General features: G+C 65.9%; 63 protein-coding genes, 1 other RNA gene and 1 pseudogene (1 of these 65 cut by a window edge). 19 read left to right on the top strand and 46 right to left on the bottom strand.

Features of this window, described 5'->3' with window-relative positions; all coding sequences use genetic code 11:
• Position 1 precedes the first annotated feature (1 nt).
• Positions 2-331 carry a VOC family protein gene (locus VIL42_00005; GenBank protein HEY8591231.1) on the top strand — a complete coding sequence of 110 codons (330 nt, stop codon included), beginning with the start codon at positions 2-4 and terminating at the stop codon, positions 329-331.
• On the opposite strand, the gene VIL42_00010 is transcribed toward VIL42_00005, so the two are convergent.
• Positions 328-2463, bottom strand: a complete 2136-nt coding sequence (locus VIL42_00010; protein ID HEY8591232.1) for a ComEC/Rec2 family competence protein — start codon at positions 2461-2463, stop codon at positions 328-330. The genes VIL42_00005 and VIL42_00010 overlap by 4 nt on opposite strands.
• A gap of 41 nt (positions 2464-2504) precedes the next feature.
• On the opposite strand from VIL42_00010, the gene gltX reads away from it, so the two are divergent.
• Entirely contained in the window at positions 2505-3917 is a 1413-nt protein-coding gene (gene gltX / locus VIL42_00015; GenBank protein ID HEY8591233.1) for a glutamate--tRNA ligase, read from the top strand.
• Positions 3914-5203 (top strand): citrate synthase, encoded by a 1290-nt coding sequence (locus tag VIL42_00020; GenBank protein ID HEY8591234.1) that lies wholly within the window; start codon positions 3914-3916, stop codon positions 5201-5203. The genes gltX and VIL42_00020 overlap by 4 nt, the downstream gene beginning before the upstream one ends.
• On the opposite strand, the gene VIL42_00025 is transcribed toward VIL42_00020, so the two are convergent.
• The 3 genes from VIL42_00025 to VIL42_00035 are packed head-to-tail and all read right to left on the bottom strand — an operon-like array spanning position 5200 to position 8783.
• Positions 5200-6498, bottom strand: a complete 1299-nt coding sequence (locus VIL42_00025) for a HAMP domain-containing sensor histidine kinase (protein HEY8591235.1) — start codon at positions 6496-6498, stop codon at positions 5200-5202. The two genes, VIL42_00020 and VIL42_00025, sit on opposite strands and share 4 nt — an antisense overlap.
• 22 nt (positions 6499-6520) lie before the next feature.
• On the bottom strand, positions 6521-7564 hold the full coding sequence (locus tag VIL42_00030) for a DUF2336 domain-containing protein (protein ID HEY8591236.1): 1044 nt from the start codon (positions 7562-7564) through the stop codon (positions 6521-6523).
• A gap of 37 nt (positions 7565-7601) precedes the next feature.
• Positions 7602-8783 (bottom strand): NTP transferase domain-containing protein, encoded by a 1182-nt coding sequence (locus tag VIL42_00035; GenBank protein HEY8591237.1) that lies wholly within the window; start codon positions 8781-8783, stop codon positions 7602-7604.
• A gap of 74 nt (positions 8784-8857) precedes the next feature.
• Between VIL42_00035 and VIL42_00040 the strand changes: the two genes are divergently transcribed.
• Positions 8858-11164: a hypothetical protein gene (locus tag VIL42_00040; protein HEY8591238.1), complete on the top strand. Its 2307-nt coding sequence runs from the start codon at positions 8858-8860 to the stop codon at positions 11162-11164.
• Between the two features lie 8 nt (positions 11165-11172).
• Here VIL42_00040 and VIL42_00045 read toward each other — a convergent pair whose 3' ends face one another.
• From VIL42_00045 to ndhC, 21 genes and pseudogenes are all read right to left on the bottom strand, one after another.
• The gene (locus tag VIL42_00045) at positions 11173-11433 is read right to left on the bottom strand and encodes a DUF1467 family protein (protein ID HEY8591239.1); all 261 of its coding nucleotides are present in this window, start codon (positions 11431-11433) and stop codon (positions 11173-11175) included.
• The gene (locus tag VIL42_00050) at positions 11430-13070 is read right to left on the bottom strand and encodes a ribonuclease J (protein HEY8591240.1); all 1641 of its coding nucleotides are present in this window, start codon (positions 13068-13070) and stop codon (positions 11430-11432) included. The genes VIL42_00045 and VIL42_00050 overlap by 4 nt, the downstream gene beginning before the upstream one ends.
• Positions 13067-13852 carry a type III pantothenate kinase gene (locus VIL42_00055; GenBank protein ID HEY8591241.1) on the bottom strand — a complete coding sequence of 262 codons (786 nt, stop codon included), beginning with the start codon at positions 13850-13852 and terminating at the stop codon, positions 13067-13069. Before VIL42_00055 ends, VIL42_00050 begins: the two co-directional genes overlap by 4 nt.
• Positions 13853-13882: 30 nt before the next feature.
• On the bottom strand, positions 13883-14629 hold the full coding sequence (locus VIL42_00060) for a biotin--[acetyl-CoA-carboxylase] ligase (GenBank protein HEY8591242.1): 747 nt from the start codon (positions 14627-14629) through the stop codon (positions 13883-13885).
• The gene (gene nuoN, locus VIL42_00065) at positions 14569-16002 is read right to left on the bottom strand and encodes an NADH-quinone oxidoreductase subunit NuoN (GenBank protein HEY8591243.1); all 1434 of its coding nucleotides are present in this window, start codon (positions 16000-16002) and stop codon (positions 14569-14571) included. Before nuoN ends, VIL42_00060 begins: the two co-directional genes overlap by 61 nt.
• Positions 16002-17540 carry an NADH-quinone oxidoreductase subunit M gene (locus VIL42_00070; GenBank protein ID HEY8591244.1) on the bottom strand — a complete coding sequence of 513 codons (1539 nt, stop codon included), beginning with the start codon at positions 17538-17540 and terminating at the stop codon, positions 16002-16004. The genes nuoN and VIL42_00070 overlap by 1 nt, the downstream gene beginning before the upstream one ends.
• Positions 17537-19603, bottom strand: a complete 2067-nt coding sequence (gene nuoL / locus VIL42_00075) for an NADH-quinone oxidoreductase subunit L (protein ID HEY8591245.1) — start codon at positions 19601-19603, stop codon at positions 17537-17539. The genes VIL42_00070 and nuoL overlap by 4 nt, the downstream gene beginning before the upstream one ends.
• Entirely contained in the window at positions 19604-19909 is a 306-nt protein-coding gene (nuoK, locus tag VIL42_00080; GenBank protein ID HEY8591246.1) for an NADH-quinone oxidoreductase subunit NuoK, read from the bottom strand.
• Positions 19906-20511: an NADH-quinone oxidoreductase subunit J gene (locus VIL42_00085; protein ID HEY8591247.1), complete on the bottom strand. Its 606-nt coding sequence runs from the start codon at positions 20509-20511 to the stop codon at positions 19906-19908. Before VIL42_00085 ends, nuoK begins: the two co-directional genes overlap by 4 nt.
• A 24-nt stretch (positions 20512-20535) precedes the next feature.
• Positions 20536-21015: an NADH-quinone oxidoreductase subunit NuoI gene (nuoI, locus tag VIL42_00090; GenBank protein ID HEY8591248.1), complete on the bottom strand. Its 480-nt coding sequence runs from the start codon at positions 21013-21015 to the stop codon at positions 20536-20538.
• Positions 21012-22046 carry an NADH-quinone oxidoreductase subunit NuoH gene (gene nuoH, locus VIL42_00095; protein ID HEY8591249.1) on the bottom strand — a complete coding sequence of 345 codons (1035 nt, stop codon included), beginning with the start codon at positions 22044-22046 and terminating at the stop codon, positions 21012-21014. The genes nuoI and nuoH overlap by 4 nt, the downstream gene beginning before the upstream one ends.
• A 23-nt stretch (positions 22047-22069) precedes the next feature.
• Complete coding sequence (gene nuoG / locus VIL42_00100; GenBank protein HEY8591250.1) at positions 22070-24079, bottom strand: NADH-quinone oxidoreductase subunit NuoG; 2010 nt, start codon at positions 24077-24079, stop codon at positions 22070-22072.
• Positions 24072-24206: a hypothetical protein gene (locus tag VIL42_00105; protein ID HEY8591251.1), complete on the bottom strand. Its 135-nt coding sequence runs from the start codon at positions 24204-24206 to the stop codon at positions 24072-24074. Before VIL42_00105 ends, nuoG begins: the two co-directional genes overlap by 8 nt.
• Complete coding sequence (nuoF, locus tag VIL42_00110; GenBank protein ID HEY8591252.1) at positions 24203-25513, bottom strand: NADH-quinone oxidoreductase subunit NuoF; 1311 nt, start codon at positions 25511-25513, stop codon at positions 24203-24205. The genes VIL42_00105 and nuoF overlap by 4 nt, the downstream gene beginning before the upstream one ends.
• Positions 25513-25677 carry a hypothetical protein gene (locus VIL42_00115; GenBank protein ID HEY8591253.1) on the bottom strand — a complete coding sequence of 55 codons (165 nt, stop codon included), beginning with the start codon at positions 25675-25677 and terminating at the stop codon, positions 25513-25515. Before VIL42_00115 ends, nuoF begins: the two co-directional genes overlap by 1 nt.
• Entirely contained in the window at positions 25674-26366 is a 693-nt protein-coding gene (locus VIL42_00120) for an NAD(P)H-dependent oxidoreductase subunit E (GenBank protein ID HEY8591254.1), read from the bottom strand. The genes VIL42_00115 and VIL42_00120 overlap by 4 nt, the downstream gene beginning before the upstream one ends.
• On the bottom strand, positions 26366-26647 hold the full coding sequence (locus VIL42_00125; GenBank protein HEY8591255.1) for a hypothetical protein: 282 nt from the start codon (positions 26645-26647) through the stop codon (positions 26366-26368). Before VIL42_00125 ends, VIL42_00120 begins: the two co-directional genes overlap by 1 nt.
• Positions 26644-27933: an NADH-quinone oxidoreductase subunit D gene (locus VIL42_00130; GenBank protein ID HEY8591256.1), complete on the bottom strand. Its 1290-nt coding sequence runs from the start codon at positions 27931-27933 to the stop codon at positions 26644-26646. The genes VIL42_00125 and VIL42_00130 overlap by 4 nt, the downstream gene beginning before the upstream one ends.
• Positions 27930-28793: an NADH-quinone oxidoreductase subunit C gene (locus VIL42_00135; GenBank protein ID HEY8591257.1), complete on the bottom strand. Its 864-nt coding sequence runs from the start codon at positions 28791-28793 to the stop codon at positions 27930-27932. The genes VIL42_00130 and VIL42_00135 overlap by 4 nt, the downstream gene beginning before the upstream one ends.
• A gap of 32 nt (positions 28794-28825) precedes the next feature.
• A pseudogene (locus VIL42_00140) lies at positions 28826-29287 on the bottom strand (NADH-quinone oxidoreductase subunit B family protein).
• A 110-nt stretch (positions 29288-29397) separates the two neighbouring features.
• The gene (ndhC, locus tag VIL42_00145; protein HEY8591258.1) at positions 29398-29730 is read right to left on the bottom strand and encodes an NADH-quinone oxidoreductase subunit A; all 333 of its coding nucleotides are present in this window, start codon (positions 29728-29730) and stop codon (positions 29398-29400) included.
• Positions 29731-29942: 212 nt separating this feature from the next.
• Here ndhC and VIL42_00150 point away from each other — a divergent pair, with 212 nt between their 5' ends.
• Positions 29943-30767 (top strand): aminotransferase class I/II-fold pyridoxal phosphate-dependent enzyme, encoded by an 825-nt coding sequence (locus VIL42_00150; GenBank protein HEY8591259.1) that lies wholly within the window; start codon positions 29943-29945, stop codon positions 30765-30767.
• Here the strand turns inward: VIL42_00150 and VIL42_00155 are convergent.
• From VIL42_00155 to VIL42_00165, 3 genes are all read right to left on the bottom strand, one after another.
• Positions 30714-31526 (bottom strand): inositol monophosphatase family protein, encoded by an 813-nt coding sequence (locus VIL42_00155; protein ID HEY8591260.1) that lies wholly within the window; start codon positions 31524-31526, stop codon positions 30714-30716. The two genes, VIL42_00150 and VIL42_00155, sit on opposite strands and share 54 nt — an antisense overlap.
• An 84-nt stretch (positions 31527-31610) precedes the next feature.
• Entirely contained in the window at positions 31611-32174 is a 564-nt protein-coding gene (efp, locus tag VIL42_00160; protein ID HEY8591261.1) for an elongation factor P, read from the bottom strand.
• A 41-nt stretch (positions 32175-32215) separates the two neighbouring features.
• Entirely contained in the window at positions 32216-32857 is a 642-nt protein-coding gene (locus tag VIL42_00165; protein ID HEY8591262.1) for a M23 family metallopeptidase, read from the bottom strand.
• A 44-nt stretch (positions 32858-32901) separates the two neighbouring features.
• On the opposite strand from VIL42_00165, the gene VIL42_00170 reads away from it, so the two are divergent.
• The gene (locus VIL42_00170; GenBank protein ID HEY8591263.1) at positions 32902-33657 is read left to right on the top strand and encodes a DUF72 domain-containing protein; all 756 of its coding nucleotides are present in this window, start codon (positions 32902-32904) and stop codon (positions 33655-33657) included.
• A gap of 22 nt (positions 33658-33679) precedes the next feature.
• The gene (locus tag VIL42_00175) at positions 33680-34342 is read left to right on the top strand and encodes an HAD family hydrolase (GenBank protein HEY8591264.1); all 663 of its coding nucleotides are present in this window, start codon (positions 33680-33682) and stop codon (positions 34340-34342) included.
• On the opposite strand, the gene VIL42_00180 is transcribed toward VIL42_00175, so the two are convergent.
• From VIL42_00180 to tkt, 6 genes are read right to left on the bottom strand one after another with little or no spacing between them, the layout of a single operon-like run.
• Complete coding sequence (locus VIL42_00180) at positions 34339-34620, bottom strand: hypothetical protein (GenBank protein HEY8591265.1); 282 nt, start codon at positions 34618-34620, stop codon at positions 34339-34341. The two genes, VIL42_00175 and VIL42_00180, sit on opposite strands and share 4 nt — an antisense overlap.
• A 29-nt stretch (positions 34621-34649) precedes the next feature.
• Entirely contained in the window at positions 34650-35315 is a 666-nt protein-coding gene (gene thiE / locus VIL42_00185) for a thiamine phosphate synthase (protein HEY8591266.1), read from the bottom strand.
• Positions 35316-35317: 2 nt separating this feature from the next.
• The gene (locus VIL42_00190; GenBank protein ID HEY8591267.1) at positions 35318-36217 is read right to left on the bottom strand and encodes a fructose bisphosphate aldolase; all 900 of its coding nucleotides are present in this window, start codon (positions 36215-36217) and stop codon (positions 35318-35320) included.
• 3 nt (positions 36218-36220) lie between these two features.
• A complete protein-coding gene (locus VIL42_00195) occupies positions 36221-37432 on the bottom strand; it encodes a phosphoglycerate kinase (protein HEY8591268.1) in 1212 nt (403 codons plus the stop codon).
• A gap of 1 nt (position 37433) precedes the next feature.
• On the bottom strand, positions 37434-38441 hold the full coding sequence (gap, locus tag VIL42_00200; GenBank protein ID HEY8591269.1) for a type I glyceraldehyde-3-phosphate dehydrogenase: 1008 nt from the start codon (positions 38439-38441) through the stop codon (positions 37434-37436).
• Complete coding sequence (tkt, locus tag VIL42_00205; GenBank protein ID HEY8591270.1) at positions 38438-40426, bottom strand: transketolase; 1989 nt, start codon at positions 40424-40426, stop codon at positions 38438-38440. Before tkt ends, gap begins: the two co-directional genes overlap by 4 nt.
• A 125-nt stretch (positions 40427-40551) precedes the next feature.
• Between tkt and VIL42_00210 the strand changes: the two genes are divergently transcribed.
• The 3 genes from VIL42_00210 to VIL42_00220 all read left to right on the top strand — a co-directional run bounded on the left by VIL42_00210 (position 40552) and on the right by VIL42_00220 (position 41834).
• Positions 40552-40728: a hypothetical protein gene (locus tag VIL42_00210; protein ID HEY8591271.1), complete on the top strand. Its 177-nt coding sequence runs from the start codon at positions 40552-40554 to the stop codon at positions 40726-40728.
• The gene (locus VIL42_00215; GenBank protein ID HEY8591272.1) at positions 40729-41058 is read left to right on the top strand and encodes a cell division protein ZapA; all 330 of its coding nucleotides are present in this window, start codon (positions 40729-40731) and stop codon (positions 41056-41058) included.
• A 152-nt stretch (positions 41059-41210) separates the two neighbouring features.
• Positions 41211-41834, top strand: coding sequence for a 5-formyltetrahydrofolate cyclo-ligase (locus VIL42_00220; protein ID HEY8591273.1), 624 nt, complete (start codon positions 41211-41213; stop codon positions 41832-41834).
• On the opposite strand, the gene VIL42_00225 is transcribed toward VIL42_00220, so the two are convergent.
• Entirely contained in the window at positions 41831-42208 is a 378-nt protein-coding gene (locus VIL42_00225; protein ID HEY8591274.1) for a hypothetical protein, read from the bottom strand. The genes VIL42_00220 and VIL42_00225 overlap by 4 nt on opposite strands.
• Positions 42209-42394: 186 nt before the next feature.
• Between VIL42_00225 and VIL42_00230 the strand changes: the two genes are divergently transcribed.
• A complete protein-coding gene (locus tag VIL42_00230) occupies positions 42395-42544 on the top strand; it encodes a hypothetical protein (GenBank protein HEY8591275.1) in 150 nt (49 codons plus the stop codon).
• On the opposite strand, the gene VIL42_00235 is transcribed toward VIL42_00230, so the two are convergent.
• Together VIL42_00235 and pspF are read right to left on the bottom strand one after the other, a co-directional pair.
• Entirely contained in the window at positions 42499-43350 is an 852-nt protein-coding gene (locus VIL42_00235) for a metallophosphoesterase (protein HEY8591276.1), read from the bottom strand. The genes VIL42_00230 and VIL42_00235 overlap by 46 nt on opposite strands.
• A gap of 46 nt (positions 43351-43396) precedes the next feature.
• Positions 43397-44461, bottom strand: coding sequence for a phage shock protein operon transcriptional activator (gene pspF, locus VIL42_00240; protein ID HEY8591277.1), 1065 nt, complete (start codon positions 44459-44461; stop codon positions 43397-43399).
• Between the two features lie 166 nt (positions 44462-44627).
• Between pspF and pspA the strand changes: the two genes are divergently transcribed.
• The 7 genes from pspA (at position 44628) to VIL42_00275 (ending at position 47570) form a co-directional block, all read left to right on the top strand.
• A complete protein-coding gene (gene pspA, locus VIL42_00245; GenBank protein ID HEY8591278.1) occupies positions 44628-45296 on the top strand; it encodes a phage shock protein PspA in 669 nt (222 codons plus the stop codon).
• A 3-nt stretch (positions 45297-45299) separates the two neighbouring features.
• Positions 45300-45572 (top strand): envelope stress response membrane protein PspB, encoded by a 273-nt coding sequence (gene pspB / locus VIL42_00250; protein HEY8591279.1) that lies wholly within the window; start codon positions 45300-45302, stop codon positions 45570-45572.
• Position 45573: 1 nt separating this feature from the next.
• Positions 45574-46095 carry an envelope stress response membrane protein PspC gene (gene pspC, locus VIL42_00255; GenBank protein HEY8591280.1) on the top strand — a complete coding sequence of 174 codons (522 nt, stop codon included), beginning with the start codon at positions 45574-45576 and terminating at the stop codon, positions 46093-46095.
• Entirely contained in the window at positions 46092-46370 is a 279-nt protein-coding gene (locus tag VIL42_00260) for a hypothetical protein (GenBank protein ID HEY8591281.1), read from the top strand. Before pspC ends, VIL42_00260 begins: the two co-directional genes overlap by 4 nt.
• 5 nt (positions 46371-46375) lie before the next feature.
• Positions 46376-46618 carry a hypothetical protein gene (locus VIL42_00265; GenBank protein ID HEY8591282.1) on the top strand — a complete coding sequence of 81 codons (243 nt, stop codon included), beginning with the start codon at positions 46376-46378 and terminating at the stop codon, positions 46616-46618.
• Between the two features lie 27 nt (positions 46619-46645).
• Positions 46646-47056 carry a SufE family protein gene (locus VIL42_00270; GenBank protein ID HEY8591283.1) on the top strand — a complete coding sequence of 137 codons (411 nt, stop codon included), beginning with the start codon at positions 46646-46648 and terminating at the stop codon, positions 47054-47056.
• A 67-nt stretch (positions 47057-47123) separates the two neighbouring features.
• Positions 47124-47570, top strand: coding sequence for a DUF6766 family protein (locus VIL42_00275; protein HEY8591284.1), 447 nt, complete (start codon positions 47124-47126; stop codon positions 47568-47570).
• A 17-nt stretch (positions 47571-47587) separates the two neighbouring features.
• Here the strand turns inward: VIL42_00275 and VIL42_00280 are convergent, their stop codons facing one another.
• The 3 genes from VIL42_00280 to rnpB form a co-directional block, all read right to left on the bottom strand.
• The gene (locus tag VIL42_00280; GenBank protein HEY8591285.1) at positions 47588-48604 is read right to left on the bottom strand and encodes an LLM class flavin-dependent oxidoreductase; all 1017 of its coding nucleotides are present in this window, start codon (positions 48602-48604) and stop codon (positions 47588-47590) included.
• A gap of 30 nt (positions 48605-48634) precedes the next feature.
• Positions 48635-49186, bottom strand: coding sequence for a J domain-containing protein (locus VIL42_00285; protein ID HEY8591286.1), 552 nt, complete (start codon positions 49184-49186; stop codon positions 48635-48637).
• A gap of 53 nt (positions 49187-49239) precedes the next feature.
• An RNA gene (gene rnpB, locus VIL42_00290) (RNase P RNA component class A) lies at positions 49240-49614 on the bottom strand.
• Positions 49615-49841: 227 nt separating this feature from the next.
• Here rnpB and VIL42_00295 point away from each other — a divergent pair.
• Positions 49842-50147, top strand: a complete 306-nt coding sequence (locus tag VIL42_00295; protein ID HEY8591287.1) for a glycine zipper 2TM domain-containing protein — start codon at positions 49842-49844, stop codon at positions 50145-50147.
• A 66-nt stretch (positions 50148-50213) separates the two neighbouring features.
• On the opposite strand, the gene VIL42_00300 is transcribed toward VIL42_00295, so the two are convergent.
• The 6 genes from VIL42_00300 to VIL42_00325 all read right to left on the bottom strand — a co-directional run.
• Positions 50214-50894: an N-acetylmuramoyl-L-alanine amidase gene (locus VIL42_00300; GenBank protein HEY8591288.1), complete on the bottom strand. Its 681-nt coding sequence runs from the start codon at positions 50892-50894 to the stop codon at positions 50214-50216.
• A 39-nt stretch (positions 50895-50933) separates the two neighbouring features.
• Positions 50934-51809 (bottom strand): protein-glutamate O-methyltransferase CheR, encoded by an 876-nt coding sequence (locus VIL42_00305; GenBank protein ID HEY8591289.1) that lies wholly within the window; start codon positions 51807-51809, stop codon positions 50934-50936.
• Positions 51800-52843: a chemotaxis-specific protein-glutamate methyltransferase CheB gene (gene cheB / locus VIL42_00310; protein ID HEY8591290.1), complete on the bottom strand. Its 1044-nt coding sequence runs from the start codon at positions 52841-52843 to the stop codon at positions 51800-51802. Before cheB ends, VIL42_00305 begins: the two co-directional genes overlap by 10 nt.
• Positions 52844-52926: 83 nt before the next feature.
• Positions 52927-53292, bottom strand: a complete 366-nt coding sequence (locus tag VIL42_00315; protein ID HEY8591291.1) for a response regulator — start codon at positions 53290-53292, stop codon at positions 52927-52929.
• Positions 53293-53351: 59 nt separating this feature from the next.
• On the bottom strand, positions 53352-53792 hold the full coding sequence (locus VIL42_00320) for a chemotaxis protein CheW (protein ID HEY8591292.1): 441 nt from the start codon (positions 53790-53792) through the stop codon (positions 53352-53354).
• 19 nt (positions 53793-53811) lie between these two features.
• Positions 53812-54778 carry the end of a chemotaxis protein CheW gene (locus VIL42_00325; GenBank protein HEY8591293.1) on the bottom strand. The gene runs 1370 nt beyond the window's last position, so the window shows 967 of its 2337 coding nt (coding positions 1371-2337); its start codon lies off the right edge, out of view — the gene reads right to left on this strand; the stop codon is at positions 53812-53814.

Consider the following 54778-nt stretch of genomic DNA (forward strand, 5'->3'; position numbering starts at 1 on the left):
CATCGATTATGTCGAGCTGCCGACCGCGACCGCGCATGAGCTGACGCGCGCCTTCTACTCAAAGGCGTTTGGTTGGCAGTTCGCGGAATATGGGCCGACCTATTCGGCGACGACCAATGGCACGACCGACGTCGGCCTCCAGGGGGATCCGTCGGATGCCCTTTCGGCGCCGCTGCCGGTGATCCGGGTCGAAGACCTCGAAGCTGCGTTCGACGCGGTCTCGAAGTCGGGCGGCGTCATCGCCAAGCCGATCTTCTCCTTCCCTGGCGGGCGGCGCTTCCACTTCATCGATCCGTCGGGCAGCGAACTCGCGGTCTGGAGCGAGACCTAGCGGCTGAACTGCGCCCACGGGTGGGCGCCGAGACGTTCCGCTACGGTATCGACGCGCGGTTCACTCCCGAGATAGATGGCGAGCCCGCCGGTATGGCGGAGCGCCGCGGAATCGAGCTTCAGCCAGCGGGCGACGCATCCGCGAGGTAGCCGGCGTGATGAGACGACGATGTCCGCCTTGGCACAGGCGCGGGTGATCGTTGTCCAGTCGATGCGCGTTGCCGACCGGGTCCCGAGCAGGCGCCACTGCGCCCCTCCCCTGAGCAGTAGCGCGACGCAGGCGTCGCGCGAGCAGGCGCTGAACTGTTGCGCGTCAAGGCTCGCGGGTTCGCCGTCGAAGCCGGAGGCCTCGGCAACGAGGCTGCGGACATAGTCGCCGGCGCGGTCGCGCAAGAGCAAAGGGCGGCCATTTTCAACCACCGCCACATGCATGCCGTCGCCGGTGACCAGCAGGTCGGGCGCTGGCGCAAGGGCGGCACCAAGGGCGCCCACCGCCACCGGCATCATCCCGAGAAGCCGCAGACGCGTGTTCCACAAGCACAGCCAGATCCCTCCGGCGACCATCAGCGCAAACGACCAGGTGGGCATCGACGGCGTGAGGAAGACGGCGCCGCTGGTCCCGGAGACCGCATGTGCGACGCTGAGCAGCGCTTCGATCGCATGGCGGCACAGCCACCAGAATGGCGCACCCCAACCCAAAGGGTCGAAAGCGAGCGCCAGCGCCTCGGTCGGCATGATGACGAAGGTCGTCATTGGGATGGCGACGATGTTGGCGAAGACGCCGTAAAGGCCGGAACGGTGGAAGTGGTAGAGTGCGATCGGAGCCAGAGCAGCTTCGACCACCAGGCCGGTCGCGACCAGCCCGAGGAGGCCGCGGCCGAAGCGCTTGACGGGTCCCTCGTCGCGGCGCTGGAGCAAATTGCGCGCCCATTTCGTCGAGTGGAGCGCAACGATTGCGGTGACCGCGCCGAAGCTCATCTGAAAACTTGCGCCGGCCAGTGCCTCGGGGCGGAACAGCAGCACCAGCAGCGCGCCGGTGGCGATCAGGCGAAGGCTGAGGGCGTCACGGCCAAGCGCAATGCCGAGCAGCACGAGCAAGGCGGCGACGCAGCTGCGCACCGTCGGCACCTGCGCGCCGGTCAGCAATGTGTAGCCGACGCCCGCCGCGGCTGCGACGGCCGCCGAGACCAGCACCAGGTTGAAGCGCAGCGCCAGCCGCTCGCTAAGCGCGAGAAGCTTCAGGCTGAGCAGCATCGCAAAGCCGACGACCGCTGCGATATGCAAGCCGCTGACCGACAGCAGGTGTGTGAGCCCCGAGCGGCGCATCGCTTCGGCATCCTCCTTCAGCACCGCATTCTGGGCGCCGGTCGCGAGGGCGACCCCGATCCCCGCCGGTCCTTCGGCCAAGCGGCTTTCGATATGCCGGCGCAGGTTGTCGCGGGTGCCGTCCAGCCCGCGCGCCTGTCCCGGCTTGAGCACCGTCACGGGTCCGAGCGCCTTGCCGACTGCGCCGATGCGCCAGAACCAGGCATCGCGGGCGAAATCATAAGTGCCGGGCAGCGCCATGGGCGGCGGCGGCGCGAGCCGCGCCTTGGCGCTGATCACCGCCCCGCGTGCAAGGCCAGTTGGTGCTTTGTGCTCGTCGAGCGAGAGACGGATGCGCGGCGGAAGTTCGTTCCCGTTGGGGCGCACCGTGAGCCGGACGCTATCGCGCGCGGCAAGGTGGTCGACGGCTTCGACCGTGCCGCTGACCTTCGTGACCACAGGGCGTTCGAGCCGCGGCTGCGCGACATAGGCTGCGCGCGCCCAGATGAGCCCGCAGCCGATCGCGGCGGCCAAGGCGAACCAGCCGAGTGCTAGACCGGCCCGGCCCTGCCCAAGCACAAAGCCGCCGAGCGCCAGCCCGGCAGCGACGAGAAGGAAGGAAAGCCATTGATTGGGGGCATCGAGGGCGAACCAGGCGGCGATGCCGCAGCCGAGGCCGACGACAACCCAGGGCGGAAGCTGCGTACGCTCCGCCTCGAGGAGCGTCTCCAGCCGCTCCGCAGCCGCGGAAAACCGCGCCTTCCAATAGCCCCGAGCCCGCTGTGGAAGAGCAGCTTCCCCTATGTTAGGGGCGCTCGTCCATTGCATTGCAGAAGAACCAAGAGAGGAAAGCGCGCCTCAGCGCAAGCATGAGTTCACGTCCCACAGATCAGCGGCCGGTCGTCACACGTTTCGCCCCCTCGCCCACGGGAATGCTTCACATCGGCAACGCCCGCACGGGCCTGTTCTCATGGCTCTACGCGCGCCACCACGGCGGCAAGGCGCTGCTGCGGATCGAGGATACCGACAAGGCGCGGTCGACGGACGAGGCGATCGCGGTGATCCTGGACGGGCTGCGCTGGCTCGGCATCGATTGGGACGGGCACGAATATTATCAGTCGCAATTTTGGGCGCGCCATGCGGAAGTCGCCCACCGCCTGCTCGAGCGCGGCCACGCCTATCGCTGCTACATGACGCAGGAGGAGCTCGCCGCGCAGCGCGAGACGGCGCAGCGCGACCGCAAGCCGTTCCGGATCGAAAGCCCGTGGCGCGACACCGCGGACGAGCAGGCCGACAAGCCGTTCGTTATTCGGCTGAAGGCGCCCCGCGAGGGCGAGACGGTGATCGACGACCTCGTCCAGGGTACGGTGTCGGTCCAGAATGCGGAGCTCGACGATTTCGTCCTTCTGCGCTCCGACGGGACCCCGACCTATATGCTGGCCGTAGTCGTCGACGACCATGACATGGGCGTCACCCACATCATCCGCGGCGACGACCATCTCAACAATGCCTTCCGCCAGCTGGCGATCATCCGCGCCATGGGCTGGCCGGAGCCGACCTATGCCCACATTCCGCTGATCCACGGCCCGGACGGCGCCAAGCTGAGCAAGCGGCATGGGGCGATGAGCGTCGCCGATTATCGCGACGAGCTCGGGATCCTGCCCGAAGCCTTGTTCAACTATCTGCTTCGCCTCGGCTGGGGGCATGGCGACGACGAGATCATCAGCCGCGAGCAGGCGATCGAGTGGTTCGACCTGCCCCAAGTCGGCAAGTCGCCGTCGCGCTTCGACTTCAAGAAGCTGGAGAGCCTCAACGGCCATTATATGCGCGAGGCCGACGATCAGCGGCTCGCGGACCTGATCGCGCCGAAGCTCGGCATCGGTGAGGAGCAGCGCGCGCTGCTGGTCAAGGCAATGCCGGAGCTCAAGACGCGCGCGAACACCGTGCCGCAACTTGCGGACAGTGCAGGCTTTTTGTTCACCGAACGGCCGCTCCGCGTCGACGACGCCGCCGCGGCGCTGCTGACGCCGGACGCCCGCGGCCTGCTTGCTGCCGCACACGGCAAGCTTGCCGCGCTTGCGGAGTGGGACGGAGCATCGTTAGAGGCAGCCATCCGCGACGTTGCGGAGGCGGGCGGCGTTAAGCTCGGCAAGCTCGCCCAGCCGCTTCGCGCCGCGCTTACCGGGCGCACGACCTCGCCCGGGATTTTCGACGTTCTCGCGCTGCTGGGCAGGGACGAAGCCCTCGCCCGCATCGCCGACCAAATGGAGCCTGCAGAATGACCGATCAAAGCGTGACGTTGAAAACGCCGGGGGGAGATCATGATTTCCCGGTCCTGGACGGCACCGTCGGGCCGGAAGTGGTCGATATCCGCAAGCTGTACGGCGACACGGGGATGTTCACCTACGACCCCGGCTTCACCTCGACCGCGAGCTGCGAGAGCAAGATCACCTATATCGACGGTGAAAAGGGCATCCTCCTCCACCGCGGCTATCCGATCGACCAGCTCGCCGAGCAGTCGACCTTCATGGAAGTCGCCTACCTGCTGATCCACGGCGAGCTGCCGAAGAAGGCGGAGCTCGAATCCTTCAACTACACCATCAGCCGCCACACGATGGTCCACGAGCAGCTGGCGACCTTCTTCCGCGGGTTCCGGCGCGACGCCCACCCGATGGCGATCATGTGCGGCGTGGTCGGGGCGCTGTCAGCCTTCTACCACGACAGCACCGACATCACCGATCCCGAGCAGCGGATGATCGCGTCGCACCGGCTGATCGCCAAGATGCCGACGCTGACGGCGATGGCGTTCAAGTACAGCCTGGGGCAGCCGTTCATGTACCCCCAGAACAACCTGTCCTATACTGGCAACTTCCTGCGCATGACCTTCGGCGTCCCGGCCGAGCCGTATGAGGTCAACCCGATCATCGAGCGGGCGATGCGGCGGATCTTCATCCTTCACGCCGACCATGAGCAGAATGCGTCGACGTCGACGGTGCGGCTGGCGGGGTCGTCTGGAGCCAATCCGTTCGCCTGTATCGCGGCGGGCATCGCCTGCCTGTGGGGCCCAGCGCATGGCGGCGCCAACGAAGCGGCGCTGAACATGCTGCGCGAGATCGGCGACGTGAAACGCATCCCGGAATATATCGCCCGCGCCAAGGACAAGGACGATCCGTTCCGGCTGATGGGCTTCGGCCACCGCGTCTACAAGAATTTCGACCCGCGCGCGAAGGTGATGAAGGCGACTGCCGACGAGGTGCTGAAAGAGCTCAACATCTCCGACCCGGTGCTCGATGTCGCCAAGGAGCTCGAGCATATCGCGCTCAACGACGATTATTTCGTCGAGAAGAAGCTCTATCCGAACGTCGATTTCTATTCCGGCGTGATCCTCAATGCGATCGGCTTCCCGACCGACATGTTCACCGCTTTGTTCGCGCTGGCGCGGACGGTCGGCTGGGTCGCGCAGTGGAACGAGATGATCGCCGACCCAGCGCAGAAGATCGGCCGTCCGCGGCAGCTCTACGTCGGTGCGCCGCAGCGGGACTATGTCCCCGTCGACCAGCGGAGCTAGGCCGCCGGCAAGGTCAGCGTGAAGCGGGCGCCCTCGCCCGCGCTGCTGTCGAGGGTCACGTCGCCGCCCATCGAGCGAGCCAGGCGGCGGGAGATGGCGAGGCCGAGGCCCGTGCCGCTCGCCTGGGCGTCGCCGCGCTCGAAGCGCTCGAAGATCCGCTGCTCGTCGCCGGGCGAAATGCCCGGGCCCTCGTCGCTCACGGTGACGGAGGCCGTCCCGGCGGTGCTGGCGAAGCTCAGCCGCACCGTGCCCCCCTCGGGCGAATGGCGAAGCGCGTTGACGATCAAGTTGACGACGATCTGGATGACGCCGCGCTCCTGACCGCGCACGCGGAGCGGCCGCGGCTGGCCGAGATCGATGGTCACGCCCCGCTCCTCCGCAGAAGATTCGAGCATGATGACCGCTTCGGCGCTGAGGCCGGCGAGATCGACCACGTCGTGGCCCTGCGACGGGTCCTCGCTCATCGAGCGAAGCACCGACATCAGGTGCCGGGCTGCCGACGCAATGTCGTTGCCGTAGCTCGCATAATCCTCGCGCAGCGGCCCATCGGCGCCGGCGGCGATCCTGTCGGCCGTCTCGATGATCCGGTCCACGGGTGAACGAAGCAGCTCGTCCAGCTCACCGTCGAAGGCGAGCCCGTGCCGCGCCGGTGCATGCGCCGCCTGCTCGGCGACAGCCTTGCCGCGAAAACCGGCGAATGCGCCGTCGGCCCCCGTGACCACGTCGCCGCTGAGGACGAAGGCGGTGCCGCGGTCGTGCCTGCTCCGCGCCCGTTGGCCGGAGAAGCCGCGGCGGGTCGCGGCGGCAGCGATGAGCGGCATGTCCCCGTCTTCGCCTTCCTCCAGCCGGACGAGGCAGGTGAGCGGCGCCCCTGCGGCTTCGAGCGGATCGACGCCGAGCCGCTCGGCAAGACCTGGGGAAAGAGCGATGATGCGCAGTTCCTCGTCGGCGCTCCACTCGTCGGCGCTCGGCGAGGCTGTGGCATCGCCACCGCCGCCGAGGATTGCGGCAAGCCGAGGCGCGGCCGGCGGACGCACCGTCCAGCCTTCCAGCGTCAGCAGGATCTGGTCGCCGTCGGGAGCGGCGCTTACCCAGAGTTCGACATCATGGTCGGCAGCGGCGGCGATGGCCGGCCGCGAAACCGCCGTGCCCAACGTCCGTGCGAGATCCGCGACAGCGGCGACCTGCGGCAGCGCGAGCTGCTTGCCCATTCCTGAGCCGGCCTCCCGCTGCAGCGCCTCCAGCTCCGGGTCGGCGGACACCAGGCGCCCTCCGGCATCAAGGCGGCCCACCACGGCACGCGGCTCTGAAGGCACGCTAGCCATGCCGGCCACTCAGTGCGTCGACCGCAGCGCGATAATGGGGCGAGGCGGCAAGCCAGTTGCGGGCCGCGGCGACCTCGTCTGCGTGGAGGTTGTCGAATTCGGCGATCGCGGCGGCCGGATCGTCCATGCCTAGCAGGTCGCCGATGCTCGCCAGAATGGCGGCAGCCAAGTCGCGCGAGAATGAGGCGCATCGCAGGAGTCGCGCCAGCCGTCCCGCTTCGCCGGAGAGGAGTTCGGCGATGGCAATTCCTGGCGCGATCTCGGCGCGAAGGCCGATGGCGCCGGCAAGGAAGGCGACCTCGCCTTCCTGCGCCGCGGCGGCCAGGAGTTCGTCGCTCAGCGCGTCGGCGGCGACCAAGGCGCGCAACAGTCGGGCGGTGAGCACATCGCTGCTGCGGTCGGCGTCGTGCCGGTGCAGCAGCTGCGCCACCGCCGACCCGAGCTCCGCGTCGGCATCTTCGGCGCTGCCGCGGACGGCAACATCGTGCCGCATGACGGCGGCGACTGCGGCGGCGAGGCGGGAGGCGAGGTCCGGCGGAAGGTCGTCGAATGCGAGCAGGCATTGGCCGAAGCGGTCGCGCCTGCGGCCCTGCCCGAGGATCAAGCCCATGGCGGCGGCCGCGACCCCTGCGTCCTGATGACTGACCAAAGCCTGGAGTGCACGCGCACCGCGACGGCCGCTGCGCGCCCGGGCGGCGGAGCCGATCCGCTCCTCGTCCGCGCGGCGCAGGAGGAGGGCGATCAGCTCGGGCTCGTCGAGCAGGCCCGAGCGGGTCAGGGCTTCCACGAGAGACGTCTCGTCATCGTTGGCTCCGGCCCGGCCGACCGGCAGCGCGGCGCGCAGGTCGGCGGCGATGTCGCCGATCAGGCAATGGAGCATTGCGGTCATCAGCGCCCGTTCCTGCTCCGTCAGGCGCTCTGCCGGGGGGAGGAAGAAATCGGCGCGGACGGTGTCCAGCCGCTCGCAGCCCGCGGCGCGTGCAGGCGCACTGCGCCCGGCTGCGGGCGCTGCGATCGGCCATTCTTCCGGCATCATCTCGGCCCGCGTTTATCCGATTTGAGTTAACTTGCGGTCAATTGGACGAATTGTGCCGCACGTGCTGGATGATGAAAAAGGAGATCGCCGCGTAAGCGAGAAGGCCGATCAGATAGCTGTTCCATGCCCCGGCGAGGGCGAATGGGACAGCGGCGACGATCGCGCTGCGGCGCGAGATCAGCCATAATTCGGTGTCGGGCATGCCGGTGCGCTCGAGCCGCGCGGCTTCAGCGAAAGCGGCGGCTGCGGCGGCAGTCACGAGTGCCCCCCAGCCCCCGAGCCCGCGCATTTCCCACCATCCGAGCGCAAGCAGGGCGATCCCGGCGGCGGGCCATAGGGCCCGGCGGCTAAGCAGCCGCACCGGGAGCGGGCGAAGGCGAAGCGCCGCAAGGCGGCTGGCGATGAGGTCGAGCGGAAGGCCGAGGATCAGGAGGATAAGCCCGGCGCCGAGCCATCCCTTGATGAAGCAGAAAGCGGCGACGAGAGTCAGCGCGACCGCACCCCACATCAGCCATAACGGCGGGACCCGCTGCTTCATCAGTAGCTCGGTCGCGAATTCCTCGATTGGCGGGAGCAGGTACCGGCTGACCCAATCAGGGCGCGCGCCGCGGGAGCCGACGAGCAGGCGGCGCTGGAAATCCTGGAGATCCTCGGCGCTGTCGGCGAGCAAGGGATCGCCGCCGAGCTCGCCGGACGAGACCCGCCGCGCGCCTTCCTGGATCGTCCGGCGCAACAAGGTCGATTGAAGGTCCCAGTCGCCGAGCATCGCCGCCGTCGAGGCGAGCAGGTTCGAATCGACCACCGCCACCCCTGCCCAGCGGGCTTCGGCGTCGATGCGCTCGAACATGGCATGGGCTTCGTCGTCGGGCACTGTGGCGATGGCGGGTTCCGCTTCCTCGGCAAGGCTCGCAACGAGGTCCGCGGGAGGAGCGACGCCATCGCCGATGAGGAGGATGGTCGATCCAGCTTCGAACCGGCTGACGGCTTCGCGAACGTCGCTGCAGGGAATTACGCCGACGCCGTCAAGGCGGAGACGCTCGAATGCGTCCTGCAGCGCCTGCGGCACCCGCTCGACGACAATGATGATGGGGGCGGCGCCGGCGGCGACGGCGCAGCGCACCTGATATTCGATAAGCGTGCGGCCGGACAGCGGGAGAAGCGCGCGCAGCCCCCCGCTATCGTCTTCCTGATAGGCGCCGATCAGCGCGCCGACCGCCATTCGCATCCCTCCCCGTCGAAAACCCTCTCTAATCGCTTTCTTGCCCCTTCAAAGGTGGTAAACTGTTTCTTGCGATGACACCCACCCCACAGCGCGCCGAACCCCTGCAAGCGGACCCGCACGCAGGCGAGCCCCTCGAACTCACGAGTGCGGAGGCTTACGACTCGCTGGCTGCGGAGGAGCAATGGCTCGAAGCGCCGCGAGCGGCCGAGGACCGCAACGCTGGCGGCCGGCAGGTGCTCGGCATCGCGCTCGCCGTCCTTGCGGCGCTGTGGCTCGCTTATGCGGCATGGTCCGCGGGACGGACCCTTGCCGGGCAGCCGCTCAGTTCGCCGCTGCTGGCGCAATGGCTGGCGGTGGCGACCGGGCCGCTGGCGCTGCTCGGCCTGCTGTGGCTGATCTTCGGGCGGACGCGGCGCAAGGAAGCCGAGCGGTTCACCCGTTCGGTCGTGGCGATGCGCTCGGAGGCGCGCTCGCTGGAGGCGCTGCTCGCGGTTCTTTCACAACGCATCAACGATAGCCGCGCCGATCTGACCATGATGGCGCAGCACCTGATGCAGCTCGGCGACGATGCGACGGGCAAGCTCGGCGGCATTACCCAGCAGTTCGACACCAGCAGCGAGCGGCTGAAGCGTCACGGCGACGCACTCGACCGCGCCGCCGAATCGGCGCGCAATGACATCGGCGTCCTGCTCGAAGACCTGCCGCGCGCCGAAGAGACGACGCGCCGCCTGTCCGAGCAGCTGCGGTCCGTGGCCAGCGATTCGGCCGAGAAGACGGCGGCTTTCGGCGAGCAGGTGGACCAGCTGTCGGCACGCACGCGGGATGCGGAGCAGATGATTTCCGAAGCCACGGACCGCCTGGCCGTCCGCCTGTCCGAGATCGAGACGGCCGGGGCGAGCGCCGGCGAACGGGTCGGCGAAGCGGAAGCCGTCATGGCCAGTACGCTCGACACCTTGCTCGATCGGACCGCCGCGACGCTGGACGAAGTCAGGGCGGGGATCGACGTGCAGGCGAGTGCTGTTGCGTCGCTGGTCCAGCAGGCCTCGGCCGGGATCGGCCGGGCCGGCACCGAAGCATCGGAGTCGCTCGCGTCCAACCTCGCCCGCGCCAACACCTCGCTCGAAATGCTGTCCAGCCGCGTCGCCGAACAGGATCAGGCCTCGCAGCAGATGATCGCCGAGATCGAGCGCGGGCTGGCGCTCATCGACGAAAAGTTCAGCGAACTTGCGAGCCATGGCGACGAACGCGCCAACCGCTTCCTTGAATCACTGACACGCGCGCGCACCGAGCTCGACACGCTGGCCGGCCAGGCAAGCAGCCAGGACCAGGCGATCGGCGCGGTAGCCGAGCGCACTGCGTCGCTGCGCGAGACTGTGGACCGGCTGACCGACGAGATCCGCGACAATCTGGGCAGCGCCATCGGCGAAGCGCAGGGCGGCGCCGACCGGCTGTTGCAGGCGGCGGGCGCAATGCGGCCGGAGATCGGCTGGCTGCGCGATGCCGCTGTGGAGGTGGACGAACGGATCGCCCGCACGGGCCAGGGTATCGTCGAGCATCAGGACGCGCTTGCCGCCCTGCTCAGCCAGGTAGACGACGGCGTCGGGACGTCGACGGCGCGACTGGAAGAGCTCGCCTCCGCCATCATCGAAGCCCGCGCCGAAGCTGGGATCCTGGCGGCGGAAACCGGACCGTCGCTGGTCAGCGCCCTGGTCCAGGTCAAGGAAGCCGCTGCCCATGCCGCCGAGCGGGCGCGCGAAGCGATTGAATCAGTCATTCCGGCGAGCGCAGGCAAGCTTTCGGAGGAGACCCGCGCGGCGCTGGAACGCGTCATCCGCGAAAGCATCGAGGATCGCCTGGCGGAAGTCGAAACGGTGGCAGCGCGCGCGGTCGAGTCCGCCCGCAGCGCATCGGACCGTTTGACCCAGCAGATGCTGACGCTCGGCCAGAGCGCGGCGGCGCTAGAGGCGCATGTGGAGGAGACGAAGAAGGAGCAGCGCGAGAAGGACAGCGAAGCCTTCGCGCGGCGCGTCTCGCTATTGATGGATTCGATGAACTCGGCGGCGATCGATGTCGGCAAGATCCTGTCCGACGAGATCGACGACAAAGCGTGGGATTCCTACCTCAAGGGCAATCGCGGGGTCTTCACGAACCGCGCAGTGCGCCTGATCGGGGGCAGCGAAAGCCGCGCCATCCGTGCGCATTACGAGAGCGACATCGAGTTCCAGCGGTCGGTCAACCGCTACGTCCACGATTTCGAAGCCATGCTTCGGCGCGTGCTCGCCGAGCGCGATGGCGGGATGATCGCGGTTACACTGATGTCGTCGGACATGGGCAAGCTGTACGCCGCTCTGGCGCAGGCGATCGACAAGCGCCGCTGAAGCGTCGCCTAATTGTAGAAGTCGAGGTCCTCGGCGGTGATCCAGCCAAAGTTCCAGTTCGCATAATATAACGCGAAGAAGACCAGCGCGAGCAAGGCTGCCTTGAGGAAGTGGCGCTTGGCGTCGAAATGGTGCGGCGCGCTGTCGGCCTGGCCCGGCACCCTTTCCGCCCCGACCTCCTCCGTCGTCCGCACCCCGAACGGCAGCAGCAGGAACGCGCTTGCCGCGAAGAACAGCAGGTAGATGGCAAGGATCGAGGTGAGCTTCATGCCGCGACTTGAAGCAGCATCACCTCGACCATCGGCTTCTTGCCGGTCCACAAGGTCGCGCAGCGGCGGACGGCCAGGCGGACGGCTTCGCGGACCTTGTCCTCGTCCGAACCGGGGCTCCATGCCCGCGTCGCGGCGTCCGCCGCATCAGCGATGAAGTCGTCGCGATCCTCCTCGACCGGGACTCCGAACGGGCGAATCATCGGCTTTCCGGCAAGCTGGCCGTTACGACCGACCGGCAGGGCAACCGCGATCAAGCCGCCAAAGCCGATCTTGCGCCGCTCGTTGACGGTCGCGCCTTCCGCCGGGAGGATCACGTCGCCGTCGAGCACCAATTGGCCGACCCGCACTTCGTCGATCTTCTTCGGCTCGCCCGGCGCGAGGCGAACGACATCGCCATTCTTCTGAACGACGGTGTGCGGAACGCCATGGGCGAGCGCGACACGCGAATGTTCGTTGAGGTGGCGCGCTTCACCGTGGACCGGGATGACGATGTTCGGGCGAACCCAGTCGTACATCTGTTCCAGCTCGGGGCGGCCCGGGTGCCCGGACACGTGGACATGGGCCTGGCGCTCGGTGACGATGTTCACGCCGAGGTCGGACAGCTGGTTCATGATCCGACCGATCGCCACCTCGTTCCCGGGGATGATCCGCGACGAGAAGATCACCGTATCGTCCCTGCCGAGCTTCAGATCGTGGTTGCCCGACGCGATGCGGCCGAGCGCGGCGCGCGGCTCCCCCTGCCCGCCGGTCGCGATGACCAGGACTTCGCTCTTCGGCAGGCGCATCGCTTCATCGAAGCTGATCGGCGGCGGGAAATCGCGGAGGTAGCCGGTCGATTGCGCGACGCGGAGGATACGGTCGAGCGAGCGGCCGGCGACGCAAACCTTCCGGCCCGCCTCCTCCGCGACCCTGCCGATCGTCTCTAATCGCGCGGCGTTGGAGGCGAAGGTCGTCACCAGCACGCGGCCCTTGGCCTTGCGCACCTGCTCCAGCAGGCCCGGTCGCACACTTTCTTCCGATCCCGACGGCGCGTTCTGAAAGACGTTGGTGGAATCGCACACCAATGCGAGAACGCCACGGTCGCCGATCTCCGTCAGCAGATCGGTATCGGCCTCGCTTCCGAGCACCGGCGCCTCGTCGATCTTCCAGTCGCCCGTGTGGAAGATGTTCCCGAACGGCGTTTCGATCAGCAGGCCGTTGCCCTCCGGGATCGAGTGGGACAGCGCTACGAAGGTGATGCGGAACGGCCCGACCTCGATCGTGCCGCCGCGTTCGACCGTGTTGAGCTTCACCCGGCCGGTGAGCCCTTCTTCCTCGAGCTTTCCGGCGATCAGCCCGGCAGTGAACGGCGTCGCGTAAAGCGGCGCCTTGAGCTCGTCCGCGAGGTACGGCAGCGCGCCGATATGGTCTTCGTGCCCGTGGGTGAGGACGATACCGGCAAGGCTGTCCTGCCGGTCCTCGATGAATTCGAGGTCGGGGAGGATGAGGTCGATCCCGGGATGATCCGGACCGGCGAAGGTCAGACCGAGATCGATCATGATCCACTGGCCCCGGCACCCGTAGAGATTGACGTTCATGCCGATCTCGCCCGAGCCGCCGAGCGCGAGGAACAGGAGTTCTTCTCCGGGGGTCATTGGTCGCTGGTCACCATGTCGTGCATCAGGCTCAAACCCTGGATCGTCAAATCGGGTTCAATCGCGTCGAACACTTGCGTGTGCTCGTTGAACAAGGCGGCCAGGCCGCCGGTCGCGACCACGGTCGCCGGACGCGCGAGTTCGTCCCTGATCCGCTGCGTCAGGCCTTCGAGCATCGCGACATAGCCCCAGTAGATGCCGATCTGCATCTGGCTTTGAGTCGTCCGCCCGATCACCGACCTGGTCTGGGCCGGCGCTTCAATCGCGATGCGCGGCAGCTTGGCAGCAGCGCTGACCAAGGCGTCCAGCGACAGGTTGATGCCCGGCGCGATAATGCCGCCGCGATAGGCGCCCTCTGGGCCGACCACGTCGAAGGTCGTCGCCGTGCCGAAATCGATCACGATCAGGTCGCCGGGATATTTCGCATGGGCGGCGATGGCGTTGAGGGCGCGGTCGGCGCCGACATTCTGCGGCTCATCGACATCCAGCTCGATCGGCCAGGCGGCTTTCCCCTGCCCCGCGACAAGCGCCTCGGCGTGGAAATATTTGTTCGCGAGCACCTGTAGGTTGTGGAGCGCGCGCGGCACCACCGTGCCGATCATCACTGCCGTCACGTCGGACTTCGAATAACCCTCGAGCTCCAGCAGCTGGTGGAGCCAGACCGCATATTCGTCCGCCGTCCGGCGGGGGTCCGTCGCGATGCGCCAGCGCGTCTTGATCTCGCCCGCGTCGACCAGCGCGAAGACGAGGTTGGTATTGCCGGCGTCGATGGCGAGCAGCATGGCCGCGCTCCTACCGGTGCTGCCGGCTGTTCACAACTCGACGTCCCCGGCGCGGACAATCTCCAGCGCGCCATTGTCGAGGCGGAGGCGAAGTGCGCCGTCTGGTTCGAGCCCGTCGAAGCGGCCGCTGATAGTCTCGGTCGGGCTGGCGTGGACGGTGAGCCGGGTGCCGAGCGGGTGGGCGCGCGCTTGCCAGGCTTGGGCGAGCAGTGCCGGGGCCGCCGTGCGCCACAGACCCAGCAGCCGGTCGAAGCTTCCGGCGAGCAAGGGCGCGAACGCTTCCGGCGCGATGCGGCCCGACAGGGAAGCGCATTCCCGGTCGGCAAGGATCGGCGCGGTCGCGAGGTTGACGCCTATGCCGACGACGACCCGGTCGGCGCTGCGCTCCAGCAGGATTCCGACGAGCTTGCGGCCGAGCAGCAAAACGTCGTTCGGCCATTTGAGCATCAGCGGCTCGCCGGGGAGCGCCAGGTCGATTGCTTCGATAACGGCCAGGCCGGCGACGAGCGAGAGCGTCTGCGGCGCGGGATCGCGGGGCCGGAGTTCGACCAAGGTGCTGCCGTAGAAGTTGCCGGGCGGAGAGACCCAGTCGCGGCCCTGACGGCCCCTGCCCGCTTCCTGTTCGCGCGCGAGGAGCCAATCGCCTTCGGCGGCGCTTAGGTCTGCCAGCAAGTCCTCGTTGGTCGAGCCGGTGCGCTCGACGATGCGAATGCGGCTCAGAACAGGGATCCGGCAGCGCGGTCGGTGATGGCGCTCAGCGGGCCGATCAGCAGGTATCCGAGCGGCGAGACGGCGATGGCGGCAATCAGGATCAGCGCGCCCTGCACCGGCTCACGGACCCGGGCGTAGGGCTCGGCGGGATCGTCGAAATACATCACCTTGACGATGCGCAGGTAATAATAAGCGCCGATGACGGTACCGAGGATCGCCGCGACCGCGAGCGCGATATAGCCGGCCTGGACCGCGGCGGTGAACACCAGCAGCTTAGGCCAGAAGCCGAACAAGGGCGGGATGCCGGCAAGGCTGAACATGAAGATGGCGAAGGCGGCGGCAAGGCCAGGCCGCGTCTGCGATAGGCCGGACAAGCTGGCGATGTCCTCGACCGGACGCCCTTCCGCGTCGCGCATCCACAGTACGCAGAGGAAGGCGCCGAGCGTCATCACGACATAGATGGCCATGTAGAACAGCACCGACGAGGTGCCCGCCGGGCCAGCGGCGGCGAGGCCGACCAGCGCGAAGCCGACATTGTTGATCGAGGAATAAGCGAGCAGGCGCTTGATGTTGGTCTGCCCGTAAGCGGCGACCGCCCCGAGGAAGATCGACGCGAGCGAGGCGAAGATCACGATCTGCCGCCATGCGTCGGTCGCCGGGCCAAGCGCCTCGATGCAGACGCGGACGGCGAGAAGGATCGCCGCGACCTTTGGCGCCGAGGCGAAGAAGGCGGTGACCGGCGTCGGCGCACCTTCGTAGACGTCCGGAGTCCACATGTGGAACGGTACGACGCTCGCCTTGAAGGCAAGGCCGGCGAGTACGAAGACGAGGCCGAACAGCATGCCGAGCGTCGGCGCGCCACGCTCGAACGCGGCGGCGATGCCGTTGAAGTTCGTCGTGCCGGTGAAGCCGTAGAGCAGCGAAATGCCGTAGAGCAGGATGCCGCTCGCAAGCGCGCCGAGCACGAAATATTTGAGGCCCGCTTCGGCCGAACGCTCGTCGCGGCGGCGATAGGAGGCGAGGACGTAGCCGGCGAGGCTCTGCAGCTCGAGGCCGACATAGAGCGTGACGAGGCTGGTCGCCGAGACCATCACGCTCATGCCGACGGTGCTGAAGATGATCAGCACGGCATATTCCGACGCATGTTCGGCGTGGCGGTCGAACCAGCCATGGGCGGCAATGATGGCGATCGCGGCCGCGGGGAACATGATCGCCTTGCCGAAGCTGGCGAACAGATCGGCGGTTACGAGGCCGTCGAACACGGGCCCGGCGTGCGAGGGCGCGCCGATCAGCGCCACGGTAGCGCCGATGAGCAGCGCGACGGCGAGCCAGCTGATCAGCGTCGAGCCGCGGCGGCCGGTAAACGCCGCCATCATCATCAGGACGATGCCGCCGATGGTCAGGATGATCTCGGGAAGGATCGGGGCGAAGCGCTCCATTAGTGGCCCGCCTCCATATGATGTTCCTCTCCGGCGCCATGCTGCGCGCCCTTGCCGAGTGTCAGTTTCGCGTCGCCCGGCGGCGCTACGGCCTCGAGCCGCTCAAGGACGCGGCCGACGTCGGCGCGGATCGGGCGCAGGAAGCTTTCCGGGTAGATGCCCATCCAGAAGACCGCCGCGGCGATTGGGGCGAGAAGCCACCATTCGCGCATATCGAGATCCTTCATCGCCGCCGCTTCGTTCGTGCGTGCGACGCCGAAGGCGATGCGCCAGTAGAGGAGAAGCATGTAGGCCGCGCCGAGGATGATGCCCGTGGTGGCGACGATCGCCGCCCAGCTCGACGCCTGATAGGTGCCGATCAGCGCCAGGAATTCGCCGACGAAGCCGCTGGTGCCGGGAAGACCGACGCTCGCCATGGTGAAGACCAGGAACAGCAAGGCATAGCCGGGCATGTTGTTGGCGACGCCGCCGTAGCGGTCGATCTCACGCGTGTGCATGCGGTCGTAGACGACGCCGACGCACAGGAAGAGCGCGCCCGACACCAGGCCGTGGCTGAGCATCACGATCATCGCGCCTTCGAGACCCTGGCGGTTCATCGCGAACAGGCCGAACGTTACGAAGGCCATGTGGGCGACGGACGAATAAGCGATGAGCTTCTTCATGTCGCGCTGCACGAGGGCGACGAGGCTGGTGTAGACCACCGCGATGCCGGACAGGACGAAGACCAACGGAATGAACTCGGCCGAGCCGTTGGGGAACATCGGCAGCGAGAAGCGGATGAAGCCGTAGCCGCCCATCTTCAGAAGCACGCCGGCCAGGATCACCGAGCCGGCGGTCGGCGCCTGGACGTGGGCGTCGGGCAACCAGGTGTGGACCGGCCACATCGGCATCTTCACCGCGAAGCTGGCGAAGAAGGCCAGGAACAGCCACTTCTGCACGTCGACCGGGAAGTTGTACGCCATCAGCTCGGGGATCGACGTCGTGCCCGCGGTGAGCGCCATGTAGAGCATGGCGATCAGCATCAGCACCGAGCCGAGCAGGGTGTAGAGGAAGAATTTGTAGCTAGCCTTGATGCGCTCGGCGCCGCCCCAGATGCCGATGATCAGATACATCGGGATCAGGCCACCCTCGAAGAAGACGTAGAAGAGGAACAGGTCCTGCGCCGCGAAGACGCCGATCATCAGCGCCTCCATCAGCAGGAAGGCCGCCATGTATTCGGGAACCCGGCGTTCGATCGCGCGCCAGCTGGCGCCGATGCAGATCGGCATCAGGAACACGCTGAGCATGATCAGCACCATCGCGATGCCGTCGATCCCGAGCGCCCAGCTGATCCCGCCGCCGATCGGCAGCTTTTCGACGAACTGCCACTGGGCGCCGTCGGGGTCGTAAGCCGACCACATGTAAAGGCCGAGCGCGAAGTCGATCAGGGTGGCGATCAGCGCCGTCCAGCGCGCCCCCTCGCGGTTGAGGAACAGCGCGATTGCGCCCGCGATCAGCGGGACGGCGATCATGATGGTGAGCAAGGGCAGAGTGTTCATCGAGCCCACCAGATCGCCCAACTCGCCGCCCCGATCAGGCCGAGCAGCATGACGAGGGCGTAGGAATAGAGATAGCCGGACTGGAAGCGCGCGGTGATGCGGTTACCGAAGCCGACCGCATAAGCCGCGCCGTGCGGGCCGAAGCGGTCGATCGTCTTTTCGTCACCGCGGTGCCAGAAGAGGCGGCCGAGCCACAGCGACGGACGCACGAAGATGCGGTCGTAGAGCTCGTCGAAATACCATTTGTTCGACACGAAGCGGTGGATGAACGGGAAGGTCCGAACGAACCCTTCGGCCGCGCCCGGGCGCCGGATGTAATTGTTGTAGGCGATGGCAAGGCCGATCAGCATGGCGATGGTCGCGCTGAGCTTCACCAGCAGCGGTACCTCATGCATTGCGTGGGCGAGATGCTCGTCGAACGCGAGCGCGCCGTGCCAGAACTCCGGCGCATGGTCCGCTTCGAGGAAGATGCCGTGGAACAGCTGGCCAGCGAGCAGCGCGCCGAGCGAGAGAACGGCAAGCGGCACCAGCATCGACAGCGGGCTTTCGTGCGGGTGATAGCCGGCAGTGCCCGTCGCGGGCGCCGCGTGGGCGCTGTGGCTGCTGTCGCCATGTTCGTCGGACGGGTGGTCGTGATGATCGCCGTGAACGGCATGCTGGATGTGCTCGGACGCCGCCCACCGGGCCTTGCCGAAGAAGGTCAGGAAGATCAGGCGCCAGCTGTAGAAGCTGGTCAGCAGCGCGGCGAAGGAGCCGATCCAGAAGGCCATGGTGCCGGCGACCGAACCGCTGGCCCACGCGGCCTCGAGGATGGAATCCTTCGACCAGAAGCCGGCAAAGCCGAGGCCTGGGAACGCGCCCAAGGCCATGATGCCGACGCCGGTGATCGCCAGCGTGCCGATGACCATCACCCAGAAGGTGATCGGGATCTCCTTACGGAGCGCGCCATAGTAACGCATGTCCTGTTCGCGGTGCATCGCGTGAATGACGCTGCCTGCGCCGAGGAACAGCAAAGCCTTGAAGAAGGCATGCGTGAACAAGTGGAACATCGCCGCGCCATAGGCGCCGACGCCGGCGGCGAAGAACATGTAGCCGAGCTGCGAACAGGTCGAATAAGCGATCACCCGCTTGATGTCGTTCTGCGCGCAGCCGACCGTCGCCGCGAAGATGCAGGTCGCGGCGCCGATCCAGGTGACGACGGTGAGCGCGGTTTCCGACTGTTCGAACATCGGCGAAAGGCGGCAGACCATGAACACGCCGGCGGTGACCATCGTCGCCGCATGGATGAGGGCGCTGACGGGCGTCGGGCCTTCCATCGCGTCCGGAAGCCAGGTGTGGAGGCCAAGCTGCGCCGACTTGCCCATCGCGCCGATGAACAGCAGCAGGCAGAGCACGGTCATCGTGTCGGCGCGCAGACCCGCAAAGCCGATCGTCGAGCCTGCCATCCCCGGCGCTGCCGCGAGGATTTCGGGGATCGAGACGGTGCCGAACACCAGGAAGGTGCCGAATATGCCAAGGCTGAAGCCGAAGTCGCCGACGCGGTTGACGACGAACGCCTTGAGCGCGGCGGCATTGGCCGACGGCTTGTAGTACCAGAAGCCGATCAGCAGGTAGGAAGCGAGACCGACCCCTTCCCAGCCGAAGAACATCTGGACCAGGTTGTTCGCGGTCACGAGCATCAGCATCGCGAAGGTGAACAGCGACAGATAGGAGAAGAAGCGAGACTGGCTCGGGTCGTCCTCCATATAGCCCCAGCTGTAGAGGTGGACGAGGCTCGAGACGCTCGTCACCACGACGAGCATCACGGCCGTGAGGCTGTCGAGGCGAAGCGCCCAATCGACGCGCAGCGAGCCCGAGCGGATCCAGTCGAGCACCGGCACGACCGTCGCTTGCGCGTCGCCGCCAACATAAGAGAGGAATATCGGCCAGCTGAGCGCAGCGGCGGCGAACAAAGCGCCGGTGGTCACCACCTTGGCGGCCGTCCTGCCGATCCAGCGGCCGAACAGGCCGGCGATGATCGCGGCAACCAGCGGCAGGAATACGATGAGAATCAATGGGTGCATTTATCCGCGCATCCGGTTGGCTTGGTCGACCGCGATGGAGCCGCGGCGGCGGAAGAAGATGACGAGGATGGCAAGCCCGATCGCCGCTTCGGCGGCCGCCACGGTCAGGACGAACATCGCCAGCACCTGGCCAGTCAGGTCGCCGAGATAGGCCGAAAAAGCGACGAGATTGATGTTCACCGCGAGCAGGATCAGCTCGATCGCCATCAGCATCAGAATGACGTTGCGGCGGTTGAGGAAGATGCCGAGCACGCCGATCGTGAAGAGGATCGCGGCGACGGCGAGATAATGACCGAGGCCGATCACAGCTTCATCCCCTCACCGAAGCCCGGATCCATGTTCTTGATCGCGTCGCCGGGCCGGCGGCGCAGCTGGCGCGATGCATTGGGCGTGCGCGTATCGCCGCGGCTGCGATGCGTCAGCACGATCGCACCGACCATCGCGACGAGGAGGATCAGTCCCGCAAGCTCGAACGCCAGCAAGTAGCGACTGTACAGCAGCTGTCCAACTGCTTCGATATTCGGCACCCTGGTCCTTGGAATTTCGTGCGCGACTGACGCAGGTCCGGCGCGGTGCGCGAAGACGGCAACGACGATCTCGGCAAGCAGCACGAAGGCGATGATGAGCCCGAACGGCAGGTTTCGCGTGAAGCCGCTGCGAAGGCTCGCGAAATCGACGTCGAGCATCATGACGACGAACAGGAACAGCACCGCGACCGCGCCGACATAGACGATCACCAGCAGCATCGCGATGAACTCGGCGCCGACGAGCAGCATCAGCCCCGCCGCATTGAAGAAAGCGAGGATCAGCCACAGCACGCTGTGGACCGGGTTGCGCGCGAAGATCACCGCAATCGCCGGAACGATGGTGAGCGTCGCGAACAGGTAAAAGGCTATCGTTGCGATCAAGTCGGGGACCCTGTTGCGGCGCGCTTATCGGTAGGGCGCATCGGCGGCAAGGTTGGCGGCAATCGCCTGTTCCCACCTGTCGCCGTTAGCGAGCAATTTGGCCTTGTCGTAGAGCAGTTCCTCACGCGTCTCGGTCGCGAATTCGAGGTTCGGCCCTTCGACGATGGCGTCTACCGGGCAGGCTTCCTGGCACAGCCCGCAATAGATGCATTTGACCATGTCGATGTCGTAGCGCGTGGTGCGGCGGCTGCCGTCCTCGCGCGGTTCGGCCTCGATCGTGATCGCCAGCGCCGGGCATACCGCCTCGCACAGCTTGCAGGCGATGCAGCGCTCTTCGCCGTTCGGATAGCGGCGAAGCGCATGCTCGCCGCGGAAGCGCGGGCTCTGCGGCGCCTTTTCGTACGGGTAATTGATGGTCGCCTTGGGCTTGAAGAAGTACTTCAGCGTCAGCGCGTGGCCGCGCAGCAGCTCCCAAAGCGTGAAGGACTTGAGCCAGTGCATCATGCGACCGGCCCTCCGTAGCGGGTGAGCATCAAATATCCCGAGACGAGAATGACGAAGATGATCGACAGCGGCAGGAAGATCTTCCAGCCGAGCCGCATCAGCTGGTCGTAGCGATAGCGCGGCACCGTCGCCTTCACCCAGCTGAAGACGAAGAAGAAGAACATCATCTTGCCGAACAGCCAGACGATGCCGGGGATATCGAACCAAGGAATGAGGTCGATGTTGAGCGGCGGCAGCCACCCGCCCCAGAAGAGCGTCGCATTGAGCGCGCACATCAGGATGACGTTGCCATATTCGCCGAGCCAGAAGAGCGCGAAGCTCATCGACGAATATTCGGTTTGGTGCCCGGCGACGAGTTCGCTTTCCGCTTCGACCAGGTCGAACGGTGTGCGGAAGGTTTCCGCCATCGAGCTGATCAGGAACACCACCGCCATCGGGAACAGCAAGGGATTGAAGCCGAAGCCGTTGAAGATGCCGAGGACGTGGCCCGTCTGCTGAAGGACGATGGCCGACATGTTGAAGGTGCCGGCCCACAGCACGACGGTGATGAGGACAAAGCCGATCGAGACTTCGTAGCTGACCATCTGCGCGGCGGCGCGAAGGGCGGAGAAGAAGGGATATTTCGAGTTGGACGCCCAACCGGCGACGATCACGCCGTACACACCAAGCGAGCTTGCGGCGAGGATGTAGAGCAAGCCAACATTGACGTCTGCGAGCACCACGCCGGCGTCGAACGGCACCACCGCCCAGACGATCAGCGCGGTGGTAAAGGTGACGATCGGCGCGATCAGGAACAGGCCCTTATTCGCGCTGGTCGGGACGATCGTTTCCTTGAGGAAGACCTTCAGGCCGTCCGCGAAGCTTTGCAGCAGGCCCCAGGGACCGACGACGTTCGGACCCCGGCGCAGCGCGATGGCAGCCCAGATCTTGCGGTCGGCATAGATGATCATCGCCACGCCGAGCATCAGCGGAAGCGCGATCAGCAGGATGCCGATCACCGTCGCCAGGAACCAGGCCCAGCCATATTGCATGCCATGGTTGACGAAGAAGTCGGTCACTCGGCCGCCTCCTTGAAGGCGACGCCCTGGACCAGTTCTTCCGAGCAGCGCTCCATGGTCGGGCTGGCGCGGCAGATGGCGTTGGTCATGAAGAAGTCGGCGATCGGGTAGCGGATCGAGCCGCTCGCCGTCGCGGGAAGCTTCGGCGCCGACCACTGAAGATCGATCAGGCCCTCGCGCGCGAGCTGCGGATACTCAGCGAACATCTGCTCGCGAAGTTGCCCGAAGCTGTCGAACGGCAAGGTCGCACCCGCGAGTTCCGAAACGGCACGCAGGATCGCCCAATCTTCGCGGGCTTCGCCTGGCGGGAAAGCTGCCTTCTCGCCGCGCTGCACCCGGCCTTCGGTATTGACGTAAGTGCCGTGCTTTTCGGCATAAGTTGCGCCGGGCAGCACCAGGTCGGCCTGACGCGCGCCGGCGTCGCCGTGATGGCCGATATAGACCTTGAATGCGCCGCCGAGCCGGTCGGCGGGCATTTCGTCGGCGCCGAGCAGGATCGCGACTTCCGGCGCGCCCGCTTCGATGTCGGCAAGGCCGCCCTTCTGGGCGAAGCCAAGGATCAGGCCGGCCATGCGCGAGGCGGAGGTGTGGACGACGTTGAAGCCGTTCCAGCCGTCCTTCATCAGCCCGAGCGGACCGACGAGGCCGAGCGCCGCGCCGAGGCCGCCGGCTGCAAGTGCGCCGGGGCCGACGATCACGGCTGGACGCTCCGCATTCGCGAACGCCTGCGTGACCGCTTCGGGCAGGTTGCCGAGCAGGCCGAGGTCGTCCCCCAGCCATTCGACATCGATGGCGAGATCGACTTCGGGCCCGATCGCGAACACCTTGCCGCCCTTGCGTGCGACCTTGCGAACGCGGGTGGCGATGAGCGGCGCTTCCCAGCGGATGTTCGAGCCGACCAGGAGCACGACATCGGCGGTCTCGATGCCCGCAATGGTCGAGTTGAACGCCACCGCCGGAAGGCTGCTGGTGTCGTAGGTGAGGCCGGTCTGGCGGCCTTCGATCAGGTTCGAACCGAGGCCCTGAAGCAGCTTTTTCGCCGCGTACATGGTCTCCGCGTCGAGCAGGTCGCCGGCGATCGCCGCGACCTTCGGGCCGGCTTTCTTCAGCCGCTTGGCGAAGATTTGCAGCGCGTCGGACCAGCTTGCCTGGCGCAGCTTGCCCTTTTCACGCACCCACGGGCGGTCGAGGCGGTTGCGGACGAGCGCGTCGACATGGTGGCGCGTCTTGTCGCTGATCCACTCCTCGTTCACGTCCTCATTGATGCGCGGCAGGATGCGCATCACCTGGCGCTGGCGAACGTCGAGGCGGATGTTCGAACCCACCGCGTCCATGACGTCGATGCCGGGCACCTTGCGCAGCTCCCAAGGCCGCATTTCGAACGTCTGCGGCTTCTGCAGCAGCGCGCCGACCGGGCAAACGTCGGCGAGGTTGCCGGCGAGTTCGGTGGTGACCGTCTGCTCGAGGTAGGACGTGATCTGGCTGTCCTCGCCGCGGTAGAGCATGCCGACTTCGGGCGTGCCCGCGACTTCGGAGGAAAAGCGGATGCAGCGCGTGCACTGAATGCAGCGCGTCATCGAGGTCCGGATGATCGGACCCATATATTTGTCGTCGATCGCGCGCTTGTTCTCGTCGAAACGCGAGAAGCTGCGGCCATAGGCCATCGCCTGGTCCTGCAGGTCGCATTCGCCGCCCTGGTCGCAAATCGGGCAGTCGAGCGGGTGATTGATGAGCAGGAACTCCATCACCCCTTCGCGCGCCTTCTTCACCATCGGCGTGTCGGTGCGGATGGTCTGGCCGTCGGCAGCCGGAAGCGCGCAGCTCGCCTGCGGCTTGGGCGGACCCGGCGCGACTTCGACCAGGCACATGCGGCAATTGCCGGCGATCGAGAGGCGCTCATGGTAGCAGAAGCGCGGGATCTCCTTGCCGGCAAGCTCGCACGCCTGCAGCACGGTCGCGCCCTGCGGGACCTCGATCTCTTCGCCGTCGACGGTAACCTTAGGCATTCTTGTCGTCCTCGTCGCTCTCGCGAGTGCGCGTAATCTGCGTCACGCGGGGGCCGCGGCGCTGCGATGCCGCGATCAGGGCGATGACGATCACGACGAAGATCCCGGCGATCAGGGGCAGGCTCATTCCGCCGCCTCCAGCATGTCGCGGCCGGTGCGCTCGGCGATGCGGCGCTCGAGCTCGGGACGGAAATGCTTGATCAGGCCCTGGATCGGCCACGCCGCGGCATCGCCGAGCGCGCAGATGGTGTGGCCTTCAATCTCCTTCGTGACGTCATAGAGCTTGTCGATCATGTCGACGGTCGCTTCGCCCATGCGAAGCCGCTCCATCATCCGCCACATCCAGCCGGTGCCCTCGCGGCAAGGCGTGCACTGGCCGCAGCTCTCGTGCTTGTAGAAGTAACTGATGCGGCTGATCGCGCGGACGACGTCCGTGGACTTGTCCATTACGATCACCGCCGCGGTGCCGAGGCCGGAACCGAGCGCCTTCAGCCCGTCGAAGTCCATCGGTGCGTCGATGATCTCGTGCGCCGGCACCAGCGGCACCGACGATCCGCCGGGGATGACGCACAGGAGATTGTCCCAGCCGCCGCGGATCCCGCCGCCGTGGCGGTCGATCAGCTCACGGAAGCTGATGCTCATGCTCTCTTCGACGACGCAGGGTGTGTTGATGTGGCCCGAAAGCTGGAACAGCTTGGTGCCTTCGTTCTTCTCGCGGCCGAAGCCGGCGAACCAGGCGGCGCCGCGGCGGAGGATCGTCGGAACGACCGCGATGCTTTCGACATTGTTGACCGTCGTCGGGCAGCCGTAGAGGCCGGCGCCGGCCGGGAACGGCGGCTTCAGGCGCGGCTTGCCCTGCTTGCCTTCGAGGCTTTCGAGCATCGCCGTTTCTTCGCCGCAGATGTAGGCGCCCGCGCCGCGGTGCACGAAGAGGTCGAAGTCATAGCCCGAACCGGCGGCATTCTTGCCCAGCAGCCCGGCCTCATATGCCTCGGCAACGGCACGCTCCAAGACACGGGATTCCTGGATGAATTCGCCGCGGATGTAGATGTAGCCGGCACGTGCGCGCATCGCGAAGCCGGCGATCAGCGCGCCTTCGATCAGCTTGTGCGGATCGTGGCGGATGATCTCCCGGTCCTTGCACGACCCGGGCTCGGATTCGTCCGCGTTGATGACCAGGAAGTTTGGTTTGCCCGGCTTCGGCTCCTTGGGCATGAAACCCCACTTCATGCCGGTCGGGAAGCCGGCCCCGCCGCGGCCGCGAAGCCCCGACGCCTTCACCTCGTCGATGATCGCGTCCTGGCCGACCTGCATCAGCTTGGCGGTGTCGTCCCAGTCACCGCGGGCGCGCGCCGCCTTCAGCCACGGCTCCTGGAAGCCGTAGACGTTGGTGAAGATGCGATCCTTGTCGCTGAGCGGTCCGATATAGCCCATCAGCGGATCCGCTTGCTGTCGTTGTTGCCGAGCAGCTTCATGCCGCCCCACACGAGCAGGCCGACGGCCGCGAGCGTGATGACGATGCTGAAGACGCCCTTCACGATCTTCCACGCGAGGATGACGAGCAGGATCGCAATGACGATCTTGGCGATGTCCTTCACTGCGCGCCCTCCTCGGCGGTTGCCGTCCACTGGCTGCGATAATCGTAATTGCGCTCGGCCATTTTCTTGAGCGTCGTCGGGCCGCCTTCGGGGCAGCTGGTCTGGCGATCGACCTGCGGGCCCGCCTTCGGCGACTTGCCGGCGGCGAGCCCGTCGAGGACCGCACCCATGCTCTCTTCGGTCAGGTCCTCGAAATTATCGTCGTTGATCTGGACCATCGGCGCGTTGGCGCAGGCGCCGAGGCACTCGACCTCCGTCAAAGTGAACAGCCCGTCCTCGGTCGTGTAACCCTTCTTCAGCCCGCGCTTGTAGCAGGCCTGGAGCACGTCGTCGGAGCCGCGGAGCATGCACGGCGTCGTGCCGCATACCTGCACATGGTAGCGGCCCACGGGCGCCAGGTTGAACATTGTGTAGAAGGTCGCGACCTCGAGCACGCGCATATAGCTGGTGCCGAGTTCCTTCGCGACGAACTCCATCACCGGGATCGGGAGCCAGCCTTGGGTGTTCGTCTGCTCGCCGACCTGCCGCTGGGCGAGGTCGAGCAGCGGGATCACCGCCGAGACCTGACGGCCTTCCGGGTAGCGGCCCATGATTTCGCGCGCGAGCTTCGCATTGGCCGAGGTCCAGGCGAACCCTTCCCATTCGGCGCGCTGCTCGGGGCTGTCGAGAATGCCTGCCTGACCGGCCATCAGTGCGCCACCTCTGCCTTGCTGATCTCCGTCGTGGCCTGGGCCTCTCGCGCCGAGCGCCGCTGCTGGACCCGGGGATTGAGCCAACTCCACCACAGTGCTGCAAAGATCGTGCTCGCGACCATTCCACTGGTCCCTGTCACCAGCGGAATTTCCGGCAAGCTGATGAAGCGCGCATTTGAAGCCCACGAGATGACGAGCCAAATGCCGCCAAGGATGGACAGCACCTTGCGATAGCGGAGCGCAATGGCATCGACGCGGTCGACGAGACGATCGATCACCGGTCCACCTCCCCGAACACGACGTCGATCGCGGAGAGCACCGCGGTGACGTCCGCGAGCATGTGGCCCTTCATCATGAAGTCCATCGCCTGAAGGTGGCTGAAGCCGGTCGGGCGGATCTTGCAGCGATAGGGCTTATTGGTGCCGTCGGACACCAGGTAGACGCCGAGCTCGCCCTTTGGCGTTTCCGTCGCGACGTAAACCTCGCCTGCGGGCACGTGGAAGCCTTCCGTGTAGAGCTTGAAGTGGTGGATCAGCGCTTCCATCGACGTCTTCATCGACCCGCGGCTCGGCGGGAAGACCTTGCTGTCGGCGCCGATCGGCCCTTCCGGCATTTCGTTGAGGCACTGCCGCGCGATCTTCCAGCTCTGCCGGACTTCTTCGACGCGGACCATGAAGCGGTCGTAGCAGTCGCCGTTGGTGCCGACCGGCACTTCGAAGTCCATGCGTTCGTAGACCTCGTAGGGCTGCGACTTGCGCAGGTCCCACGGAATGCCGGACGCGCGGATCATGGGGCCGGAGAAGCCCCAGGCGATCGCATCTTCCTTGCTGACGACGCCGATGTCGACGTTGCGCTGCTTGAAGATGCGGTTGTCGGCAACGAGGCTGATCGCGTCCTCGAAAATCTGCATGCGATTGTCGAGGAACTCACCGATCTTGTTGAGCACGGCGGGCGGAATGTCCTCGCGGACTCCGCCGACGCGGAAATAATTCGCGTGCATCCGGGCGCCGGACACATGCTCGTAGATCTGCATCAGGTCTTCGCGGATCTCGAACAGCCACAGGTTCGGCGTCATTGCGCCGACGTCCATGATGTGGCTGCCAAGGTTCAGCATGTGGTTCTTGATGCGTGTCAGCTCCGCCATCATCGTGCGGATGTACTGAGCGCGGATCGGCACCTCGAGCCCGAGCAGCTTTTCGATGGCCAGCACGAACGTGTGCTCCATGCACATCGGCGAGCAATAATCGAGCCGGTCGAAATAGGGGATCGCTTGCGTGTAGGTCTTGTACTCGCAGAACTTTTCGGTGCCGCGGTGAAGCAGGCCGATATGCGGGTCGACGCGCTCGACGACCTCGCCGTCAAGCTCGAGGATCAGACGAAGGACGCCGTGCGCCGCCGGATGCTGCGGCCCGAAGTTGATGGTGTAGTTGCCGGCGCCGTGGTCGCCGCCGCCGCCTTCCGACAGGTCGCTCCCCTCGCCGCCGGCTCCGACGCTAACCTCAACCTTGCGGATATTCTTTTCGCGCGTTTCCTCGTCGATCATGTCGCTGCGCACGTCGCTCATGCCGGTCCTCCGCCCTTACGCGGACGTCCGGCGGACTTGGGCTTCGGCTCCGGCCCCGCTTCCCGCTTCAGCACTTCTTTCTCTGCCTTGGCCTTGGACGACTTGCGGGCTTCCGCCTGCGCTTCGGCGGCACCCTTCTGGGCGACGTCCTCATTGTCGGTCGCGTAGGGCTTCGCACGGTCGCCCTTCGCTTCAGGCGACTTGGCCTGCACCTTCGGCGGTTCCCCCGTCGCCGGCGCAGGCGTCGGCGCGCCTGCCGCCTGCGGCTCAGCCTTTTCGTCGCCCGGCAGCTTATATTCCGGGCCTTGCCAGGGCATCAGGAAGTCGAAGGTGCGGAAATCCTGCGGCAGCGCCACCGGCTCGTACACGACGCGCTTCTCGGCTTCCGAATAGCGCATCTCGACATGGCCGGTCAGCGGGAAGTCCTTGCGGAAGGGGAAGCCCTCGAAACCATAATCGGTGAGGATCCGGCGAAGGTCGGCATTGCCGTCGAAATAGATGCCGTACATGTCGAACGCCTCGCGCTCGAACCAGCCGACCACCGGCCACAGCTCGACGATGCTCGGCACCGGCGTCTGCTCGTCCGTCATGACCTTGACGCGGATGCGGCGGTTCTTCGTCAGCGAGAGCAAGTGGTAATTGACGTCGAACCGCTCCGCGCGCTCGGGGTAATCGGCGCCGGCGATGTCCATCAGCTGCTGATATTCGAGGCCCGGCGTGTCGCGGAGGAGCCGGCACGCCTCGACGACGCTCTCGCGTCTTACGGTCAGCGTCACTTCGCCGACGGCGTCCGTCGCCTCGAGGATGATGTCCCCCAGCGCGGCGCGCGCAGCCTCGATGACGCCGTCGTTCGGCGCCATGGTCGGCACGTGCGGAGCAAGCCTGGTGGCCATTAGCGCTCGATGGTCCCTTCGCGGCGGATCTTCCGCTGAAGCTGCATCACGCCATAGAGAAGCGCCTCAGCGGTGGGCGGACAGCCGGGAACATAGATGTCGACGGGCACGATGCGGTCGCAGCCGCGCACCACCGAATAGCTGTAATGGTAATAGCCGCCGCCATTGGCGCAGCTGCCCATGGAGATGACGTAGCGCGGCTCGCTCATCTGGTCGTAGACGCGGCGGAGCGCCGGAGCCATCTTGTTGCACAAGGTGCCGGCGACGATCATCACGTCCGACTGGCGGGGCGAAGCGCGCGGCGCGACGCCAAATCTTTCAAGGTCATAGCGCGGCATGTTCACATGGATCATCTCGACCGCGCAGCAGGCGAGCCCGAAGGTCATCCACCATAGCGAGCCCGTCCGGGCCCAGGTGAACAGGTCCTCCGCGGTCGTGACCATGAAGCCCTTTTCGTTCAGCGACTGCTGAAGCACTTCGAGCTGCTGGCGATCCACATCGCCCGGCACGAGCCCGGCGAGCCGCGCGAGTTCTTCCTCGGTCGGCATCCGGTCCTCGGGACCGCGGAGCATCACTCCCATTCGAGCGCTCCCTTCTTCCACGCATATGCAAGGCCAAGTCCCAGCTCGGCCAGGAAGACGATCATCCCGGTCCAGCCACTCCACTGCGTGAAGTCGAGGCTGACCGCCCAGGGGAAGAGGAACGCCGCTTCGAGGTCGAAGACGATGAAGAGGATCGCGACGAGGTAGAAGCGCACGTCGAACTCGGCCCGAGCGTCCTCGAACGCGGGGAAGCCGCATTCATATTCGCTGAGCTTCTGGGGGTCCGGACGGTGCGCACCGGTGAACCGCGCGACGATCATTGGCAGCACCACGAAGGCGACTGACAGACCAAGCGCGATCATCAGGAACAGCAGGATCGGCAGGTAGCCGGCGGCGACGCTTGCCAAGCGGGAACTCCAAAGGTGGGTAGGCGGGAAACTTGGCGGCGCTTTAGGCCACGAGCCCACGCCTCGCAACCGTCTCCTTATGGGTGTAGACGGCCTTTTCGTCAGGAAGCGCCGGAACCATCCCGGCTCTTCCGCACAGAGGGCAATCCTGCTTAGGTTCGAACCGGATGGAAAATTCGGCACCAGCAGCATCATTCCCGCTCAGCGAAGCGGAAGAAGCTCGGCCTGACCTGTCGCCGAGGCCTGACGAGCGCTGGCCCTTCTATGCCGAGGACGAGATCGCGTCCGTGGTCGCCATGCTCCAGTCGGGCAAGGTCAACCAGTGGACCGGGCCAGAGGTCTTCGCCTTCGAACAGGCGTTTGAGGAGCGGTTCGGCGGCGGCCGCGCGATCGCGCTCGCGAACGGCTCGGTGGCATTGGACTTGGCACTGCGCGCGTTCGGCATCGGCCCCGGTGACGAGGTCATCGTCTCGCCCCGCTCGTTCGTCGCTTCGGTGTCGTGCGTGCGGCTGGCCGGAGCGACACCCGTGTTCGCCGACGTCGACCCGGACAGCGGCAACATCACGCCGCAGTCCGTCGCCGCGGTCCTGACCGACCGCACCCGCGCCGTGATTCCGGTCCACCTCGCGGGGTGGCCGGCTGATGTGCCCGGCATCGTCGACGCTGTCGCCGGTCGCGACATCAAGGTGATTGAAGACTGCGCCCAAGCGCATGGCGCGGAGATCGGCGGGACGAGCGTCGGCAATTTCGGCGATGCAGCCGCCTGGTCCTTCTGCCAGGACAAGATCATCTCGACCGCCGGCGAAGGCGGGCTGCTGCAAGGCGGCCGTGGATTCAGGCAACCGCCAGCTCGTCCGGGCGCGGCTTCTCGACATCATCGCCGAGGAGCTCGGATCGGAGCCGGCCTCCTTTGCGCAGGTCAGCGTCCGCCCGCGCGCCTAGCGCAGGGCGCCCGCGACGAGCTTTTGGAGCTTGGAATGGATCGCCGCTGAGCCGGCGACATATTCCGCGCGCTCGAACGAGCGGTCGGAGCCGCGATAGTCGGTGACGAAGCCGCCGGCTTCCTTGACCAGGAGCACGCCCGCGGCCGCGTCCCAGATGTCGAGGTTTTCTTCCCAGAAGCCGTCCATCCGGCCTGCAGCGACCCAGGCGAGGTCGAGCGCTGCCGAACCGAAGCGGCGGATGCCGGCGACTTGCGGACCGACAGCAGCATAGATCTTCGCCCATTTGGCGGCATCGCCGCGGCCCAGGAACGGAATGCCGGTGCCGATCAGGCAGTCGGCAAGGTCGCGGCGGGCGGAGACCCGCAGCCGCGCGTCGTGAAGCCAGGCGCCCCTGCCCTTTTCGGCCCAGAAGCTTTCGTCGGTCAGCGGCTGGTAGACGAGCGCATGCGTGATTTCGGCGCGTCCGTCCGGACGCTTCTCCTCGACCGCGATAGAGATGGAGAAGTGCGGGATTCCGTGAAGGAAGTTGCTGGTCCCATCCAGCGGATCGACGATCCAGCGCGGCTTCGCGGGGTTGCCTTCGACCTCGCCGCCTTCCTCGAGCAGCATGCCCCAGTCGGGCCGCGCGTAGCGGAGCTCTTCAACGATCGTCTGTTCGGCGCGCTTGTCGGCCATTGAGACGAAGTCGGCCGGACCCTTGCGGCTGACCTGCAGCTGCGCGACTTCGCCGAAGTCGCGGCGCAGCCGCGGCGCCGCCTTGCGGGCGGCGCGGTCCATGACGGTGATCAGGCCGGAATGCGAAACCAAAGAACTACCTCGCGCTCACATTGAGCTTGTCGAAATGCGAGCGCTCACCCTTCGACAAGCTCAGGGGGAGCGCAGGGTTACCGGTCAGTCGGCGCGACGGACGTAGGTGCGCTCGTAAACGTCGACCACGATCCTCGTTCCGCTGCTGACGTGCGGCGGGACCATGACGCGGACGCCATTGTCGAGCACTGCCGGCTTGTAGCTGGAGCTTGCCGTCTGGCCCTTCACCACCGCGTCGGCCTCGACGATCGTCGCTTCGATCGTATCGGGCAGCTGAACGCTGATCGGCTTCTCGTTGTAGAGCTCCATCACCACGTCCATGCCGTCCTGAAGGAAGTCGCCGGCTTCGCCGAGGAGGTCGGCGGGAAGGCTGATCTGCTCGTAATTGTCCTTGTCCATGAAGGTCAGCATGTCGCCGTCCTTGAACAGGAACTGGAAGTCCTTGGTGTCGAGGCGGACACGCTCGACGGTCTCGGCGGAGCGGAAGCGGACGTTGGTCTTGCGGCCGTCGATGAGGTTCTTCATCTCAACCTGCATGTAGGCGCCGCCCTTGCCCGGCTGGGTGTGCTGGATCTTCACCGCGCGCCAGATGCCGCCTTCATATTCGATGATGTTGCCGGGACGGATGTCCACGCCGCTGATTTTCATGCCGGTCTCGTGTGATGAGTTTGTAAAAGAGCCGGCGCGCTCTAGCCGCTGGCCTTCTTACCGGCAAGCAGCGGGTATGGATTGACGGGCGTGCCATTCCACCAGCGTTCGCTCGGCTGCATTTGGTTGATTGCGAAATGGAGGTGGGGACCCGCAGGATTGGCGTTGCCGGTATGGCCGACGCGGCCGAGCGGCTGGCCGCGGCGAACCTGCCCTCCCTCCTTGAGCCCCGGAGCATAGCTTTGCAGGTGCGCGTAATAATAGGTCCAGCGCCTGTCGGGCGACCGAACATAAGCGGTGATGCCGCCTTGCGCGCTGTTGAACAGCTTTTCGACGGTACCGTCGGCGGCAGCAATGACCGGCGTTCCTTCGGCTGCCATGATATCGATGGCGTCATGACGGCGTGCGCCGCCGGCACGGGCCTGGGTGAAGGTGTCGGTCAGTTGTCCCGCCTTGATGCCCGCCACGGGGATCGCGAGACCCGCCGGCCCGACCTCGACGCTTTCGGCAATCGCCACAGGTCCGCCGTTCGCGGGATTAACGGTTTTGACCTCCCCGGCCGGCGCAACCCGCCCGTTCGGCTCGCCGTTCGGCACGAAATTATAGAACCAGATCCAGAAGGCGCTGGTGATGACGGCGGTGAGGACCGCAGTGAACAGCGCCGTCGCCCCGACTTTCCCCATCGGTGTTCGCAACCCTCTCCAGTCAACGTTGTTGAGGTGCAACGATGGACCGAACAATCGTATCCCGCGGCGACATCCGCATCGGCTGCTCGGGCTGGGTGTACAAGCACTGGCGCGACATCCTTTACCCCAAGGGCTTGCCGCAGACCCGCTGGTTCGACCGCTATGCGCAGGAGTTCGACACGGTCGAGATCAACAACAGCTTCTACATGCTTCCGAAGCCGGAGACGTTCGACAAATGGCGCAAGCAGGCGCCGCCGGGCTTCTGCTACACGGTCAAGGCGAACCGCTTCCTCACGCAGGCCAAAAAGCTCAAGGATTGCGAGGAGCCGCTGGAGCGGATGATGGACGCGGTGCGCCATCTCGGCGACCGGCTCGGGCCGATGCTGTACCAGCTGCCGCCGAAGATGAACCTCAATCTCGAGCGGCTCGAAAGCTTCCTGAAGATCGTGCCCAAGGACGTGACCAACGTCTTCGAGTTCCGGAACACGAGTTGGTACGTGCCGGGGACCTACGAGCTTCTCGACCGCTACGGCGCGAGCTTCTGCGTCCACGACATGCCGGGCTCGACCAGCGAGCGCATTGCCGTAGGACCGATCGCCTATGTCCGCTTCCACGGCGGCGAAGGAAAATATTGGGGCCGCTATTCGGACGAAGGGCTGCTCGGCTGGACCGACTGGCTGGTCGACCAGGCGCGGCAGGGCCGCACCTCATGGTGCTATTTCAACAACGACATCCATGGCCACGCCATCCACGACGCGCAGACGCTTAAAAGTATGGTCGGGCAAATGAACCGCTGACCGGCGGTCGCGTTCAGCGGCCATGCCCAAGCAAGCCATCCTCTTCGATATCGACGGGACGCTCGTCGACAGCAACGACGCCCATGTCGCCGCCTGGTGCGAAGCCTTCGCCGGAGAAGGGTACCACTTCGACCGCGCGACCATTCACCACCATATCGGCAAGGGCGCGGACAATTTCATTCCCAGCCTGGTGCCCGACGCTCCCGACGACGTGCAGGAGCGGCTGAAGGACGCTCATTCTACGATCTACAAGGAACGGTACATCGGCCAGGTCACCCCCTTCCCCGGCGCACGCGACCTGCTGGTGAAGTCGAAGGATGCGGGGATGAAGGTCCTGCTCGCCAGCTCGGCGTCCGGCGACGAACTCGACCACTACGTTCGCCTGCTCGACGCCGGCGACATCATCGATGGCGCGACCAGCAAAGACGATGTCGAGCATTCCAAGCCCTGCCCCGACATATTCGAAGCCGCGGTGACCAAGGCGGAGGTCGCGCCGGGCGACGCCTTGGTCGTCGGGGACACGCCGTACGACATCATCGCCGCGCGTAGGTCCGGCGTCGACACGGTCGCCCTGCTGTCGGGCAAGTTCCCGGAACAGGAGCTTCGGGCCGAAGAGCCGGTCGCCGTCTACGAGGATGTCGCCGACCTCCTCGCGGATTTCAGCGAATCGCCGATCTGCCGTTAGTCTTCGTCGGTGACTGCGTTGTGGCTTTCGCCGACATCCTTCGAGCCCAACTGGCCTTTTCCATAATAGCCGGCAGTGGACTGCCCGCCGTGAAAGCCGGTGTCGTCTTCGTCGTCACCACCGCTGCTGTGCGGGTTCGGGTAAGCGCCGCCACCTGATTGACCGCCATTGGACTGCATGTCCGGGCGACCGGCGGTCGCCGGATCCTTGTCTTGCGCCACGTCCCTACCGGTGCCGTCGCTTCCATCGGCAGGCATCGCCTGCTTTTCGTCAGCCATGATCTCGCTCCTTCTGAAGCGAGAACCGATTAGACGGCCAGAGGCTCCGAAAAGGCCCTGACCGCGGCGGCGAGGTCATCAGCACCCCACACTGCCTGGCACACGGCGAGGAAGTCGGCGCCAGCTTCGACGAGCGGCCTCGCATTGTCGGCGGTGATGCCGCCGATCGCGACACAGGGAATCTCGAACAGGCTTGCCCACCAGCTGAGGATCGATGGGTCCGGCCGGTAATCGGAGGGCTTCGTCGTTGTCGGATAGAAAGCGCCGAACGCGACATAGTCGGCACCCGCTTCACCCGCCTCCATCGCCAGGTGGCGGCTGTCGTGGCAGGTGCGGCCGATCTGCGCCGAAGGGCCGAGTGCGGTGCGCGCTTCGCGAATGTCGCCGTCAGTCTGACCGAGGTGAACGCCGTCGGCGCCCAGCCGCTTGGCCAGGCTGACGCTGTCATTGACGATGAAGGCGACGTCCGCATCGGCGCAGATGCGCTGCAACGGCTCGGCAAGGCGAGCGAGGCTGTGCTCGTCCACATCCTTGACCCGCAGCTGGAAGGCGGCGGCAATTCCGGGCTCCAGCGCGGCGCGCAGGCGGTCGGAAAATGTGCCTCCGACCTCCTGCGGGCTGATCAGGTACAGCTTCGCCGGCTCGCTCCGCTGCGGAGGCGGAAAGTCGAGCGGGTCGTATTCGGCTTCGTCCAAGGTCAGGCGGGCACCCGCGCGGTCGAGGCGTCGTAGATCTCGTCGATCGCGGTGCCGAGCGTGCTGTTGAACTCCTCGTCGCTCTGCTGGTGGCGGAGGTCCGAAAGGAGCGCGCGGCTGAAGCTGGCGATCATGCCCGGGTTCCGCGCGAGCTCGCGGCAAGCCTCCTCGCGGCTGAAGCCGCCTGACAAGGCGACGACGCGCAGCACGTTCGGATGCTCGACGAGCGGCTGGAACAGACCGGCCTGCGCCGGGATCGAGAGCTTCAGCATCACGCGTTCGCCTTCGTGGAGAGCGTCGAGCGCGTTGGTGAGCTCTTCAAGCAGGATGCGGTCGGCCTGGTCGCGCGACGGGCTCTTGATGTTCACCTCCGGCTCGATGATCGGCATCATGCCGTGGGCGAGCACCTGGCGGGCGACATCGAACTGCTGCCGAACAATGGCGGCGATCCCCTCGGGATTGGCGACGTTGATGACCGAACGCTCCTTCGTCCCGAATACGCCGAGCGCTTTGGCGCGCTCGAGCAAGGCGTCGAGGTCCGGCATGTCCTTCATCAACTGGACGCCATTGCTTTCCTCTTCGAGGCCCTTGTCGATCTTGATGAAGGGGACGACGCCCTGCTCGATCAGCGCCTGGGGCGTGGGCTTGCCGCCGATCTGTCCATCCATGGTGCGTTCGAAGAGGATCGCGCCGATGACCTTGCCGGACCCGAAGCAAGGGGCGCTGATGATCCGCTCGCGCATCTGGTGGATCAGGCCGAACATCTCCTCATCGTTCGACCAAGCGCCATCTTCGATCCCATAGCCCTTGAGCGCCTTCGGCGTGGAGCCGCCCGACTGGTCGAGCGCGGCGATGAAGCCGTCGCCCTGTTCCATCTTTGCGGTCATTTGAGCTTCGTTCATTATCTACCCCTGTCGTTCGAGAGCGGCGACGCCGGGAAGCACGCGGCCCTCCATCCATTCGAGAAACGCTCCACCGGCGGTGGAGACGAAGGTGAAATCTTGCGCGACGCCGGCATGGTTCAGCGCGGCGACCGTGTCACCGCCGCCGGCGACCGAAACCAGCGAGCCGTCGCGGGTCAGCGCTGCCGCCGTCTTTGCGAGGGCAATTGTCGCTTCGTCGAACGGCGGCGTCTCGAACGCGCCAAGCGGGCCGTTCCAAACGAGCGTGCGACAATTCTTCAGCACGTCGGCGAGCGCTTCGACCGCTGCAGGGCCGACGTCGAGGATCATCTCGTCCGCCGCGACCTCGTGGACGTTGCAGGTGCGGACGCTCGGGGGGTTGGGCGCGAATTCCTTGGCGACCACGACATCGTACGGCAGGTGGATGGTGCAGCCCGCCTGGTCGGCCTTGTCGAAGATCGCGTTAGCCTCGCCGGTAAGGTCGTGCTCGCACAGCGACTTGCCGACATCGACGCCCCGCGCCGCGAGGAAGGTGTTGGCCATGCCGCCGCCGATGATCAGGTGATCGACCTTGCCAACCAGGTGCCCGAGCACGGCGAGCTTGGTCGAAACCTTGGCGCCGCCGACGCCGGCCGCGACCGGCCGCTCGGGGTTGCCGAGCGCGCGCTCCAGCGCCTTCAGCTCGGCTTCCATCGCCCGGCCCGCGAAGCTCGGGAGATGGTGAGTGATCCCCTCGGTCGACGCATGGGCGCGATGCGCGGCCGAGAAGGCGTCGTCGACATAATAATCCCCGAGCGCCGCCATTCCCTTGGCGAGATCCGGGTCGTTCTTTTCCTCGCCGACATGGAAGCGGGTATTTTCGAGGATGCCGATATTGCCAGGCAGCATGGTCGAGATCGCCCGCTGCGCTTCCGGCCCCTGGCAATCTTCCACGAACCGCACGGAACGGCCGGCAAGGCGGTGCACCGGCATCACCAGCTGCGCCGTCGACATGTCTGGCCGGACTTCGCCCTTCGGCCGACCGAAATGGGCGAGCAATAGGACGATGGCTCCGCGGTCGCTCAGCTCCAGCACCGTCGGCAGCATCGCCCGCAGCCGGGTATCGTCCGTGACCCGCGCGCCCTCCATCGGCACGTTGAGGTCGACCCGGACCAGCACTTTCTTGCCGGTCAGGTCCTCCGGCAAGTCGTCGAGAGTCTTGAAGGCGGCGCTCACCTTAGCCGAGCTGGCCCATCTTGTGGGCGGTATCGACCATGCGGTTCGAAAAGCCCCATTCATTGTCGTACCAGCTGACGACACGGACCAGCTTGCCTTCGAGCACCGCCGTTTCGAGGCTGTCGACGGTCGAGCTTGCCGGCGTGTGCATGAGGTCGATCGAGACGACCGGCTCATCGGTATAGTCGAGGATGCCGGCGAGGCGGCCGCTTTCCGACGCGTCCTTGAGGATTTGATTGACCTCGTCGCGGGTGGTGTCGCGCTTGGGCGTGAAGGTCAGGTCGACGAGGCTGACGTCCGGCACCGGAACGCGGATCGCGGAGCCGTCGAGCTTGCCCTTCAGTTCCGGAAGCACTTCGCCGACGGCGCGAGCGGCGCCCGTCGTCGTCGGGATGATCGACATGGCGGCGGCGCGAGCGCGGCGCAGGTCCGAGTGGATCTGGTCGAGGATCTTCTGGTCGTTGGTGTAGGCGTGAACGGTCGTCATCAGCCCGCGCTCGATCCCGATCGCGTCGTTCAGCACCTTGGCGACCGGCGCCAGGCAATTGGTCGTGCACGAAGCGTTGGAGACGATCTTGTGATCGGCCTGCAGCTTGTCGTCGTTGACGCCGTAGACGACGGTCAGGTCGACGCCCTTCGCCGGAGCGGAGATCAACACCTTCTTGGCGCCGGCATCGATATGCTTCTGAGCGCTTTCCCGGTCGGTGAAAAAGCCCGTGCATTCAAGCACGATGTCGATGTTGTTCTCACCATGCGGCAGGTTGGCGGGATCGCGTTCCTTGGTCACATGGATGCGCTTGCCGTCAACGACGATGTCGCTGCCGTCGGTCGTGACCTCACCCGGGAATTTCCCGTGGACGCTGTCGTTCTTGAACAGCCAGGCGTTAGCCTTGGCTTCTGCGAGATCGTTGACGCTGACCAACTCGAGCCCACAGTCCGGACGCTCGAGGATGGCGCGGGCGACCAGGCGGCCGATGCGGCCGAAGCCGTTGATTGCAACTCTCGTCATTGGATTCCTCGTTTTTTCATGAAGTCGGTCACGCGAGCGGCGACCTTGTCAGGGGTGATTCCGAAATAGTCATAGGCGTCCGGCGCGGGAGCGGAGACGCCGAAGCGGTCGATGCCGATGCGCAGCCCATGGAGGCCGGTGTAGCGTTCCCAGCCGAAGGTGCTGCCGGCCTCGATCGACACGCGGAGGATCTCCCGGTTGCTGACGTCGGGCAGGATGTCCTCGCGATAGTCCCACGGCTGGGCGTCGAAGCGCTCCATGCTCGGCATGGAGACGACATCGGCACCGATGCCCTGCCCTTCAAGCTTCGCTGCTGCGTCGAGCGCGATCTCCACCTCCGAACCCGTGGCGATGAAGATGACCTTGCGCGAGCCTTCAGCCTTCTTGAGCCGGTAGGCACCGCGGCCGCTGAGGTTCTCGTCTGAAGCTTCGGTGCGGACCGGGCGGAGGTTCTGGCGGCTGAGCGCAAGCACCGAAGGGCCGTCGCTCTGGAGCGCGAGCGCCCAGCATTCGGCGGTCTCGATCGCGTCGGCCGGCCGGTACACCTCGAGGCCCGGCATCGCGCGCAGGCTCTGGAGATGCTCGATCGGCTGGTGGGTCGGGCCGTCTTCGCCGAGCCCGATGCTGTCGTGCGTCATCACGTAAATGACTCGTGCACGCTGCAGCGCCGAAAGGCGGATCGCCGGGCGGCAATAATCGGTGAAGACCAGGAAGGTCCCGCCGTAAGGAATGACGCCGCCGTGAAGCGCCATGCCGTTCATCGCCGCGGCCATGCCGAACTCGCGGATGCCGTAGTAAACGTAGCGGCCGGCGTAATTGTCGGCAGTCAGCGGCTGCTGGTTCTTGGTCTTGGTGTTGTTCGATCCGGTAAGGTCGGCCGAGCCGCCGATGGTTTCCGGAATGGCGCTGTTGATCGCCTCCAGCGCCATTTCGGATGCCTTGCGGGTGGCGACCGGCTTCAGATCAGCGATCAGCTTCTGGACATAGGGCCGGAGCCAGCCGTCATGGACCTTGCCGTTGAGGCGCCGTTCGAAGTCGAGCTTGCGGTCGCTGGCTTCGAGCCGCTCCTTCCATAGCGCATGGTCGATGGAGCCGCGCTTGCCTGCCGCGCGCCATGCCGTCAGCACGTCGTCCGGCACGGTGAACTCTTCCGGCGCAAGGCCGAGGCCTGCGCGCGCTGCCTCGACTTCGTCCTTGCCGAGCGCGGCGCCGTGCGTCGCCGACGTGCCTTGCTTGTTCGGGGCGCCGTAACCGATGATGGTCTTGCAGCGGATCAGGCTCGGGCGGGGATCAGCGAGCGCCTCCTCAATCGCGCGGCTCACGTCGTCGGCGTCGAGCCCGTCGCAGGCGCAGGTGTGCCAGCCCATCGCTTCGTGCCGGGCGACCACATCCTCGTTGCGCGACAGTTCGGTCGAGCCGTCGATGGTGATTTCATTGTCGTCCCACAGGACGATCAGGCGGCCAAGCTGGAGGTTGCCGGCAAGCCCCGCCGCCTCATGATTGACGCCTTCCATCAGGTCGCCGTCGCCGGCGATGACGAAGGTGCGGTGGTCGACGAGGTCGTCGCCGTAGATGGCGTTGAGGTGGCGCTCCGCCATCGCCATGCCGACCGCCATCGCGAGACCCTGGCCGAGCGGGCCAGTCGTGACCTCGACGCCGGGCAGCTCGAAATTCTCCGGGTGCCCGGCCGTCGGGCTGCCCAACTGGCGGAAGCGCTTGATGTCTTCCATCGTGGGTCGCTCGTACCCGGTGAGGTAGAGTAGCGCGTAGATCAGCATCGAGCCATGACCAGCGGACAGGATGAAGCGGTCCCGGTCGGGCCAGTTTGGATCGGCGGCGTCGAACTTCAGGTGCCGGGTGAACAAGGCCGTGGCGGCATCGGCCATGCCCATCGGCATTCCGGGATGGCCGCTGTTGGCAGTTTCGACGGCGTCCATCGCAAGGGCGCGGATGGCATTGGCGAGACTGCGGTCGGAGGGCTGCATCAAGGCTCCGCGTGCGGGAATGGGTTCATGCCCGGGGAACCGGGCCGACCTGCGCCCTTTGTCCGGTGAGCCGTTCAGCGTCAATGCTTGCGGCTCCGCGGCACTTTGCGTAGTCGCCATGATCCATGGACGACGGCGGCATTTCCGCGGCCCTTGAGCGGGCCGAGCGAGCAGTGGAACGCATTCAGCGTGCCCTTGCCAATCGCCCGCCGCCCGCCCCTGCGCGCGACGAAGAGCTCCGGGCCAAGGTCCGCGAAGTTGTCGAGGAACTGGACGAGCTGATCCGCGAGGCGGCGGCCTAGATGGCGGCGATGGTCGACCTGACGATCGCCGGGCGCACCTATCAGGTCGCGTGCCGCGAGGGCGAGGAAGAGAATCTGCGCTCCGCGGCGCGCCTCGTCGACGGCAAAAGCCGCGAAGCGCTCGCCGGCTTGGGCACGCTCAGCGAGGCGCGGCAATTCCTGTTCGCGTCGCTGCTGCTGGCCGACCAGCTGATCGACAAGGGACCCGAGGCCGCTGCCGCGGCGCTGCCGTCGGGCCCCGACCCGATGCTCGCCGAACGCGCCGAACGGCTCGCCGTCCGGCTCGAATCGCTTGCCGCGCAGCTTGAGAATGAGGCGGCGAATCCCTAAGTAAGCCGTGACGGGCACTACCCGGTGCGCGCCTTTGGAAAATCCCTGAGGCTATTCAATCCTATTGGGAGCTGTCCCTGCTCGGACCCTGGTCTGGATCACACGGTGCCCACCTGACGTTTGGGCGTCAGAGGATTTTAGGGCAAACGGCCATGGTGGTCCCGTCACCCCCCTTCCCGCCCGGCATCGAGCCGCGGCCCGACTTCGAGCCTTCGGCGAAGGATATGCTCCGCCGCGCAGCGCTTGAGGCGCGCAAGGCGTTCGCCAAGACGCTCGCTGACGGCGAACGCGCGCAACTCGAACAGCGGCTGGCCGAACATCTCACATCGCTATGCGCCGGAGCCAAGGTCGTCGGCGGCTACGCGCCGCTCGGCAGCGAGATTTCGCCCCAACTGGCGATCGAGGAAGCGCGGGCGGTGGGCCGAGTCGTCGGCTTTCCCGCCTTTGACCACCCTTCCAAGCCGTTCAAATTTCGTGCCGCGGACGCCCTCGAGCCCGGGCCGTTCGGAATCATGCAGCCGAAGCGCAGCTCGCCGGTCGTCGAGCCGGACCTCGTACTGGTGCCGCTGGTCGCTATCGATGCGCGCGGGACGCGGCTTGGCCGCGGAAAAGGCCATTACGACCGGGCGCTGATCCGCTTGAAGACCAATGGTGCGCGGCTGATCGGCGTCGGCTGGGCGATGCAGCGCCTTTCCGACGCAATCCCGAGCGACGAATGGGACGTGCCGCTCGACGGCTTTGCGTCACCCGACGGGCTGGAAATGTTCCCCCGCTAAGGGCGCGTGAAGGGGACGAAATCGCCGAGCACGCAGGTTGGGCCAGGAATGCGGCTGTTCCCATCCAGCGACCGTACGATGTCGCCGCGGCAATAAGAGGATCCGGTCGGGTTGAAGACCAGGATGTCGTCACGGCCGATGCTGCAGGACGGCCCCAGATCGTTCGCCCACACAGTCTTGCCGCTGCCGCTGATCAGCGTCTGCCGATCGGTCGCCGACCGGCGCGGACCGTCGGTCTGGCTGATCGGCAAGCAGCTTCGGGGTTGCCCGGCAACCCGACCGACGAGCTCGACCAATTCGCGGGGTGCGGACGCCGGCTGCGGAACGGAGCAGGCGGCGAGCGACAAAGACAGGAGGAAAGGTGCGCGGCGCATTCCGGCACCATACCCCAATCCCGGGATCGGCGGAATGGCCGTGTCCGCTCGGCAACAATGCCGACTATTCGACAGGAGAATGGGGTTCGAAAGACGTGAATGGCCTCGGCTTCGCTTCTTTAACCCAACCTTGAATGATAGCCTGCGATGCAGCGGTCCAGGGGGGTCGCAGCCGGAGTTGAATCGATGCGTACGAAGATCATGGCTTTCGTGGTTATCGCCGCCGCAAGCGCTGCCTTGTTCGTGGGCATGCGCAACGACACGCGGGCCGATGCCGCTGCGGGCGATTGCTATTCGGAAGCTGCCGGCCCTTCGACCCCGACCATCTGCGACTGAGCGCCTCGCAGCTCCACTAGCCAGATGTCGGGGGGCGCGCCGAAGCGCAACGGCAGGCGGCTGGTTCCTAGCCCGGCCGTGACGATCATCAGATTGTCCCGCTCCCTGATCGCGCCGCATCGATAGCGTTCGCCGAAGTCGGAGCCGGTCTCGATCGCACCGACGAGCGGCAGGACGATTTGGCCGCAATGGGTATGCCCAGCGAGCACCAGGTCGATCCATGGCGGCGACCAGGCGAATTCGTCCGGCCGGTGCGCGACCAGCAATTTGGCGCCTGATGTGGCGGCGAGCCCGGCGTAAACCTTCTGCCGCCGCGCCTGCCATTCGCCCCCGTTCTTGAACAGGCGCCCGTCTATCCCGGCCAACCCGATCGGCCCAAGCTGAACTGCTTCGTTCACGAGCACGCGCACGCCCGCTTTCCGCAGCGCCTGCGCGACGCCTGCTGCGCCCGCCTGGTGATCATTGTTGCCGAGCACGGCATAGGTGCCGTGCGTTGCCTTCACTGCGCTGAGCGGAGCGACCGCGGCTGCCGCATCGTAGCGGCGGCCGATCCAGTTAGCGCCGACGAAGTCTCCGGTCGCAATCACAATGTCCGGGCGCAAGACATTGATTTGCGTGACGAGCTTTGCCGCACGCCGCGGCGGCATGTCGGGGCCGTGGACGTGAAGGTCAGAGAAGAGGACGACCCGGAGCGGCGGCGCGCCTTTCGGATAGTCAGCGGCGACCACCGTGATTCGCCTCACCAGCGGATCGGCAGTCGCGTTGTGGAAGCCGACGGCGAGGACAGCGATCGCGAGCAGCAGCACGGCGGTGACCGCGCGGCGCGCTGCCGACCGGCTCAGGCGCGCCTCATCAGCCGGCGCTGTCCTGCAGCTTGTGACGCTTGAGCGCGTGACGGAGCTGGTCGTAGCTCAGGCCGAGCGCGGTCGCCGTCGCCCGCTGGTTGAAACGATTGCGCTGCAGCGCATCCTCAAGCAGCCGGCGCTCATAAGCGGCCACGGCACCCCTGAAATCGTCCGTCGCCACCGGATCCGCGGCAGGCGTCGCGATGGGCATCGCCATCTGGGACTCGACGGCCTCATCTGGCGCGGCGGCGAACGATTCGACCGCCATGCTCCCACCGCCGCCGGTCGCGGTCGGCGCCCATGGCGAGTGAAACGGGTTAAAATTGATCTCGTCGATCGGCCGCTCGGCGTCCTCGTGCCGGTAGACCGCGCGTTCGACCACGTTGCGAAGCTCGCGAACGTTGCCGGGCCACGGATAGGCTTCCAGCGCCGCCATCGCCCGCGATGTGAAGCCGGGCCAGTTCGGCCATTCGAGCTCGACGCTCATCCGCCGACCGAAATGTGTCGCGAGCAGCGGGACGTCGCCCTGCCTGGCGCGCAGCGGCGGAAGGGTGATCACTTCGAACGACAGGCGGTCGAGAAGGTCGGCGCGGAACTTGCCCTTGTCGACCTGGGCCGGAAGGTTCTCGTTGGTCGCGGCGACGATGCGGACATCGACGCTCACGGGTTTCGACGCACCGATACGGGTGATCTCGCCATATTCGACTGCGCGCAGGAGACGGTCCTGCGCTGCCATGGACAAAGTGCCGAGCTCGTCGAGGAACAAGGTGCCGCCATCGGCCTCTTCGAAGCGTCCGTGGCGAGTCTTCTGCGCGCCGGTGAAGCTCCCCGCCTCATGGCCGAACAGTTCGGCCTCGATGAGGTTTTCAGGAAGCGCGGCGCAGTTCATGACGATCAGCGGCGCGGCCCAACGCGAGGAGAGATGGTGAAGGCGTTCGGCGATCAGTTCCTTGCCCGTGCCGCGTTCGCCGATGACCAGCACCGGTCGGTTGAGCGGCGCGGCACGGCTCGCCCTCTCGACCGCGTCGAGAAAGGCAAGGCTCTGCCCGATGAATTGATCTGCCCGCTCCACACCGAACGTTGGTGCCAAATCCCACGATTTGGCAAGGATTTTCACTTGTTTTCCGGCGCAAAATTGGCGCTTTTCGCGGAACTGTGGCTTTTCCACAGAAGTGGCACGGGTCTTGTATAGTGAGAAGCAGGTTTAGGCGCCTAAGTTACGGATGCGGAGTGCTGGAATGAGTATCTTTTCCCGAACGCGGGACATCTTCGCGGCGAACATCACCGAGATGCTCGACCGGTCGGAGGACCCGGCGAAGATGATCCGGATGGTGATCCTTGAGATGGAGGAGACCCTGGTCGAGGTCCGCGCTTCTGCGGCGCGGTGCATCGCGGACAACAAGGAAATGCGACGTGCACTGTCGCGGCTCGACGAACTTCAGAACAACTGGACCGAAAAGGCCGAACTCGCGCTGAGCAAGGACCGCGAGGACCTGGCCAAGGCGGCGCTGATCGAGCGCCAGAAGGCCAGCGACATGGCGACGGGCCTGCGCGAAGAGATCAAGGTGATCGAAGATACGCTCAAGGGCTATGAGGCGGACATCGCCAAGCTGCAGGCCAAGCTTCGCGAAGCGCGGGCGCGGCAGAATGCGATCGCGGCGCGGTTCGAAAGCGCGGTGACCCGAGCCCGTGCCCGCGAGCTGCTCAACGGCAACCGCACCGAGGACGCATTCTCCAAGTTCGAAGTGCTCGAACGGCGCGCGGACTTCGCCGAAGGCCGCGCCGATGCGCTCGGGATGACCGGGCCGAAGAGCCTCGAAGAAGAAATCGCAGAACTGCAGGCCGCGGAGTCGGTCGACAAGGAGCTAGAAGCCATGAAGGCCGCGCTCCGGGCCAAGGGGAAGTAAGCAATGGACGAAATCCTAATCCCGATTCTCGTATGCGGAATGCTGTTCATCGGCCTGCCGTGGCTGGTGTTCCACTACATCACCAAGTGGAAGACCGCGGCGACGCTGACCACCGGTGACGAGAAGCTGCTGGACGAGCTTCACGACGCTGCCCGCCGCCTGGACGACCGCCTGTGCACCATCGAGCGCATCATGACGGCCGAAAATCCGCAGTGGCGCCAGCAATGCGTTCCGGGCCGCGAGGACACGCGCCGCCTGCTGACCGACGGGGAGTAAGATGGCTTACGATCGCTACCGGACGACGCAGCGGCAACAGCCGGAATTCCGGTCGAACCAGCCGCAGGAATATCGCGAGGACCTGCCGGACAATTATCGTCCGGAGTCCTACTATCGTGGCCAACCCGCAAGCCGAACGCGATTCTATCGCGACAAGCGCAATGGCAAGGTCATGGGCGTGTGCGCCGGCATCGCCGATTACACCGGCTTTGACATCGCCCTGGTCCGCATCTGCTTCCTTGCCGCGGTGTTCATGAGCGGCGGGTCCGTCCTGCCCTTCTACTTCATCGCCGGGTGGATCGCGCCGACCAAGCCGACGGCGCTCGAAACCCGCGACAATGAGGAGCAGCAGTTCTGGCAGGGCGTGCGCGCATCCCCTGCCCGCGCGGCGCGCGACATCCGCTCGCGGATGCGCGACATCGACCGCCGGCTTGCCGACATCGAAAGCTATGTGACGACGGAGAACCGATCCCTGGCGCGCGAGATAGAAGCGCTGGCGATCGAAAAGGGAGACAAGGAATGATGGGTCCGGGGGAGACTTTGTCGGTGCTGATCGCGGTGATCTTTCCCGCGATCGTGCTGATGTACATCGCCAGCCGCTATTTCCGGCTACGCGAGAAGAAACTCGAGGTCGAAGCGGGGATGGCGGCGGAGAAAGCCGCTCAATATGCCTCGCGGAGCACGGAGCTTGAGCAGCGCGTGCGCGTGCTCGAGCAGATCGTCACTGATGCGGGCGCGCAGACGGCTGCGCAGATCGACGCATTGCGCGCCCAGCCGCGCATCTCCGCAGGGGAATAGCAGGCATGAACCCGTTCGAATTCGTTCTCGTCCTGATGCTGATGATTTTCGGCTTCACGCTCATCAAGCATCGCATGGGCATCCGGAACCGCTGGGAGCGCCATGTCGGCGAGCAAGACAGCGGCGAAACGCTGCGGCTGCGCGAGGAAGTCAAGGAACTGAAAGAGCGGCTGAAAGTGCTCGAGCGGATCACCGTCGAGAAGGAAAACAGCCTCGCCAAGGAAATCGAGTCGCTCCGCGACCGATAGGCAGCTAGGGCGCCGGACATGCCCGGACTGCCCCCGCTTAGCGACATCCTGGACGAATATGAGCTGGTCGACGCCGAGGACCGCTACCGGCTACTGATCGACCTCGGGCGACAGCTAGAGCCGATGCCGAGCGCGTTGAAGACGGACGCCAGCAAGGTGCCCGGATGCTCGGCGTCGGTCTGGGTCTATCCGACCAGCGACAGCGGCAAGCTCCACTTCCTGGCCGACAGCAATGCGGCGATCACCAAGGGAATCGTCGCGCTGGTGCTTGCAGCGGTGCAGGACAAACCGGCCGTCGAAGTGGCCGGCATGGACGTCGCGCAGAGCCTCGCCCCGTTCGATCTGTCGAAGCACTTGAGCGCGAACCGCACGCAGGGCGTGCCGAACATGATCGCGCTCGTGAAGCGGACTGCGGAGCGCTACGCCGCGGCCGGATAAGCGAACAGCATCTATTCTCCTGCTCCGGCGTTTCATTGCGCAACGTCAATGACCCTGGAGTATGCGCATGTTCCGCCGTTATGCTTATGGCTGGATCACCCTCGGTTTCTTTCTCGGCTCGCTTCTGCTGCACTGGTACTTCGGCTGGACCGCCTTTGCAGACGAGGCGCAGGCGCACGGCCAGGCGCCCGACACAGCGAGCTACATGCACGAGATGCTGCGCGACACGTTCGAAAACTGGCAGTCCGAGTTCCTGCAGTTGCTGTGGCAGGTCGGCGGGCTTGCCTATTTCCTTTACGTCGGCTCGCCATCGTCGAAGGAGAATGACGACCGCACCGAGCTTAAGCTCGACGCCATCCTGCGTGCGGTCGGCGGCGCGAAAGCGGATGAGCTGATCGCCGCTATAGACCATGAATATGAGCGCGACACGGGTCACACGCCGCACAAGCACGGCAGCCCGCTCGCAAAGAACGCAGGCAAGGAGTTGAACGCGAGCTTCGCGGACGCCCGTTAAGCAGCGCTACTGTTCTTCTACGAATTGGCCGGCTCGCGGGCCGCTCCAACTGCGTGCTGGCCTAGCGCTTCCATCAACAGTTCGTAGGAGCGAATTCGCGCCGCGGGATCGTAGATCTGCGCAGTGACGATCAGCTCATCTGCGCCGGTCTGTTCGACGAAGCTGCGCACTTTCGCGCCGACTTCTTCGACAGTGCCGATCGCCGAACAGGAAAGCACGTCGTCGAGCACCGACCGGGCGTGGGACCCGAGCTCGTCCAGGTAATTGGCTTTCGGCGGCGGCAGCTTGCCCGGCTGGCCGGTGCGCAGGGCAACGAACGCCTGCTGGACCGACGTGGCGAGCAGTTCGGCCTCTTCATGGCTGTCGGCGGCGAAGCAGTTGAAGCCGAGCATCACGTAGGGGCGATCGAGCTGTGCCGATGGTTCGAAGCGCTCGCGATAGACGCGGATCGCCTCCATCATCATTGCCGGCGCGAAGTGCGACGCGAAGGCGTAAGGCAAGCCGAGCATGGCCGCGAGCTGCGCGCCGAACAGGCTGGAGCCAAGGATATAGACAGGGATGTCCATCCCTTCGCCCGGAACGGCGCGAACCCGCCCGTTGGCGCCTTTGAAATAGTTCATCAGTTCGACGACGTCGTTCGGGAACTGGTTAGCGTCGCCCTGCAGGTTGCGCCGCATCGCATAGGCCGCGGCCTGGTCCGTGCCGGGTGCGCGTCCGAGACCGAGATCCACGCGCCCCGGATAGAGCGCTTCGAGCGTACCGAATTGCTCGGCAACGATGAGCGGCGCGTGGTTCGGAAGCATGATGCCTCCTGCGCCGATCCGAATGCTCGACGTTTGCGCGCCGACATAGGCGAGCGCCACGGCCGTCGCTGCGCTGGCGATACCGGGCATCGAATGGTGTTCGGCCATCCAATAGCGTTTGTAGCCTAGCCGCTCCCCCGCCTGCGCGAGCTCAGCTGATTGGCGAAGTGCCTGGGAAACGTCACTTCCTTCGGTGACGGGAGCGAGATCAAGGATGGAAAGAGTGACCATTGATCCGAGATGGTCGGTGCGGCGCGGCGTTCAAGCGTCCGCGGCATCTCCAAGTGCCAGCCGGCGTTCCTCCGCCTTCTTCAGCACGTCGTAAGCGGCCTGCACCTGAGTGAAGCGCTTTGCCGCTTCATCGTCGCCGGGATTGGCGTCGGGATGCGTTTCCTTCACCAGGCGACGGTGAGCCGCCTTCACGGCCGCAAAGTCAGCGTCGCTGTCGAGCTCGAGCGCCTCGAGCGCGCGCATCTCGTCGCGGCTGCGGCTGCCGTCCCCGGGACCGGCCCACTTCCACTGCGCCGACTGGCGGAAACCGGCGTTGCCCTGCTCCTCATCGGCGGCGCGGCGCGCGGCTTCTTCGGGGCTCAGGCCGGCGAAGTAATTCCAGTTCTTGTTGTACTCGGCGGCATGGGCTTCGCAGAAATACCAGCGTTCGGGGCTGTTCGGCGCCTTAGGCGCCGGCCGATCGCCGACATTGCTGCAGCCTTCGCGGTCGCACAGCCGAATCTTCGCCGCCGAGCGGCCCTTGTCCGCATAGCTCCGCCACCGCGGGAAGCCCCAGTCGTCGGATCTCTTCTGCCGAGCCATAACACTCCAACTAGCCAGCGATTGCGGCAGTTGCGAGCCGCGCCTCGAAAGAAAATGCCAGAGGGCCTGTAAGCCGGGTTCTGTCCTCCGCTTGCGCGGATGTGCGGCCATTCCTCTAGGCCCCGACTTACGTCGGGGCTCAAGCAACCAACCCGGGCGACGGGCCGGAACCAGGCCCATATGCCGCCCCTATTCGGTCTTGCTCCCGGTGGGGTTTACCGTGCCGGTTCCGTTGCCGGTCCCGCGGTGCGCTCTTGCCGCACCCTTTCGACATTACCGCGCCGAAGAGCGGCGGTCTGCTTTCTGTGGCACTGTCCCTGATCCCCGCCGGAGCGAAGATCGCCGGGTGTTACCCGGCACCGTGGTTCCATGGAGCCCGGACTTTCCTCGCCCTGCTTATCGCAGGCCGCGGCCGCCCAGCCCTCTGGCGAGCGGCGATATAGGCGGAGCGGGCTCTGCACGCGAGTCAGGCGTCGGGGAGCGGACTTCTGCAGCACCGTTAAGCTGCTGCTTACCTGCGCCCTCAGCCGGTCGGCGACGGGACTCGGTTGACCGTAAACACTGCTCATACGCGGTGATCGGGTGCGGTTCGTTGTCTGGCGTTCAGCAGTGCCGCGCCAGCCTTTCCCACAGCCACAAAGAGGGAGATTAGAAGATGCGCACATTCATGCTGGCACTAGCGGCAACGTCGCTCAGCGTTCCGGCGCTTCCGACCGCGGCGGCCGCGCACGGCCGCCACCACAGCGCGTATCAAGGCAAGATCTGGACCGATTCACAGGGCCGGCTGCGGTGCAAGCGCTCTAACGGCACCACCGGATTGATCGTCGGCGCTGCCGGCGGTGCTCTTGTCGGGCGCGCCATCGGTACGCGCGGCGAGCGCGCGACCGGGACCATCCTGGGCGCGGCAGCGGGCGCCCTTCTCGGCCGCCATGTCGACCGCAGCCGGGTGCGCTGCCGCTAAACTCTGAGCGTTGAAGCGATTAAGGCTCGTCCGCCAAGTGCGGACGGGCCATTTTCTTGCGCCGCCTTATTGCGGGCGCGGCAGCAACAGCGCGAGAAGCTTGGCGCGGCATTCGCCGTCGATGATCCCGTCGATCATGTCGGGACGAAAGCGGCGCTGGAAGGCGATCACCGCCTTCTGCGGGTCGGTGACGTCATAGCCGAACCGCTCGAGCGCCAGCAGGAATCCCGCGTCGGTCCAGTAAGGGTCGATCAGCTCGCGCGACGGGCTCGGCAGAGCCAGGCGGCGCTTGGCGAGTTCCCACCAAGGGAAAAGTTCGCCCGGGTCCTCCTTGCGCGCTGGCGCGATGTCTGAATGACCGACGACATTGCCGCGGCCGATCCCGTGTCGCTCCTTGATGTCGGCGACTAGCGGGATGACCGACGCGATCTGCTCGTCGGGAAATTGCCGATAGCCGAACTCATGACCGGGATTGACGATCTCGATCCCGATGCTTGCCGAGTTGACGTCGCTGATGCCTCGCCAGCGCGACTTGCCGGCGTGCCAGGCGCGCTTGTCTTCGTCGACCAGGCGGTAAACCGTCCCGTCCTCGTCGACGCAATAATGCGCCGAGACCTTGGCTTCGGGCGAGCAGAGCCGCGACAGCGCGCCTTCGCAGTCCGGCATTCCGGTATAATGAAGGACGATCATCGAGACCGGTAGCTGGCGCTCGTCAAAGTTCGGCGACGGCCGGTCGATGAAGTCCATGTCCATGCGCGCTTATGGCGCACAGTCATGGCTGTTGGGTCAAGCCCCGCCTGCTGCCGCCCGGCGCTCCGTCTGCCGTTTTTCGATGCGACTGCCGTCGCCGGTCAGGCGGTACAAACCGCGCGCTTCAATGTCGGCGCCAAGCTTGTTGGTCTGCCCGATCACCGTCTCGCCGGCCCCGAGCATCAGCCAGCCATCCTCAGCCATGGCGCTTGCGATCCGGTCGAAGCTCAGCGTCTTCTTTTCGGCGCTGAGGTAGAGCAGCACATTGCGGCACAGGACAATGTCGAACCCGCCGGGGTGCGGCGGCGGTTCAAGGATGTTGTGTACCTGGAAGCGCAGCGGACGCCGAAGCGCCTCGACCGCGCGCCAGCCGCCATCGCATTCCTCGAACCATTTGATCATCTGGTTGATGCCGAGGCCGCGCTGCACTTCGAACTGGCTGTACGTGCCGCGGCGCGCGCGCTCCACGCATTCGGTGGACACGTCAGTGCCGAGGATGTCGATCGTCCAGCCGCGCCACTTGTCCGCTTCCTCGGCGAACAGCATCGCCAGCGAATAGGTCTCCTGCCCGGTTGAGCAGCCGGCCGACCAGATGCGAAGCCGCTTCGAGGCGGCGCGGCGCCGCATCAGTTCGGGCAAGGCGTGGCGCTGGAGTACGTCGAACGGCGCGCGGTCGCGGAAGAAATAGGTTTCGTTGTTGAGCAAGGCTTCCACCACCATTTGCGACAGGCTCGGCTCCTTCCCCATCACGAGGATGGTGATGAGCTCGTCGAGCGAAGCGATGCCGCGCTCTCGCAGCAGAGACGAAAGCGCGGTTTCGATGCGCCAGCGGCGGCTCATCGTCAGTTGCTGGCCGGTCCGTCCTTCGAGCAGGCCGGCAAGGATCCGGATCGAGCTGTCGCTTATTTGCACGGCAGCTCTTCCTCAGTCCGGGAGGTGATCCTCCGGGCGATTTTCTCTGGCGGCAGCACCGCACTGGCGAGGCCCGCCTCCATTACCGCCCGCGGCATTCCCCATACGGCGCAGCTTGCCTGATCCTGGGCGATGATCGAGCCGCCGCATGAGACCAGAGTTGCGGCGCCCTCGACGCCGTCACGGCCCATGCCGGTAAGGACGACGCCGAGAGCGCCGGAACCGTAGATCGCCCCCGCGGAAGCGAACATCGGGTCCAGCGAGGGCATGCAGCCGCTGCTGCTGCGCCCGTGGGTGAGCCGGACCAGCGCCCCAGTCTTGGAGGGCTCGAGCGTCAAATGCCCATCGCCGGGTGCAAGCAGGACCTGGTCGGCCACCAGCGGCATGCCGTCTTCGGCAACGACGGCACGGCGGCCGGAAATGGCGCCGAGCTGGCGTGCGAACACCGGCATGAACGGCATCGGCAGATGCTGGGTGACGAGAATCGGCACGCCGATCCGCCGCGGGAGCGCCGCGAACAGGACCCCAAGCGCGTGGATTCCGCCCGTGGACGCGCCGAGCGCCAGGACATCGATCGGGTCGCTCGGCATCGGCCGGAGGACGGGAGTCGGGCCGCTCGGCTGCGGCGCGTAGCTGGCGCTGGATACCGTTTTCGAGGCGTAGCCGAGCGCCTTCAGCTTGGCGACGAGGATCTCGGAGAACCGCCCGTTGAACCGTCCGGTGCCCGGCTTGGGCATGGTGTCGGCAGCGCCAAGCGCGAGCGCGGCCACCGTTTGCTCCGCGCCGTCTTCGGCCAACGAGGACACAATCATGACCTTGGCGCCGGCGGCCGCGGCGATGATGCGCGGGATCGACTTCAGCCCGCCCGCGCCGGGCATTTCGAGGTCGAGGATGACGACGTCTACGCGGCATTCGCCAAGCGCAACGATGGCGTCTTCGGCGGTTCCGGCGACAGCGATGATTTCGAAGGCGGGATCGCTTTCGATCATTCGCGAAAGCACCGCCCGGGCGACCGTCGAATCGTCGACGATCATCAACCGGATGCGGCGGCGACTAGCGGCCGGATCCGCATGGCGGTCCCGCGATCTGGCGAGCGCCCGCTCCACCGACGCGGGCCTTAAGCGACGCCGACGAGCTGAAGCTTGATGTGAAGCGTCTCGCGATCGAACGGCTTCATCACATATTCGTCCGCGCCCGCTTCGAGCGCCGCACGAATGTGCGCCATGTCGTTCTCGGTCGTGCAGAAAACGACCTTCGGCTGGTCGCTGTGGCCACGCTGACGCAACAGGCGCAGGAACTCCATCCCGCTCATCACCGGCATGTTCCAGTCGAGCAGGACGACGTCCGGCATTTTCGATTCGCAGCGGGTGAGCGCTTCCTGGCCGTCGCCCGCTTCCTCGACCTCGAACTCGAGGGTTTCGAGAATGTGCCGCGCGACCTTGCGGATCACCTTGGAGTCATCGACGATCAAACAGCTCTTCATTCGCTCGCATCCCGCTTTCGACGTATCGCACTCACTAAACATGAAGGGTAACGAAGACCTTAAGCCGCCTTCGCTTCCGGAGCCCCGGCGATCAAGGCCGCGACATCGACGAGCAGCAGCGGACCGCTTTCGGTATCGACCATACCGAGAGACGCGCGCCCCCAGCCGGCCCCCATCGCGGCGCGCACCGGCGCCGGGTCGCTGAGCGCTTCGACCACATCTTCGACGAGGTCGACGATCAACGCATAATGATGGCCGTCGAATTCGACGACGGCAGCTTCGCGGATTCCGTCCGAGCAATCGCTCATCCCAAGCTCCAGCGAGCGCTTGCAGTCGATCACCGTCAGCACGCGGCTGCGAAGAGCCGACAAGCCCGCGACGTGCGGCGCCGCCCGCGGCACGGGGATCAAGGTGTCCAGCTCGACCACGGATTCGACGGCGGCGGCAGGCAGCGCGACGCGCTCGCCGGCGATGGTCACGACCAGCAGCAGTTCGTTCATTTGCCCCTCCCGCGCTTCGTCATTTTCCGCTCCCCGCTCCGGCAGTCTTGAGCGCCATCAGCAGCCCGGCGCGGTCATAGCGATAGATGCTGCCGTCCTTCTTGTTCTTGGGCTCCGGCTCGCTGCGCAGATAGATTGCATTGGCTGCATCAACGGCCTCGCCGTCGCTGGCGATCACCAGGTCGGTGTCGCCATCATGGTCGTCGCCGACGACGATGTAGCCGGCGGCCTCGACGATCGGCCGCAGCATGTTCTGCATCCAGGGATCGTCGCTCGGCAGCCGGCAGACGAGCGTTTCCGATGCGCGCGCGGCGGCGCCGACATGATTGGCGAACAGCCAGTGCGCATCGACGATCTCCGCCGGCTCGCCATTGATCAGCGAAACGCCGCTGACCTCGCCCGGACGTTCCGCATGGATGATGTCATTGTCGATCGTCGCAAAGTCGACGACCTCGGCGAAAGCATAGCCCATCTCATGTGCGCCGTCGTTGAGGCGGAACAGGCGCACCTTGTCGCCGGTGAGCTCGGCGCCATTGGCACCGGCTAATGGAAGGATTGCATCGCCGACCTGGACGCGCAGCTGTCCGGCAGCCGAATTGACGGCGCTGACCGCCACTTCCTCGATTCGGTCGACAACGGCGAGGCGCAGTGCGCGGCGGCCGCCGTCGAGGCCGCGGAAGAGCAGCACCGCCGTCGATTTCACCGCGGCGGCGGAAGGGCCTTCGGCGATGCGAGCGGCGCGCTCCTGCACTTCGAGCTTGATGCCGCCGACCTGTGCGAGCCCGGCGGGATCGAACAGCAGGATCGGGCTGCCGTCATCGGCAAGGGTCGTGCCGGCATAAAGGCCTGTGGCCATGACGGCGGGCGCGGCGGGCTTCACCACCAGCTCTTCGTGGTCGTGGATGCGGTCTACGGCGAGCGCGTAGACATCGCCGCCTGCCGGGCGCAGCACGATCAACGTGCGGTCCTTGTCGTCGATACCGCTC

This window comes from Sphingomicrobium sp., from assembly GCA_036563485.1.
In the GTDB taxonomy this organism is placed as follows: Bacteria; Pseudomonadota; Alphaproteobacteria; order Sphingomonadales; family Sphingomonadaceae; genus Sphingomicrobium.

Coding starts and splice junctions, on each gene's coding strand:
- VIL42_00190 (HEY8591267.1), bottom strand. CDS start 36,217: ATGAACGAAGCTCAAATGACCGCAAAGATGGAACAGGGCGACGGCTTC.
- VIL42_00150 (HEY8591259.1), top strand. CDS start 29,943: ATGGAAAATTCGGCACCAGCAGCATCATTCCCGCTCAGCGAAGCGGAA.
- VIL42_00040 (HEY8591238.1), top strand. CDS start 8,858: ATGACACCCACCCCACAGCGCGCCGAACCCCTGCAAGCGGACCCGCAC.
- VIL42_00230 (HEY8591275.1), top strand. CDS start 42,395: ATGCGTACGAAGATCATGGCTTTCGTGGTTATCGCCGCCGCAAGCGCT.
- tkt (HEY8591270.1), bottom strand. CDS start 40,426: ATGCAGCCCTCCGACCGCAGTCTCGCCAATGCCATCCGCGCCCTTGCG.
- nuoI (HEY8591248.1), bottom strand. CDS start 21,015: ATGATGCACTGGCTCAAGTCCTTCACGCTTTGGGAGCTGCTGCGCGGC.
- VIL42_00035 (HEY8591237.1), bottom strand. CDS start 8,783: ATGGCGGTCGGCGCGCTGATCGGCGCCTATCAGGAAGACGATAGCGGG.
- pspB (HEY8591279.1), top strand. CDS start 45,300: ATGGACGAAATCCTAATCCCGATTCTCGTATGCGGAATGCTGTTCATC.
- VIL42_00050 (HEY8591240.1), bottom strand. CDS start 13,070: ATGACCCCCGGAGAAGAACTCCTGTTCCTCGCGCTCGGCGGCTCGGGC.
- VIL42_00280 (HEY8591285.1), bottom strand. CDS start 48,604: ATGGTCACTCTTTCCATCCTTGATCTCGCTCCCGTCACCGAAGGAAGT.
- nuoH (HEY8591249.1), bottom strand. CDS start 22,046: ATGCAATATGGCTGGGCCTGGTTCCTGGCGACGGTGATCGGCATCCTG.
- nuoL (HEY8591245.1), bottom strand. CDS start 19,603: ATGCACCCATTGATTCTCATCGTATTCCTGCCGCTGGTTGCCGCGATC.
- pspC (HEY8591280.1), top strand. CDS start 45,574: ATGGCTTACGATCGCTACCGGACGACGCAGCGGCAACAGCCGGAATTC.
- VIL42_00120 (HEY8591254.1), bottom strand. CDS start 26,366: ATGGCCGGTCAGGCAGGCATTCTCGACAGCCCCGAGCAGCGCGCCGAA.
- VIL42_00315 (HEY8591291.1), bottom strand. CDS start 53,292: ATGAAGAGCTGTTTGATCGTCGATGACTCCAAGGTGATCCGCAAGGTC.
- VIL42_00220 (HEY8591273.1), top strand. CDS start 41,211: ATGGTGGTCCCGTCACCCCCCTTCCCGCCCGGCATCGAGCCGCGGCCC.
- nuoG (HEY8591250.1), bottom strand. CDS start 24,079: ATGCCTAAGGTTACCGTCGACGGCGAAGAGATCGAGGTCCCGCAGGGC.
- VIL42_00020 (HEY8591234.1), top strand. CDS start 3,914: ATGACCGATCAAAGCGTGACGTTGAAAACGCCGGGGGGAGATCATGAT.
- cheB (HEY8591290.1), bottom strand. CDS start 52,843: ATGATCGTCGACGATTCGACGGTCGCCCGGGCGGTGCTTTCGCGAATG.
- pspA (HEY8591278.1), top strand. CDS start 44,628: ATGAGTATCTTTTCCCGAACGCGGGACATCTTCGCGGCGAACATCACC.
- VIL42_00215 (HEY8591272.1), top strand. CDS start 40,729: ATGGCGGCGATGGTCGACCTGACGATCGCCGGGCGCACCTATCAGGTC.
- VIL42_00275 (HEY8591284.1), top strand. CDS start 47,124: ATGTTCCGCCGTTATGCTTATGGCTGGATCACCCTCGGTTTCTTTCTC.
- VIL42_00135 (HEY8591257.1), bottom strand. CDS start 28,793: ATGGCGCCGAACGACGGCGTCATCGAGGCTGCGCGCGCCGCGCTGGGG.
- VIL42_00175 (HEY8591264.1), top strand. CDS start 33,680: ATGCCCAAGCAAGCCATCCTCTTCGATATCGACGGGACGCTCGTCGAC.
- VIL42_00055 (HEY8591241.1), bottom strand. CDS start 13,852: ATGCTGCTCGCCATCGACGCCGGCAATACCAACCTCGTCTTCGCGCTG.
- VIL42_00295 (HEY8591287.1), top strand. CDS start 49,842: ATGCGCACATTCATGCTGGCACTAGCGGCAACGTCGCTCAGCGTTCCG.
- gap (HEY8591269.1), bottom strand. CDS start 38,441: ATGACGAGAGTTGCAATCAACGGCTTCGGCCGCATCGGCCGCCTGGTC.
- VIL42_00070 (HEY8591244.1), bottom strand. CDS start 17,540: ATGAACACTCTGCCCTTGCTCACCATCATGATCGCCGTCCCGCTGATC.
- VIL42_00260 (HEY8591281.1), top strand. CDS start 46,092: ATGATGGGTCCGGGGGAGACTTTGTCGGTGCTGATCGCGGTGATCTTT.
- VIL42_00320 (HEY8591292.1), bottom strand. CDS start 53,792: ATGAACGAACTGCTGCTGGTCGTGACCATCGCCGGCGAGCGCGTCGCG.
- nuoN (HEY8591243.1), bottom strand. CDS start 16,002: ATGGAGCGCTTCGCCCCGATCCTTCCCGAGATCATCCTGACCATCGGC.
- gltX (HEY8591233.1), top strand. CDS start 2,505: ATGAGTTCACGTCCCACAGATCAGCGGCCGGTCGTCACACGTTTCGCC.
- VIL42_00265 (HEY8591282.1), top strand. CDS start 46,376: ATGAACCCGTTCGAATTCGTTCTCGTCCTGATGCTGATGATTTTCGGC.
- VIL42_00180 (HEY8591265.1), bottom strand. CDS start 34,620: ATGGCTGACGAAAAGCAGGCGATGCCTGCCGATGGAAGCGACGGCACC.
- VIL42_00300 (HEY8591288.1), bottom strand. CDS start 50,894: ATGGACTTCATCGACCGGCCGTCGCCGAACTTTGACGAGCGCCAGCTA.
- VIL42_00105 (HEY8591251.1), bottom strand. CDS start 24,206: ATGAGCCTGCCCCTGATCGCCGGGATCTTCGTCGTGATCGTCATCGCC.
- nuoF (HEY8591252.1), bottom strand. CDS start 25,513: ATGGGCTATATCGGACCGCTCAGCGACAAGGATCGCATCTTCACCAAC.
- VIL42_00130 (HEY8591256.1), bottom strand. CDS start 27,933: ATGAGCGACGTGCGCAGCGACATGATCGACGAGGAAACGCGCGAAAAG.
- ndhC (HEY8591258.1), bottom strand. CDS start 29,730: ATGATCGCGCTTGGTCTGTCAGTCGCCTTCGTGGTGCTGCCAATGATC.
- VIL42_00225 (HEY8591274.1), bottom strand. CDS start 42,208: ATGCGCCGCGCACCTTTCCTCCTGTCTTTGTCGCTCGCCGCCTGCTCC.
- VIL42_00285 (HEY8591286.1), bottom strand. CDS start 49,186: ATGGCTCGGCAGAAGAGATCCGACGACTGGGGCTTCCCGCGGTGGCGG.
- VIL42_00030 (HEY8591236.1), bottom strand. CDS start 7,564: ATGATGCCGGAAGAATGGCCGATCGCAGCGCCCGCAGCCGGGCGCAGT.
- VIL42_00010 (HEY8591232.1), bottom strand. CDS start 2,463: ATGCAATGGACGAGCGCCCCTAACATAGGGGAAGCTGCTCTTCCACAG.
- VIL42_00165 (HEY8591262.1), bottom strand. CDS start 32,857: ATGGGGAAAGTCGGGGCGACGGCGCTGTTCACTGCGGTCCTCACCGCC.
- VIL42_00210 (HEY8591271.1), top strand. CDS start 40,552: ATGGACGACGGCGGCATTTCCGCGGCCCTTGAGCGGGCCGAGCGAGCA.
- VIL42_00170 (HEY8591263.1), top strand. CDS start 32,902: ATGGACCGAACAATCGTATCCCGCGGCGACATCCGCATCGGCTGCTCG.
- VIL42_00045 (HEY8591239.1), bottom strand. CDS start 11,433: ATGAAGCTCACCTCGATCCTTGCCATCTACCTGCTGTTCTTCGCGGCA.
- efp (HEY8591261.1), bottom strand. CDS start 32,174: ATGAAAATCAGCGGCGTGGACATCCGTCCCGGCAACATCATCGAATAT.